The 55,348-nt window shown below is 68.3% G+C and carries 55 protein-coding genes, 1 tRNA gene and 1 pseudogene; 18 read left to right on the forward strand and 39 right to left on the reverse strand.

All coding sequences use genetic code 11. The annotated features are described in order from the left end of the window. The 14 genes and pseudogenes from UK23_RS19145 to UK23_RS19205 all read right to left on the reverse strand — a co-directional run. A partial coding sequence (locus UK23_RS19145) for a GTP-binding protein (protein WP_045312936.1) occupies window positions 1–286 on the reverse strand: 286 nt, incomplete at its 3' end. After that, a complete protein-coding gene (locus UK23_RS19150; protein WP_045312937.1) occupies window positions 267–632 on the reverse strand; it encodes a DUF742 domain-containing protein in 366 nt (121 codons plus the stop codon). The genes UK23_RS19150 and UK23_RS19145, both read right to left, overlap by 20 nt. Beyond that, the gene (locus UK23_RS19155; protein ID WP_045312938.1) at window positions 632–1,066 is read right to left on the reverse strand and encodes a roadblock/LC7 domain-containing protein; all 435 of its coding nucleotides are present in this window, start codon (window positions 1,064–1,066) and stop codon (window positions 632–634) included. Before UK23_RS19155 ends, UK23_RS19150 begins: the two co-directional genes overlap by 1 nt. After that, a complete protein-coding gene (locus tag UK23_RS19160; protein ID WP_045312939.1) occupies window positions 1,063–3,411 on the reverse strand; it encodes a nitrate- and nitrite sensing domain-containing protein in 2,349 nt (782 codons plus the stop codon). The genes UK23_RS19155 and UK23_RS19160 overlap by 4 nt, the downstream gene beginning before the upstream one ends. Window positions 3,412–3,637: 226 nt before the next feature. Continuing rightward, the gene (locus UK23_RS19165; RefSeq protein WP_045312940.1) at window positions 3,638–4,540 is read right to left on the reverse strand and encodes a hypothetical protein; all 903 of its coding nucleotides are present in this window, start codon (window positions 4,538–4,540) and stop codon (window positions 3,638–3,640) included. A 68-nt stretch (window positions 4,541–4,608) separates the two neighbouring features. Next, window positions 4,609–5,925 carry an FAD-dependent monooxygenase gene (locus UK23_RS19170; protein ID WP_231114575.1) on the reverse strand — a complete coding sequence of 439 codons (1,317 nt, stop codon included), beginning with the start codon at window positions 5,923–5,925 and terminating at the stop codon, window positions 4,609–4,611. A 94-nt stretch (window positions 5,926–6,019) separates the two neighbouring features. After that, window positions 6,020–6,082 (reverse strand): annotated as a pseudogene (locus UK23_RS54825) (hypothetical protein); the annotation flags it as partial. Between the two features lie 39 nt (window positions 6,083–6,121). After that, on the reverse strand, window positions 6,122–7,018 hold the full coding sequence (gene sigJ / locus UK23_RS19175) for an RNA polymerase sigma factor SigJ (protein WP_045312941.1): 897 nt from the start codon (window positions 7,016–7,018) through the stop codon (window positions 6,122–6,124). Further along, window positions 7,015–8,202: an NAD(P)/FAD-dependent oxidoreductase gene (locus UK23_RS19180; RefSeq protein ID WP_045312942.1), complete on the reverse strand. Its 1,188-nt coding sequence runs from the start codon at window positions 8,200–8,202 to the stop codon at window positions 7,015–7,017. The genes sigJ and UK23_RS19180 overlap by 4 nt, the downstream gene beginning before the upstream one ends. A gap of 161 nt (window positions 8,203–8,363) precedes the next feature. Next, complete coding sequence (locus tag UK23_RS48770) at window positions 8,364–9,206, reverse strand: helix-turn-helix domain-containing protein (protein ID WP_052684807.1); 843 nt, start codon at window positions 9,204–9,206, stop codon at window positions 8,364–8,366. A gap of 119 nt (window positions 9,207–9,325) precedes the next feature. Beyond that, complete coding sequence (locus UK23_RS19190) at window positions 9,326–9,964, reverse strand: ATP-binding protein (protein WP_156213231.1); 639 nt, start codon at window positions 9,962–9,964, stop codon at window positions 9,326–9,328. Window positions 9,965–10,127: 163 nt separating this feature from the next. Next, a complete protein-coding gene (locus tag UK23_RS19195) occupies window positions 10,128–10,448 on the reverse strand; it encodes a hypothetical protein (protein WP_156213232.1) in 321 nt (106 codons plus the stop codon). A gap of 66 nt (window positions 10,449–10,514) precedes the next feature. Beyond that, on the reverse strand, window positions 10,515–10,769 hold the full coding sequence (locus UK23_RS19200) for a hypothetical protein (RefSeq protein ID WP_052684808.1): 255 nt from the start codon (window positions 10,767–10,769) through the stop codon (window positions 10,515–10,517). A 2-nt stretch (window positions 10,770–10,771) separates the two neighbouring features. After that, the gene (locus UK23_RS19205; protein ID WP_045312945.1) at window positions 10,772–12,211 is read right to left on the reverse strand and encodes a PucR family transcriptional regulator; all 1,440 of its coding nucleotides are present in this window, start codon (window positions 12,209–12,211) and stop codon (window positions 10,772–10,774) included. Between the two features lie 127 nt (window positions 12,212–12,338). On the opposite strand from UK23_RS19205, the gene uraH reads away from it, so the two are divergent. From uraH to UK23_RS50340, 9 genes are all read left to right on the forward strand, one after another. Then, a complete protein-coding gene (uraH, locus tag UK23_RS19210) occupies window positions 12,339–12,653 on the forward strand; it encodes a hydroxyisourate hydrolase (RefSeq protein WP_082114781.1) in 315 nt (104 codons plus the stop codon). A 2-nt stretch (window positions 12,654–12,655) separates the two neighbouring features. Continuing rightward, window positions 12,656–13,516: an FAD binding domain-containing protein gene (locus tag UK23_RS19215; protein WP_045312947.1), complete on the forward strand. Its 861-nt coding sequence runs from the start codon at window positions 12,656–12,658 to the stop codon at window positions 13,514–13,516. Continuing rightward, complete coding sequence (locus UK23_RS19220; RefSeq protein ID WP_045312948.1) at window positions 13,507–13,968, forward strand: (2Fe-2S)-binding protein; 462 nt, start codon at window positions 13,507–13,509, stop codon at window positions 13,966–13,968. Before UK23_RS19215 ends, UK23_RS19220 begins: the two co-directional genes overlap by 10 nt. Continuing rightward, window positions 13,965–15,332, forward strand: a complete 1,368-nt coding sequence (locus UK23_RS19225) for an 8-oxoguanine deaminase (protein WP_045312949.1) — start codon at window positions 13,965–13,967, stop codon at window positions 15,330–15,332. The genes UK23_RS19220 and UK23_RS19225 overlap by 4 nt, the downstream gene beginning before the upstream one ends. After that, on the forward strand, window positions 15,329–17,515 hold the full coding sequence (locus tag UK23_RS19230) for a molybdopterin cofactor-binding domain-containing protein (protein WP_045312950.1): 2,187 nt from the start codon (window positions 15,329–15,331) through the stop codon (window positions 17,513–17,515). Before UK23_RS19225 ends, UK23_RS19230 begins: the two co-directional genes overlap by 4 nt. A 20-nt stretch (window positions 17,516–17,535) precedes the next feature. Beyond that, on the forward strand, window positions 17,536–17,997 hold the full coding sequence (locus tag UK23_RS19235; protein ID WP_045312951.1) for a nucleoside deaminase: 462 nt from the start codon (window positions 17,536–17,538) through the stop codon (window positions 17,995–17,997). A gap of 90 nt (window positions 17,998–18,087) precedes the next feature. Continuing rightward, window positions 18,088–19,494, forward strand: a complete 1,407-nt coding sequence (locus tag UK23_RS19240; protein ID WP_045312952.1) for an NCS2 family permease — start codon at window positions 18,088–18,090, stop codon at window positions 19,492–19,494. 58 nt (window positions 19,495–19,552) lie between these two features. Continuing rightward, a complete protein-coding gene (locus UK23_RS50335; RefSeq protein WP_082114786.1) occupies window positions 19,553–20,635 on the forward strand; it encodes an XdhC family protein in 1,083 nt (360 codons plus the stop codon). Next, window positions 20,520–20,855, forward strand: coding sequence for an allophanate hydrolase-related protein (locus UK23_RS50340; protein ID WP_419503892.1), 336 nt, complete (start codon window positions 20,520–20,522; stop codon window positions 20,853–20,855). Before UK23_RS50335 ends, UK23_RS50340 begins: the two co-directional genes overlap by 116 nt. An 85-nt stretch (window positions 20,856–20,940) precedes the next feature. Here the strand turns inward: UK23_RS50340 and UK23_RS19255 are convergent, their stop codons facing one another. From UK23_RS19255 to UK23_RS19280, 6 genes are all read right to left on the reverse strand, one after another. After that, a complete protein-coding gene (locus UK23_RS19255; RefSeq protein WP_045312953.1) occupies window positions 20,941–21,576 on the reverse strand; it encodes a hypothetical protein in 636 nt (211 codons plus the stop codon). Continuing rightward, entirely contained in the window at window positions 21,576–22,199 is a 624-nt protein-coding gene (locus UK23_RS19260) for a response regulator (protein WP_045312954.1), read from the reverse strand. The genes UK23_RS19255 and UK23_RS19260 overlap by 1 nt, the downstream gene beginning before the upstream one ends. 199 nt (window positions 22,200–22,398) lie before the next feature. After that, window positions 22,399–23,553 (reverse strand): sensor histidine kinase, encoded by a 1,155-nt coding sequence (locus tag UK23_RS19265; protein ID WP_045312978.1) that lies wholly within the window; start codon window positions 23,551–23,553, stop codon window positions 22,399–22,401. 9 nt (window positions 23,554–23,562) lie between these two features. Next, complete coding sequence (locus UK23_RS19270) at window positions 23,563–24,288, reverse strand: ABC transporter permease (RefSeq protein ID WP_045312955.1); 726 nt, start codon at window positions 24,286–24,288, stop codon at window positions 23,563–23,565. After that, a complete protein-coding gene (locus tag UK23_RS19275; RefSeq protein WP_045312956.1) occupies window positions 24,272–25,168 on the reverse strand; it encodes an ABC transporter ATP-binding protein in 897 nt (298 codons plus the stop codon). The genes UK23_RS19270 and UK23_RS19275 overlap by 17 nt, the downstream gene beginning before the upstream one ends. Window positions 25,169–25,225: 57 nt before the next feature. Continuing rightward, window positions 25,226–26,152 (reverse strand): LysR family transcriptional regulator, encoded by a 927-nt coding sequence (locus tag UK23_RS19280; RefSeq protein ID WP_045312957.1) that lies wholly within the window; start codon window positions 26,150–26,152, stop codon window positions 25,226–25,228. A gap of 71 nt (window positions 26,153–26,223) precedes the next feature. On the opposite strand from UK23_RS19280, the gene UK23_RS19285 reads away from it, so the two are divergent. Beyond that, window positions 26,224–27,126, forward strand: a complete 903-nt coding sequence (locus UK23_RS19285) for an SDR family NAD(P)-dependent oxidoreductase (protein WP_045312958.1) — start codon at window positions 26,224–26,226, stop codon at window positions 27,124–27,126. 1 nt (window position 27,127) lies between these two features. Further along, entirely contained in the window at window positions 27,128–27,952 is an 825-nt protein-coding gene (locus UK23_RS19290) for an SDR family NAD(P)-dependent oxidoreductase (RefSeq protein ID WP_045312959.1), read from the forward strand. Here the strand turns inward: UK23_RS19290 and UK23_RS19295 are convergent. Next, a complete protein-coding gene (locus UK23_RS19295; RefSeq protein ID WP_052684809.1) occupies window positions 27,949–28,536 on the reverse strand; it encodes a TetR/AcrR family transcriptional regulator in 588 nt (195 codons plus the stop codon). The genes UK23_RS19290 and UK23_RS19295 overlap by 4 nt on opposite strands. 80 nt (window positions 28,537–28,616) lie before the next feature. Between UK23_RS19295 and UK23_RS19300 the strand changes: the two genes are divergently transcribed. Together UK23_RS19300 and UK23_RS19305 are read left to right on the forward strand one after the other, a co-directional pair. Further along, entirely contained in the window at window positions 28,617–28,943 is a 327-nt protein-coding gene (locus UK23_RS19300; protein ID WP_045312960.1) for an antibiotic biosynthesis monooxygenase family protein, read from the forward strand. 15 nt (window positions 28,944–28,958) lie between these two features. Beyond that, window positions 28,959–31,295 carry an ATP-binding protein gene (locus tag UK23_RS19305; RefSeq protein WP_082114784.1) on the forward strand — a complete coding sequence of 779 codons (2,337 nt, stop codon included), beginning with the start codon at window positions 28,959–28,961 and terminating at the stop codon, window positions 31,293–31,295. Here UK23_RS19305 and UK23_RS19310 read toward each other — a convergent pair. Then, window positions 31,261–31,863 (reverse strand): DUF305 domain-containing protein, encoded by a 603-nt coding sequence (locus tag UK23_RS19310; protein WP_045312981.1) that lies wholly within the window; start codon window positions 31,861–31,863, stop codon window positions 31,261–31,263. The genes UK23_RS19305 and UK23_RS19310 overlap by 35 nt on opposite strands. A 171-nt stretch (window positions 31,864–32,034) precedes the next feature. Between UK23_RS19310 and UK23_RS19315 the strand changes: the two genes are divergently transcribed. Next, a complete protein-coding gene (locus UK23_RS19315) occupies window positions 32,035–33,438 on the forward strand; it encodes an LVIVD repeat-containing protein (RefSeq protein ID WP_419503891.1) in 1,404 nt (467 codons plus the stop codon). A gap of 12 nt (window positions 33,439–33,450) precedes the next feature. Here the strand turns inward: UK23_RS19315 and UK23_RS19320 are convergent, their stop codons facing one another. The 8 genes from UK23_RS19320 to UK23_RS19355 form a co-directional block, all read right to left on the reverse strand. Next, the gene (locus UK23_RS19320) at window positions 33,451–34,611 is read right to left on the reverse strand and encodes an MFS transporter (RefSeq protein WP_196777793.1); all 1,161 of its coding nucleotides are present in this window, start codon (window positions 34,609–34,611) and stop codon (window positions 33,451–33,453) included. After that, the gene (locus UK23_RS19325) at window positions 34,608–35,003 is read right to left on the reverse strand and encodes a VOC family protein (protein WP_045312961.1); all 396 of its coding nucleotides are present in this window, start codon (window positions 35,001–35,003) and stop codon (window positions 34,608–34,610) included. The genes UK23_RS19320 and UK23_RS19325 overlap by 4 nt, the downstream gene beginning before the upstream one ends. 7 nt (window positions 35,004–35,010) lie before the next feature. After that, a complete protein-coding gene (locus UK23_RS19330; protein ID WP_045312962.1) occupies window positions 35,011–36,120 on the reverse strand; it encodes a low temperature requirement protein A in 1,110 nt (369 codons plus the stop codon). Continuing rightward, window positions 36,117–37,148, reverse strand: a complete 1,032-nt coding sequence (locus UK23_RS19335; RefSeq protein WP_045312963.1) for an ABC transporter ATP-binding protein — start codon at window positions 37,146–37,148, stop codon at window positions 36,117–36,119. Before UK23_RS19335 ends, UK23_RS19330 begins: the two co-directional genes overlap by 4 nt. A 3-nt stretch (window positions 37,149–37,151) precedes the next feature. Next, window positions 37,152–37,922, reverse strand: coding sequence for an ABC transporter permease (locus UK23_RS19340; protein WP_231114576.1), 771 nt, complete (start codon window positions 37,920–37,922; stop codon window positions 37,152–37,154). Continuing rightward, the gene (locus tag UK23_RS19345; RefSeq protein WP_045312965.1) at window positions 37,922–38,842 is read right to left on the reverse strand and encodes an ABC transporter permease; all 921 of its coding nucleotides are present in this window, start codon (window positions 38,840–38,842) and stop codon (window positions 37,922–37,924) included. The genes UK23_RS19340 and UK23_RS19345 overlap by 1 nt, the downstream gene beginning before the upstream one ends. After that, window positions 38,839–39,960 carry an ABC transporter substrate-binding protein gene (locus UK23_RS19350; RefSeq protein ID WP_231114577.1) on the reverse strand — a complete coding sequence of 374 codons (1,122 nt, stop codon included), beginning with the start codon at window positions 39,958–39,960 and terminating at the stop codon, window positions 38,839–38,841. Before UK23_RS19350 ends, UK23_RS19345 begins: the two co-directional genes overlap by 4 nt. Window positions 39,961–40,049: 89 nt before the next feature. Continuing rightward, window positions 40,050–40,538, reverse strand: a complete 489-nt coding sequence (locus UK23_RS19355) for an HAD domain-containing protein (protein WP_045312966.1) — start codon at window positions 40,536–40,538, stop codon at window positions 40,050–40,052. Window positions 40,539–40,597: 59 nt separating this feature from the next. Between UK23_RS19355 and UK23_RS19360 the strand changes: the two genes are divergently transcribed. Both UK23_RS19360 and UK23_RS19365 read left to right on the forward strand, forming a co-directional pair. Continuing rightward, window positions 40,598–41,110, forward strand: coding sequence for a hypothetical protein (locus tag UK23_RS19360; protein WP_045312967.1), 513 nt, complete (start codon window positions 40,598–40,600; stop codon window positions 41,108–41,110). Between the two features lie 9 nt (window positions 41,111–41,119). Continuing rightward, window positions 41,120–42,091, forward strand: coding sequence for a hypothetical protein (locus tag UK23_RS19365; protein WP_045312968.1), 972 nt, complete (start codon window positions 41,120–41,122; stop codon window positions 42,089–42,091). Window position 42,092: 1 nt separating this feature from the next. Here UK23_RS19365 and UK23_RS19370 read toward each other — a convergent pair whose 3' ends face one another. Together UK23_RS19370 and UK23_RS19375 are read right to left on the reverse strand one after the other, a co-directional pair. Further along, window positions 42,093–43,031, reverse strand: coding sequence for a hypothetical protein (locus UK23_RS19370; protein ID WP_052684814.1), 939 nt, complete (start codon window positions 43,029–43,031; stop codon window positions 42,093–42,095). Between the two features lie 162 nt (window positions 43,032–43,193). Then, window positions 43,194–43,784: a vWA domain-containing protein gene (locus UK23_RS19375; RefSeq protein WP_231114578.1), complete on the reverse strand. Its 591-nt coding sequence runs from the start codon at window positions 43,782–43,784 to the stop codon at window positions 43,194–43,196. Between the two features lie 132 nt (window positions 43,785–43,916). Here UK23_RS19375 and UK23_RS19380 point away from each other — a divergent pair, with 132 nt between their 5' ends. Beyond that, window positions 43,917–46,820 carry an AfsR/SARP family transcriptional regulator gene (locus UK23_RS19380; RefSeq protein ID WP_231114579.1) on the forward strand — a complete coding sequence of 968 codons (2,904 nt, stop codon included), beginning with the start codon at window positions 43,917–43,919 and terminating at the stop codon, window positions 46,818–46,820. Here UK23_RS19380 and UK23_RS19385 read toward each other — a convergent pair. Continuing rightward, a complete protein-coding gene (locus tag UK23_RS19385; RefSeq protein ID WP_045312970.1) occupies window positions 46,817–47,950 on the reverse strand; it encodes a helix-turn-helix domain-containing protein in 1,134 nt (377 codons plus the stop codon). The genes UK23_RS19380 and UK23_RS19385 overlap by 4 nt on opposite strands. 104 nt (window positions 47,951–48,054) lie before the next feature. Further along, window positions 48,055–48,228, reverse strand: a complete 174-nt coding sequence (locus UK23_RS51715) for a hypothetical protein (protein ID WP_156213234.1) — start codon at window positions 48,226–48,228, stop codon at window positions 48,055–48,057. Between the two features lie 217 nt (window positions 48,229–48,445). Here UK23_RS51715 and UK23_RS19390 point away from each other — a divergent pair, with 217 nt between their 5' ends. Further along, window positions 48,446–49,051 (forward strand): hypothetical protein, encoded by a 606-nt coding sequence (locus UK23_RS19390; protein WP_052684815.1) that lies wholly within the window; start codon window positions 48,446–48,448, stop codon window positions 49,049–49,051. A 43-nt stretch (window positions 49,052–49,094) separates the two neighbouring features. Here UK23_RS19390 and UK23_RS19395 read toward each other — a convergent pair whose 3' ends face one another. From UK23_RS19395 to UK23_RS19415, 5 genes are all read right to left on the reverse strand, one after another. After that, window positions 49,095–52,211, reverse strand: a complete 3,117-nt coding sequence (locus tag UK23_RS19395) for a helicase HerA domain-containing protein (RefSeq protein ID WP_045312971.1) — start codon at window positions 52,209–52,211, stop codon at window positions 49,095–49,097. Beyond that, window positions 52,208–52,813: a hypothetical protein gene (locus UK23_RS19400; protein ID WP_045312988.1), complete on the reverse strand. Its 606-nt coding sequence runs from the start codon at window positions 52,811–52,813 to the stop codon at window positions 52,208–52,210. The genes UK23_RS19395 and UK23_RS19400 overlap by 4 nt, the downstream gene beginning before the upstream one ends. A gap of 11 nt (window positions 52,814–52,824) precedes the next feature. After that, a complete protein-coding gene (locus UK23_RS19405; RefSeq protein WP_045312972.1) occupies window positions 52,825–54,465 on the reverse strand; it encodes a tyrosine-protein kinase family protein in 1,641 nt (546 codons plus the stop codon). Then, window positions 54,450–55,112: a TIR domain-containing protein gene (locus tag UK23_RS19410; RefSeq protein ID WP_231114580.1), complete on the reverse strand. Its 663-nt coding sequence runs from the start codon at window positions 55,110–55,112 to the stop codon at window positions 54,450–54,452. The genes UK23_RS19405 and UK23_RS19410 overlap by 16 nt, the downstream gene beginning before the upstream one ends. A gap of 163 nt (window positions 55,113–55,275) precedes the next feature. Next, a tRNA-Val gene (locus tag UK23_RS19415) sits at window positions 55,276–55,347 on the reverse strand. Window position 55,348 lies beyond the last annotated feature (1 nt).

The raw sequence follows: 55,348 nt of genomic DNA on the forward strand, positions 1-55,348 counted from the left end.
ACCAGAACCGGTTCTGCCCCGGCGTCCCGAACAGGTACAGCACCACCTTGGTGTTGATGGTGATGCGCCCGAAGTCCAGGGCGACGGTCGTGGTGTCCTTGCCCTCGATGCCGGCGAGGTCGTCGACGTGCACGCCGGCCTCGGTGAGCAGTTCCTCGGTCCGGAGGGGCTCGATCTCGGAGACCGACGCGACCATGGTGGTCTTGCCGGTGCCGAAACCGCCCGCGATGACGATCTTGACCGCGGTCGGCACGGTCAGCTGGTCGTCAGATCCCACGAACACCATCCAGTACGGCCTGCAGGAGATTCCGGTCGGGAATCTGGGGGGAGGAGTTCTGCACGAGCACGTCACCGCGCTCGATGAGGTCCGACAGCAGGACCTTCACCACCACGAGCGGCACGTCGAGGTAGGCGGCGACCTCGGCGACCGACAGCGGGCGTAAGCACAACGCCATGATCTCGCGATGCTCGACCGTCAGCGACGTCTGGTCGGACGCAACCGAGGACGCTCGGACCTGCGTCACCAGGTGCAGATCAGGCGCGTTCGGCCGGGTGCGGCCGCGCACCATGGCGTACGGCCGCACGAGCGGCCCCGCGGCCTCGTCGTACCACCAGTCCTCCCGCGCGGTCATCAGCGCGACTCTCGTGCTGTGGGCACGGTCGCCTGTTCTGCGCGCGGGGCCGACGACAGGTAGGTTCCCACCCGCTTGACCAGCATGTTCATCTCGTAGGCGATCATGCCCATGTCCGCGTCTTCCTCACCCAGAACCGCGAGACACGCGCCATGGCCGGCAGCCGTCACGAAAAGGTAAGCGTGCTCCATCTCCACGATGGTCTGCCGCACCGCGCCGCCGCCGAAGTGCCGTCCGGTGCCGCGGGCGAGCGACTGGAACGCCGACGCCATCGCGGACAGGTGCTCGGAGTCGTCGCGGGACAGCCCGGCGCTGCGGCCGAGCAGGAGTCCGTCCGCCGACAGCACGACCGCGTGACGGGCGCCGACCACGCGCTGGATGAGGTCCTCCAGCAACCAGTTCAGTTCACCGTGCTGGCTGGTGTTGTCCTTCATGACGAGGGGGCTCCTTCTGATCTCCAGTCGTCGGTCAGCCGGGCGTCACGGGTGCCGCGCTGGAACGCGGCGAGCCCGTCTCGGATCCGCTCGGCCGGCCTTTCGCCGGTCACCGGCTCGGCGTGGGGTACTTCCTCCGAGGACTGCATGAGCTGCGGCGCGAGGTTCTGCCGCTTCTTCCTGCGGGGAAGGGGAGCCTTCCCGTCCGGCGGAGGAGGAGGTGCCTGAGGTTTTGGTTCGTCCACCGATGCATCTGATTCGGAAACGGCTGAGAGGGCCCCGGAGTTCATCGAGGCGTTCAGCGCCGCCTGCACCTCGGGCGCGAGCGTCACCGGGAAGCTCGGGTGTTCCTCGACGTGGCCGTGGTGGTGGTCGTGGAACGACCGCACCGGCATCTGCGTGGTCTCGGTGATGTCGCCGGCCTGGCTGTGCGGGGCGACGATGTTCGGCGGCAGGATGCACAACGCGACCGTGCCGCCGTACGGCGAGTCGCGCAGCTCCACCTTGATCCCCCGCCGCGCGGCGAGCCGGGCGACGACGAACAGGCCCAGCCGGGACTCACCCCGGAACGCCATCGTCTCGAAGTCGGGCGGGTTGGAGAGCTTCGCGTTGGCCTGGAGGCGTTCCTCCTGCGTCATGCCGAGCCCGTGGTCCTCGATCTCGATCACGATCCCGTGCGGCACGGCGCTGGAGTGGACGATCACCTCGGACCGCGGCGACGAGAACGCCGTCGCGTTGTCGACGAGCTCCGCGAGCAGGTGGATGGTGTCGGCGACGGCCACACCCACCAGCGCGCGGTCCGGCACCGGGTTGACCCTGACCCGGACGTACTGCTCGGTCTCGGCGACCGCGGAGCGGATGACGTCGCTGAGCCGCACCGGTTTGCGCCACTGCCTGCCCGGCTGCTCCCCGGCGAGGATGATCAGGTTCTCCGCGTTGCGGCGGGCACGGGTCGCCAGGTGGTCGAGCTGGAAGAGCGAGTCGAGCTGCTCGGGGTGCTCTTCCTCCCTCTCGAGCTTGTCGAGGATCTTGAGCTGCCGGTGCACGAGGCCCTGGTTGCGGTGCGCGATGTCGAGGAAGACCCGGTTCACTCCCTCACGGGCCTGCGTCTCCTTCACCGCCGCCGCGACGGCCGTGTACTGGGCGGTGTTGAACGCGTCCGCGACCTGGCCGATCTCGTCGTTGCCGTAGTCCAACGGGGGCATGTCGCGGTGGACGTCGACCTGCTCGCCGCCCCGCAGGCGCGCCACGATGTGCGGCAGCCGTTCCTGCGCGAGCCGCAGCGTGTCTTCTCTGAGCGACGCGAGCCTGGTGACCAGCGCACGCGACACCAGCCGGTTCGAGATGCGCAACGCCAGCACGATGCCGACGACGACCGCGAGCAACGCGATGAGGCTGCCGATCAGCACGGCGGTGAACCGGCTGTTGGCCTTGGCGAGACCGAGGTCCGCGCCGTCCTGCGCCTGCTGGGCCGCGATCTGCACGAGCTTCTCGTGCACCGGACCGGCCGCCGCGCGCCACTGCTGCTCGGTCACGCTCGCGTCGCCGTTGATGATCTTGCCCTCGAGGTCGAGCAACGTCCGGTACTCGGAGCTGGTCCGCAGCGCGTCGTACTGCGTGCGCGGCTGCTCCAGCGCGAACGGGATCGTGGCGTCGACGGCCGAGTGGTAGGCGCCGACGAGCCGGGCGAACTCCACCCGTTCTGCCGGCGTGAACTTGCCGTTGAGCAGCCCACGCGAGCCGATCGTGGCACCGCGGGACATCCAGTCGGCCGCCTGGAAGATCGTCACGGCCTGGACGTTGGCCTGGCTCGCCTCCGCGTCCGGCACGAGCCGCGCCTGGTGGCCGAAGAGCGACACACCCGCGTCCATGAGGCTGTTGTAGTAGTCGTAGACCGCCTGCGGGTTCGCGGTGCCGGCCTCGACCCCCGCGCGTTGCTGCGGCAGCTCGTTCAAAGCGGAGTCGAGCGCCTTGATCCGGTCGACGACTTCTTGCGGCGAATTGTCCTGAAGTTCCGTGAAGGCGTCTTTCATCTTGCGCAGCGACTCGTCGGTCCTGCCCTGCTGGGCATCCAGCGCCGCCTTGTCGACACCAGGTGCCCTGCTCAGCAGCACGAGGCTCAGCTGGCGTTCCTGCTGCAGCCCCGCGAACGCCTCCGCTGACGGAATCGCCGATTCACGCACGCTCAACGCGATGGACCGCATGTAGAAACCGTCGAAAACGGTGTAAGAGGAGAAAACGGCCCACATGACCAGCAGGACGACGCTGGGTACGACGACCACTCCGGCCAGTCGCGACCGAATCGTCCGGTAGTTGGTCGGTGTGTAACCGCTCTTCTCGTTCACAGCGCTCTCACGGTCTCCTGTGTCCCACGGCTAGCGCTGCGGGCAACCCGAGTCACTCCTTCGGCTGCAATACGGTAACAAGCAGAGATCATCGTTACCCAATGACAGCGATCACACGCAGTACGCGGTTGGCAGGCTACCCAGTCGAGTGAGCGGTGCAACACCCGGTCCGGGGGTTCTTGGTATGCAGGAACCCCCGGACGGGCTAGTTCTCATGCACATTCAGCTATGGACGGTCCACCGCGACGACGCTGTAGGTCGTCTCGGGCGTGGGCGGGGTCGAGAACCGGGCATTCGGCAGGTAGAGCCGTTTGCCGAACGCCGCAACCGTCGTGGGAACGTCGAACCGCACATCTGTGCGTTCCGCGGCGAGCGTGGCGCCATCGCGGCTCAGCGTGTAGCGCGCGACTTTGTTCAGCCTGTTTTGCACCACGTACAACTGCCGTCCCTCACGCAACAGACCATCACCATTGGTGAGTGTTTGACCGTGCAAATCAACGTTGATGGTTTTGCCGGTCCTGGCGTCGATCCGGAACAGCTGACCGGTGTTGCTCTGCACAGCCAGCAACCCGCCGTCGAGCCCGGTGACGATGCCGTTCAGGTTGGTCGCGCCGGGCGTCACGACGAGGTCGCCGGTCAGCGCCAGGGTCCGGTGCGGCTTGAGGTTGAGCGGCACCTCGTAGAGCACCGCCTTGCGCGAGTCGGTGAACCAGGCCGACCTCTCGGTCAGCACGACGTCGTTGACGAACGTGTCCGTGGTCGCGAACTGGAACTTGGCCAGCAACGCGCCCGTGCGGGTGTCGTAGACCCGTCCGTCGCCACCAACACCACCCGCGACCCACAGCCTCTTACGGCTGTCGACCTTCATGCCGAGCGACGGCGTGCCCGGCCCTTTGGCGAGCACCGCGCCCAGGCCGGTGCGCAGGTCCGCCGCGTAGATCGACCCGTCGGCCCGCGACCCGAAGTAGGCCGTGGTGCCGCTGATCGCGATGCCTTCCGGTTGCCACCCGTTCGGCAGGGAGAACTCCGTCGGAAAGTGCTTGTGAGACGCGTCTGCGGTGGCCGGAGCGGCAGTTGTGAGCGTGACGCCCAGGACTGCCGCGAACAGGACACCGAATCTGCGGTACATGCCGCCTCCTAATCGGATTGGGGTGCGTCCCCGATCCTTCTCCGTACGGCGGCCGAACCGGAGTTTTCTCAGGAATCCGACATCTCCACAGCTGGTGGGCCGAACCACGTCGTGAGGGCGGTCCGCAGAGCGCCCAGGTCTGGCCGCTCTCCGGCGCGGGTGACCCAGGCGACGTGTCCGTCGGGACGGATGAGTACGGCGTCCGCACCGAGATCGGAGCCCCCGGCAGGACGGACGCGGACGAGATCGACTCGGTCTGCCCAGCCGGTCACGACGGCGTCGAGCGGAGGGAGACCACCAAGATCCAGCAGAACCGCACGGGTGTGGTGCAGAAGCTCGTAGACGCGGCCGTGTCCGATGTCGAGATCCGGAATCCGCCTGCCGAGGAGGTCGTCCGTCCCTTCCACCGGATACCTGATGTCGGTCGCGGTGACCGCACCGGCGAAGCGCAGCCGTACCTCATCGATGCCGATGAGATCGCCCAGCACGTCGCGCAGAGCGGAGGTGTGATCGTCCACCCGCCAGAGTGCGGTCTGGGCGCGGGTGTTCTGCAGGACACGGGCGGCGACCGGGTGGCGTTCGGCCTCGTAGGTGTCGAGCAACCGGTCCGGGGCTCGGCCGCGGACGACGGCGGCGAGCTTCCAGCCGAGGTTGACCGCGTCCTGCATGCCGGTGTTCAGGCCCTGACCGCCCGCCGGGAAATGGATGTGCGCGGCGTCACCGGCGAGGAGGACCCGGCCCTCGCGGTAGCGGTCGGCCTGGCGCGCCGCGTCGCCGTGCCGGGAGAGCCATCGAGGCGAGTGCATCCCGTAATCCGTCCCGGCGATCTTGAGCAGGGCCTTGCGGAGGGTCTCCAGGGTCGTCGGTTCGTCCCTGCCGGCGACGTGATCGAACTCGTTGGTCAGCACCCGGTACCAGTCCGGGCCGAACGACAGCACCGAGAAGCTGCCGTGCTCGCGCCGTTCCTGGAAGATGTCTTCTGCCGGCGGCTCGGCGAGCTCGACGTCGCCGAGCAGGGCCGTCATCGTGGCCGGGGTGCCGGGGAAGTTGATGCCCGCGCGCCGGCGCACGATGCTGCGGCCGCCGTCGCAGCCGACGAGGTAGTCGGCCCGGACGCGTGACCCGTCGGCGAGCTCCACCGTGACACCCGTTTCGTTCTGGGTGAATCCCGCCACCTCGGCGCCGCGTCGCAGCCGTACCCCGACCTCCTTCGCACGTGCTTCCAGCAGTCGTTCCACTTCGGACTGCATGATGACGAGAACGTACGGGTGCCGTGTCGCCGCATCGGACACGTCGAGTCGGAGGGCGGAGAAGTGCACGCCCTGTCTCCTCCGTCCGCGTTCGAGAAACCGGTCGAGGAGTCCCCGCTGATCGAGTGTCTCCATCGTGCGGATGTGCAGACCGCCGGCCCGCGACTCCACCCGTGCGCGGCTCCGGGAGGCGTTCGAGCACGAGCACGTCGACCCCGGCGAGCCCCAGCTCGCACGCGAGCATCAGCCCGGTCGGCCCCGCCCCGGCGATCACCACCTGTGTGTCGGTCATCGTCGACTCCTTGGTCGTCGTTCAGTCGAGTTGCTCCTGCTACCGGCTGATCCGACGCGGGACCGTCGCGGTGACGAGTTTGTCCGGGTTGCGGATGGCGTAGAAGTTGGTGATCTTCCCGTCCACGATCTCGACCAGGAAGACGCCTTCCAAGCGGTCGCCGCGGTAGGCGACGATCGCGGGGGTGTTGTTGCAGTTGGCCATCTCGATCCGCAGGTTCGACGTCCGCCGTCCCCTGTGGAAGAGGTCCATGAGGACCGCGGCGACCTTTTCCGCGCCCACTACCGGCCGCCGCGCCGCGGTGGTCTTGCCGCCGCTGTCGGCGGTCCAGGTGGCGCCCGGCGCGAGCAGCGAGAGCAGCCCCGCCAGGTCACCGGTGGCCGCCGCGGTCATGAACTGCTCGGTGATCCGCGCGGCTGTCGTGGGGTCGGCGGGCTCGAAGCATTTGCGTCGCGCCTGCACGTGCTTGCGGGCGCGGTGTGCCACCTGGCGCACCGTCACCACGGATTTGCCCACCGCCGATGCGATGTCGTGGTGGTTGAAGCCGAACACCTCGCGCAACACGAACACCGCGCGCTCGTCGGGGGTGAGCGTTTCGAGCACCACGAGCATCGCCATCGAGACCGACTCGGCGAGCACCGCATCGGCCGATGCGTCGTTCTCGTCGAGCAGCAGCGGTTCGGGCAGCCACGGGCCGACGTAGTCCTCGCGGCGGCGGGTGCTCGCCCGTACCGCGTTGAGCGACTGGCGGGTCACCAGCCGCGCCAGGTACGGCTTGGTGTCCCGCACCGTCGCGAGGTCGACGTCGGCCCACCGCAGATAGCTGTCCTGCAACACGTCGTCGGACTCGGTTGCCGAGCCGAGTATCTCGTAGGCGATGGTGAACAGCAGCGGCCGCAGAAGAGTGAACCGCTCGGCGTGCTCGTCGGTGGTCATGCGGACGTGGCCCGTGACGCGGAGGCCGGCTGCTCGGGCCGCGGGCCGCCCTTGGGCCAGCCCGTGGAGCCCGGCTCGCCGGCCTCTCGGCGGATCCGCTTCGACACGACGAACCTGCAGGTCAATTCCTTGATCACCGCGCCAAGGCGGCCGCCGATGAAGACGTCTACCGCGGTGTCGTCCTTGCGGGCGATCTGGCGGATGCCGGCGTGCCGGCCGAGGCTGACGCACGCCCCCGTGAAGGCCAGGTCGATCACCGCCGGTTCGGTTCCCGCGATGCGGCTCAACACGGTGTCGGCGGCCTGTGCCCCGAGCGGCCCGGCGGCATAGCCGCTCATCCGCAGCGGCCGGCCCGATGGCGCGGCGGCGTCGCCCGCCGCGACGATGCGGTCGTCGTCGACACTGGTCAGCGTTTCGTCGGTGAGCAGCCGGCCGAGCTCGTCGGTGCGCAGCCCGCTCGCGGCCGCCAGTTCCGGCACGCCGAAACCGGCCGTCCAGATGGTGAGTGCGCTCGGACGCACCGCCCCGTCGGCGAGGACGACCGCGTCCGGCCGGACCTCGGCCACCGCCTCGCCTTCGAGCACGGCGATACCGTGCCGGGTCAACCACTTGGCGACGTATCGGCGCCCCGACGCACTCAGATAGGGCGCGAGGGCACGGCCGCACACCAGCGTGACCACACGTCCTCGTTCGGCCAGTTCGGCGGCCGTCTCGATGCCGGTCAACCCGCCACCGACCACGGTGACCGGAGCATCGAGGGGCAACGCGTCCAACCTGACGCGCAGCCGCTGCGCGTCCTCGAACTCAGCGATCGGCCAAGCGTGTTCGACCGCGCCGGGCACCGCTGACGATGTCGCGGCGGTGCTGCCGACCGCGTAGATGAGGTAGTCGTAGTCCAGGGCGCGGCCCGACGCCAGCAGCACGGCGCGGGCGGCGGTGTCGATTCGCGTGGCGCCGTCGACGACCAGGTGAACGTCCTCGCCGAGCAGTGTGCCGTAGTCGATCGTGGCGTCGCCGGTATGGGCCACGAACTGGTGCAGCCGGATCCGCTCGACGAACTCCGGGCGGGGGTTCACCAGCGTGATGTCGACATCGGCGCGCATGCGCAGACGGTTGGCCGCGAGCGTTCCGGCGTAACCACCGCCGATGACCACGACCTTGTGGGGTGTGTTGTGTTTGGTCATGCCTCCCAAGACACCGCGGCTCGTTGAGACGTGACCTGACGCGACGTGACACGCGTCACTCCGTCTCCCGTGCCCGGCCAGGAGCTGCTCGTCGACGCCCGGCACGCGCTGCGCGAGCGGGTGTGGAGTACCTGCTCAAGGCCGAGCCCGCCGGCGCAACCCTAGAGCTCGGCGGCGGCCTCGGCGATGAGCTCCAGCGACTCCCCCTCACCCAGTGCGAGCTGACGCAGCCCCGCGAACCGCTGCGCACACTCCTCGGTCAACGCGGGATCCTCGACGTACTCGCCCCTGATGAACGTCTCCAGATACGCCACGTCGTTGTGCTGCCGGTGCGGGAAGCTCAGCAACGTGAACGGCGACCCCATCGCCGGATACGCCCCGGCACCGCGCGGCACGACCCGGAGCGACACCGTCGGCTGCTCGCTGACCTCCATCAGGTGCAGCAGCTGGGCCTTCATCACCCGCGGCCCGCCGACCACCTGCCGCAGCACCGCTTCCGGGAACACCGCCTGCACGGTCAGCGGGTCCTTGTCACCGAGCCGCGTCGACCACGCCTCCCGCGCCATCGCGAGCCGCGCCGTCCGCACCGGATCATCGGTCTGCATCGCCGCGTGCGTGTAGCCGGCGAGTTGAAACACCGAAGGCACCAGATCCGTCGTGAACACCCGCAGCAACGTCGACTCGAACACGAGATTCGCGAAGTCCGCCGCCGGATCAAAACCGACACCACAACCCAGCGCGCGCGTACGGACCTGTTCCGCGTACTGCGCGCGCAACACCACCGCTTGCCATTCCGCAGTCGGCACCTTGTAGACGTAACCGAGCGCCATGATGTCCACGGCCGCCGACGGCTGCACCGCGTTCTCCATCATGGACAGCTTGGCGCTGCTGAAACCCACGCGCTGACCGGCCTCGGTGAGGCTGAGCTCCCGCTCGGCGCGCCACCCGGCCAGCTGCCGCCCGATCGCGCGTTCGAGCGCCGTGGCCCGGAAATCCTTCGGCATGAGACGAAGGATATGACCAATTCGGATCACCGAAAGGGACCACCCGCTGTGGACAACCCTTTACCGCAGGCTTTTCCCGTTTATCCGAGCTTTATCGCGTTAAACGCACTAACGCATTGTTAGCGTTTCGTGCGCGCATGGGCACGCACGAGCTCATGGAACCTGAACGCGTCGCCGACCTCCGTCAGCAACGACTTCTCGACCAGGTCGTCCAGCGCGTCCTCGACGTCACAGTCGGCCTCCCCTGCGATCGCCGCCGCCACCGGCACGTCGAACGGGCCGGGCTCCCACGCGCAGAGCCGGTACAGCCGCGCCTGCCGTTCCGGAAGCTCCACATAGGACAGATCGAGCAACGCGTCGAGCCTCGGGTCGTCCACGAGCGGTTCGACGTCGATCTCTTGAGCTTGCTCCAGGTTCAGCCGCTCCCGCGAGGTCACGAGCACGGTCCCGGACGCGGGCAGCAGCGGCGTCACCTGCTCGGCGGAGTCCGCGTTGTCCAGCAACAGGGTGAACTGCCTTCTCATCGCGAGACTGCGGAACACCGCCGCCCTCTCGGCGGCCGGCACCTCGATCAGCCCGAACGAGCGCAGCACGTCCGCGATCGGCTCGCGCGTGGCCAGGTCGACGTACAGCTGGTCGCCGGATCCCCTGTCCTGCAACCACTTCAGCGCCAGCGCGGTCTTCCCCACCCCGCCGGGCCCGCTCAGCACCGTCACCCCGCCGGCCCTGATCGCGGAGAGCTCCTCACCCCTGCCCACGAAGTGCCGCGGCGCCCTCGGAGGGCGAAACTGCGGCGGGACTTCGTTCCTACCTCTGTACCTGATCGCGCCTGTGGTGGTCTCAGAAGTGCTCACGGTCAACACGTCACCCATACCCGTACCTCCCCAACACGTTGAAGCTACGGGCTTTCGTCGTCTTGCGTCAGACGGCCATCGAGTGATCGCACGCGAGTGCGGCACCCGTGGTCGAGGTCGCGGACCGCACCTCACGCCCGTTGATGATGATCTTGCACGTGAGTTCGCCGTGCACTCCCTCCGCCCGGATCAGGACCCGCCCCTCGCGCGCCCCCACGCGCTCGAAGGGCAGGTCGGGGTTGCGCAGCGTCCGTTCCTCGTCACCGGGAAACGAGTAGGTCAGGCGGTCCGTCGTGCCTGATCCCTCGACCACCACGCGGATGTCGGGCACTGCCGCACAGCCGGCCGAACCGACCAGCAGCAGGCCCACCAGTAAGGCGCTCTTCATGGCGGGAACGGTAGGAACCGGGAACCTCCGCCGGCATCAGCCTGAAGGCTCGAGAGATATCAGCCGTTAGATGGACAACCCGAGACGCCTCAGGGTCTCCTCGACGCGAAGCCGCTCGATCTCGCGGTCCATGCCTTCTGGCAACGAACGCAGCCGATGCTCGACCTCCAAGGCAGCGCATGCCTGCACGAGCAGCGCGTCGTAGGCCTGACGAGCCGCGAACTTCTTGACCGCCGAGACTCCCGGTTCGAAGCCTGCCAGCGTCCGGCGCACTCGACGGAGGTCGGCCGCGATTCGTTCGATCGGCCGATGCTCGGCCACCGCTATCCCGCCTGCAACGCCAGGAAGAGGTCCACGCGGGCCTCGAACTCGGCCAGGTCGACGCCGAGCAACTCCTCCACCCGCCCCACCCGGTATCGCAAGGTGTTCACGTGGACGTGCAGTTTGCCGGCCGCCGCCGTCCACGAGCCGGAACAGTCCAGGAACACCTTCAACGTCCCCACGAGATCCGAACCGTGCTCGGAGTCGTAGTCGAGCACCGGGCCGAGGAGCCGGCGGCGCAACGACGTCCGCAGCTCCTCCGGCACACCCGCGAGCAGCAGCTGGTGCAGCGCGATCTCCTCGCCCGCCACCACACACGTGCGACCACCACGCCGTTCGCCCAAACGACGCGCGTGCGCCGCCTCCTCCGCAGCGCCACGCAGTCCACGCCACTCGACCGGCGAGCTGATGCCGACCAGCACGCGCGACGACCCGAGCCCCGGCTCCATCACCCGGATCGCCTCGCGCACGTCGTCCGGCATCGAGTCGCCGGCCTTCGCCACGGCGTACACCGTGTCACCCACAGGCGTCACCAAAGCTTGAGGCAGGGTCTCCTCGATCACCGCGGCCGCCAGCTCGGTCCGTTGATCCGATGTCACCGCACTGATCACCCGGAGCCGGGTGTTCTCCAGCCCGGCAGCCGCCAGTCGCGACTCCACGTCAGCCGACCCGCTCAACACCGCGGCCACCAACGGCCCGGCGGTCCGGTTCTCGATCTGACGGCCCTGCGCCTGCCTCAGTCGCTCCAGGCCGACCAGCGAAGCGAGCTCCGCGGCGGCCTCCTGCTGCGGCTCCCCGCCCACGACGAGGATCCAGCTGGTGAGCCGGTTGCCGCCGCGTTCGGACACGGGCACGAGGGTCATCCCCCGCACGGTCCTGGGCAGCCGGTCGGCCTGCAGGAACTCCTTCACCAGCGTCACGCGATCAGGCAGCTCCCCGCCGGCGACCACGCGTCCGGTCGTCGAGAGCACCCAGCACGGCGCGCTCAGCTCGTGCCCGCCCGCCAGCAACAACGCGGGCAGCCCGGAGCCCTCCGCCACGACGTTCAGCAGACGACGGTGGCGCGACAGCCCCACCAGTTCCATCGAGACGCGCTCGGTGATCGTCGCGAACGAGAGGTCGACCGGCACTTCCAGCAACGGCACGTGGTGGCGTTCGCAGGCGTCGACGAGGTCCGGAGGCAACTCCCGGTTCTCGGTCTCGGAAGCAGCCAGCCCGGCCACGCGGGCGGAGGCGAGAGAGCGGACGAACGTCTCGGAGTCCTGCGGGCCGTGGTGCCAGAGCAGGCCGGACAGCACGAGCTCCCCGCCGGACAGGTACCGGCTGGGGTCGGGCAGCTCCGTTCCGTACACGCGGGTGACCGTGCGGTCGAGCTGGTCCTCACCGGTGTGCAGGCTCAGGCGCAGTTCCGGCATCTGCAGCAACGTCCGCAGCAACAACATGGCTGGTCACTTTCGTCCATTCGTGTTTGTAGGAAAGCACAAATTCGTTACGTGTAGGAGCCTGCTGATTCATGCGTCCCGCCGTAGAGGTTCGGACCTGTGGCTATGTGTACTGGCTCACAACCAGATGGGAGGGCGAGTGACGATCTCCACGCACGTGCTGGACGCGGCACGCGGCAGGCCGTTCGCGGGCATCACCGTGTCGTTGCAGCGCCGCGACGGGACCGAAGTGTGTTCCGCTGAGACGAACGCCGATGGCCGGATCACCGGATGGGGTGAAGGCTTGGCTGCGGGGGTGTACCGGCTGGTCTTCGACACGTCGGAGGCGGCGCCGTTCTTCCCCGAGGTCGTGCTCACCTTCGACTACTCCGATCCGGCGCAGCACTACCACGTGCCGTTGCTGCTGTCGCCGTTCGCCTACTCCACCTACCGAGGTAGCTGACGATGGACTTCCTTCGACCGGAAACGCTTGCGGAGGCGTTGGAGCTGAAGGCTTCAAGGCCGGATGCCGTGCCGATCGCCGGCGGCACGGACGTCATGGTGGAGCTCAACTACGACCACCGCCGTCCGGCCGCACTGCTCGACCTCACGCGCATCGCCGAGCTCCGCGAGTGGACGCCAGGCCTGCGGGTCGGTGCCGGCGTGCCGTACGTGCGGATCATCGACGAGCTGGGTGCGGAACTGCCCGGCCTGGCCATGGCCTCGCGAACGGTCGGGTCGCCGCAGATCCGCAACCGCGGCACGGTGGGCGGCAACCTGGGCGCGGCCTCGCCCGCCGGGGACACGCACCCGGTGCTGCTGGCGTCCGGCGCGGTCATCGAGGTGGCCTCCGTGCGGGGGACGCGGATGATCCCGGCTGCCGACTTCTACCTGGGGGTCAAGCGCAACGCGCTGGAGCCGGACGAACTGATCGTGGCGGTGCACCTCGCGCCTGCCAAGGGGCCACAACAGTTCTCCAAGGTCGGCACGCGCAACGCGATGGTGATCGCGGTGTGCTCGTTCGCGATCTCGCTGTTCCCCGAGGAGAACCGGGTCGGCGCGGCCGTTGGTTCTGCCGCCCCGACGCCGCGCCGGGCGCACCAGGCCGAGGAGTTCCTGGCTTCCGCGCTCGACTTCTCGGCGCCCAAGCCGTTGCTGGACTCGGTGAAGCGCGAGTTCGGTGAGCTGGTCTCGCAAGCCGCTTCACCGATCGACGACGTGCGCGGGTCGGCGGCGTATCGCAAGCACGCATTGGCAGTGATGGCTCGCAGGACGCTTGGTTGGGCCTGGCAGGAACTTCTCGACGGGGAGCAGCAATGCGCGTGAATGTCACAGTCAACGGCGAGCAACGCCAGGCCGACGACGTGTGGGAAGGCGAGTCGCTGCTGTTCATGCTGCGCGAGCGGCTCGGGCTGCCCGGCTCGAAGAACGCCTGCGAGCAGGGCGAGTGCGGTTCCTGCACGGTGTACCTGGACGACGTGCCGGTGTGCGCGTGCCTGGTCGCGGCCGGTCAGGCGCAGGACCGTTCCGTGCGGACGGTCGAGGGGCTCGCTGACGGCGACTCGCTGGACCCGGTGCAGGAGGCGTTCGTCGAGGCGGGCGCGGTGCAGTGCGGGTTCTGCACGCCCGGCCTGGTCGTGCAGGCGCACGATCTGCTCGACCGCGTGCCGAACCCCTCCGACCCGGAGATTCGCGAGGCGCTCGCCGGAAACCTGTGCCGCTGCACGGGTTACGAGAAGATCCTGGACGCCGTGCGATTGGCGGCCTCGCGCCGATGATCGTCCTCGACCGCTGTGCGGTGTCCACTGTGGATTCGATGTCTCCTCATTTGGCTGGAACCGAGCACGCTTCCGGTCACGTCGTCGTCGACAACGGCCGGATCGTCTCGGTCGGTTCGGGGCCGGCGCCTCGCCCCTACGAGTCGCACACCTACGTCGACGCGTCGTCGTGCCTGGTCACGCCTGGGTTCATCAACACGCATCACCACCTCTACCAGTGGGCGACGCGTGGACTGGCGCAGGACGCGACGCTGTTCGAGTGGCTGACCACGCTGTACCCGGTGTGGCGCGGGCTCGACGACACCGTCACGCACGCCGCCGCGTCCGCCGGGCTCGCGAAGCTGGCGTTGACGGGCTGCACCCTGGCCGCCGACCACCACTACGTCTTCCCTTCTGCCGGCGGCGATGTGTTCAACGCGCTGGTGTCGGCGGGGCGCCGGGTCGGGATCCGGCTGGAAGCGATCCGCGGGTCGATGGACCGGGGGCAATCTGATGGCGGGCTGCCGCCGGACAACCTGGTCGAGGACACCGAAGCCGCGTTGATCGCGACCGAGCAGGCCATCGGCGACTACCACTCGACCGCGGACGACGCGCTGATTCGCGTGGCCGTCGGGCCTTGCTCGCCGTTCTCGGTGTCGCGTGAGCTGATGACCGGGGCTGCTTCTTTGGCGCGCCGTCACGGCGTTCGGCTGCACACGCACCTCGCCGAGACTCTCGACGAAGAAGAGCAGTGCTTGGCGGAGAACGGTTGTACGCCGACCGAGTACGCCGAGCAGCTCGGCTGGCTGGGCTCGGACGTGTGGCTCGCGCACACCGTGCACCTGTCGTCGGACGCGGTGAAGCGCCTTGGAGCCACCTCGACGGGTTCCGCGCACTGCCCGACGTCCAACGGGCGGCTCGGTACCGGCATCGCGCCCGTTCGCGATCTGCTGGACGCCGGTGCACCGGTCGGGCTCGGGGTCGACGGCGCCGCGTCCAATGAGGACGGTGGGCTGGTCGTCGAGCTGCGGGCCGCGTTGCACCAGGCTCGTCAGCGGGGCGGGCCGCGAGCGTTGGACGTCCGGCAGGCGTTGTGGATGGCCACGATGGGTGGCGCGCGGTGCCTCGGCCGGGACGACTCGCTGGGCTCAATCGAGCCGGGCAAGGTCGCCGACCTCGCGGTCTGGGATCTGTCCGGAATGGACTACGCGGGAATCGCGGACCCGGTCGCGGCACTGGTTCTGGGCACTCCCCCGCCGTTGAAACTGTTGATCGTCGGCGGTCAGGTCGTCGTGCGGGACGGGGTTCTGCAGACGGCGTCGACCGACGAGCTGGCCCGTGAGCTTTCCTCGGCCAGCGCCAAGCTTCAGGAGGCAGCGCGATGACCCTCACTCCCGCCGAACTCACCTCCGCGGTGTCGGGTGGCATCGGGACGTCGCCGCAGCGCCCGGACGGCAACCTGAAGGTGCGCGGCGAGTTCGCCTACGCGTCCGACCTGTGGCACGAGGACATGATCTGGGGCGCGACCCTGCGTTCGCCGCACCCGTACGCCAAGATCGTGTCGATCGACCTGACCGAGGCGTTGAAGGTGCCGGGTGTGTACGCGGTGCTGACCCACTCGGACGTACCCGGGCGGAACCTGTACGGGTTGGAGCACAAGGACCAGCCGGTGCTCGCCGTCGACGTCGTGCGCTACCAGGGCGAGCCGATCGCGTTGGTGGGAGCGGACCACCCGGAGACCGCGCTGCGGGCCATGAAGAAGATCGCCGTGGTCTACGACGTGCTGGAACCCGTGGTGGACATGGAAACGGCGGTCGACGACACCCCTTTGCACCCTGGCGGCAACCTGGTGCGTCATGTACCGATCCGCCGTGGTTCGCAGGACGTCGAGGCCGAGGTCGTCGTCACCGGCCGGTACGAGGTCGGCATGCAGGACCAGGCGTTCCTCGGGCCGGAGTCCGGGCTCGCGGTGCCGGCCACTGACGGCTCGGTCGACCTGTACATCGCGACGCAGTGGCTGCACGTGGACCGCGACCAGATCGCCGCCGCCCTGGGGTTGCCGCAGGATCAGGTGCGATTGACGCTGTCCGGCGTCGGTGGTGCGTTCGGCGGCCGCGAGGACCTGTCGATGCAGGTGCACGCGTGTCTTCTCGCGCTGTACACCGGCAAGCCGGTGAAGATGGTCTACAACCGCGAAGAGTCGTTCTACGGGCACGTGCACCGGCACCCGGCCGTGTTGTACTACGAGCACGGCGCCGACCACACCGGCAAACTGGTCTACGTCCGCACGCGGATGTACCTGGACGGCGGTGCTTACGCCTCCTCGACTCCGGCTGTCGTGGCCAATGCGGCGACTCTTGGGGTTGGCCCGTACGAGGTCGACAACGTCACGATCGATGCTTACGGCGTCTACACGAACAACCCGCCGTGCGGTGCGATGCGTGGATTCGGTGCTGTGCAGGCAGGTTTCGCCTACGAGACCCAGATGGACAAGCTGGCCGAGGCACTGGGCATGTCGCCGGTCGACGTCCGGGTGCGCAACGCGATGACCGAGGGCTCGGTGATGCCGACCGGCCAGGTGGTCGACTCGGCCGCGCCCGTCGCCCAGCTGCTGAAGCTGGTGCAGGACAAGCCTTTGCCCGCTGGTACTTCGTCGGACATTCGCGAACTGCCTGGTGGCGTGTCCAACACGACCCACGGCGAGGGTGTGGTGCGTGGCGTCGGTTATGCCGTCGGCATCAAGAACATCTGCTTCTCCGAGGGGTACGACGACTACTCGACCGCGCGTGTGCGCGTCTCGATGGTGCAGGGCGAGTTGGCTGCCGCTGTGCACACCGCTGCCTGCGAGGTCGGCCAGGGCCTGGTGACGATCATGCAGCAGATCGTGCGGACCGAGCTGGGCATCGAGCGCGTGACCGTGCTGCCGATGGACACCACGATCGGCAACGGCGGCTCGACCTCGGCTTCGCGCCAGACCTATGTCACCGGCGGTGCGGTGAAGGCCGCGTGCGCGTTGGTGCGCGACAAGCTGGCCGGCCGCACCGACATCGGCTCGGAAGTGATCGATGAGACCACCGAGTGGCGGCATCGCGCCACCGAGTCCTTGGATCCCGTTACCGGACAAGGAAATGCGCACGTCCAGTACGGCTTCGCGGCGCACCGTGCTGTCGTCGACGTGGACGTCGATCTCGGTCTCGTGCGCGTGGTTTCGCTCGACTGCGCCCAGGACGTCGGTAAGGCGCTGAACCCGCAGGCCGTGGTGGGACAGATCCAGGGCGGTTCCGCCCAGGGCCTCGGCCTCGCGGTGATGGAGGAGATCCAGACCTCCGGCGGCAAGGTGCGCAACCCGTCCTTCACCGACTACCTGATTCCCACCGTGCTCGACATGCCGCCGATGAGCATCGACGTGCTCGAGCTCGCCGATCCCCATGCCCCGTACGGCATCCGGGGCGTCGGCGAACCGCCCACCATCTCGTCGACCCCGGCGATCGTGGCGGCGATCCGCGCGGCGACCGGCCTGGCGCTCACCCGCGTCCCGGTCCGCCCGGAACACCTCACCGGTACCTGAGTTCCTCTGGAGTTGTTGCAGTGAACGCACATCTGCTCGCCACCATCGACCTGGCCACCCGCAACGTGGCCTCCGGCGGCGGCCCGTTCGGCGCGATGATCGTCCGCGACGGACAGGTCATCGCGACGGGCGTCAACCAGGTGACGCCCACCCTGGATCCCACCGCCCACGCCGAGGTCGTCGCGATCCGCGCGGCCTGCCAGGTGCTCGGTGACTTCAAGTTGACCGGCTGCACGCTGATCTCGTCGTGCGAGCCGTGTCCCCTGTGCCTGTCCGCCGCGCTCTGGGCGCGGGTGGACAGGGTCGTCTACGCCGCCGACCGCCACGACGCGGCCGCGGCCGGGTTCGACGACCGCGAGTTCTACGAGCTCTTCAGCAAGTCCCGTTCCGAGTGGGACCTGCCCGTGCTTCAAATCTCCACAGGCGAGGACAACGCCCCGTTTACCGCGTGGACGTCGCTCGCGACTCGTATCGATTACTGACGGCCAAAAGCCTGTCTTGCTGACCGGAGCTGTAGCTAAACGCGTTCCGGCGTTGGAACGCGCCCACCGGCATGGGAAAGGCCGTCCACCATGACCCAACTGCGGAGCCGACAATCGACGTCGGCCCTCGACCAGTTCTTCCGCATCACCGAACGCGGCAGCTCGTTAGGCCGCGAAGTACGGGGCGGTATCACGACTTTCGTCGCGATGTCGTACATCGTGCTGCTGAACCCGCTGATCCTCGGCGCGTCCGCCGACATCACCGGCGCGAAGCTCTCCATCGCCGAGATCACCACGGCGACCGCTCTGGCCGCCGGCGTCATGACCGTCCTCATGGGACTTGTCGGCAACGCTCCTCTGGCTCTGGCGGCCGGCTTGGGCGTCAACGGCGTCGTGGCGTTCCAGATGGCGCCGACCATGACGTGGGCCCAGGCCTTCGGCTTGGTGGTGCTCGAGGGCCTCTGCATCGTCGTGATGGCGGCCTCCGGCGTCCGTGAACGGATCATCAACGCGATCCCCGAGCCGTTGAAGATCGCGATCACCGTCGGCATCGGCCTCTACATCGCTTTGGTGGGCCTGGTTTCCGCGGGTTTCGTGACCCGCACGCCCGACGCGGTGGGCTCGACCGTTCCCGTGCGGATGGGCCTCGACGGCCACCTCAGCGGCTGGCCGATCGTGATCTTCTGCCTGGGCCTGCTGCTGATGATCGTCCTGATGGCGCGCGGCGTGCCCGGTGCCGTCCTGATCAGCATCGTCGTCGCGACCGTCGTGGCCGTGGTGGTGAACTCGGTCTTCACGATCAAGGGCTGGGGTCTGGTGACTCCGTCCTTGCCTTCCTCCGTGGTCAGCTCGCCTGATTTCGGGTTGTTCGGACGCGTGGACCTGTTCGGCGGCTTCGTCTCGGCCGGCGTGATCGCCGCGACGATCTTCCTGTTCACCCTGGTGCTGTCCGGCTTCTTCGACGCCATGGGCACCATCACGTCGGTGTCCGACGAGGCGGGCCTGACGCGGGACGGCCGCGTGGAGGGCATGGGCAAGATCCTCATGGTGGACGGCGCCGGCGCGATTGCCGGTGGCGTCACGGGTTCGGCTCCGAACACGGTGTTCCTGGAATCGGCCGCGGGCGTTGGCGAAGGCGCCCGTACCGGTCTCGCCTCCGTGGTCACCGGCGGCTTGTTCCTGGTAGCACTGCTCTTCACCCCGCTGGCCACCGTCGTGCCCGCCCAGGCGGCCGCGCCGGCACTGGTGGTGATCGGCGGCCTGATGATGACGCAGATCCGCCGAATCCCTTGGCACGAAACGGACTTCACCATCCCGGTGTTCCTGACCGTCGCCATCATCCCGTTCACCTACTCGATCACCAACGGCATCGGCGCCGGCCTCGTGTCCTACGTCGTGCTGCGCGTCTGCAAGGGCCGCTGGCCCGGCTGGCTCATGACCGGGCTCGCCCTGATGTTCGCCGTGTACTTCGGCGTGGACGTGATCACCGGCAAGTGATCCCGTGTGGTTCGGCCAGGCGGCCACCTGGCCGAACCACCTTTCCTCTGGAGGTCTCATGCGCGACCTGGCACCGGCTCTGCTGTCCTGGGAACGCTTCGCGGTCGCCTCGGTGGTGGCCGTGCGGGGCAGCGCACCCCGCCCGGTCGGCGCCGCGATGGCGGTCGGCCCCTCCGGTCAGGTGATCGGCAGCGTGTCCGGCGGCTGCGTGGAAGCCGAGGTCTACGACCTGGCTTGCGAGGTGCTTTCGTCCTCGGTTCCGGCTCTCGCTTCCTTCGGCTACTCCGACGACACTGCTTTCGCCGTCGGCCTGACCTGCGGCGGTTCGCTGGACGTCCTGGTGCAGCGGGATTCTCCCGGGTTGCGCGCGGCTCTGCAGGCCTCTGTGGACGGTTACCCGGTGTCGGTGCGGTTTTCCTGTGAGGATCGAGTCTTCACCAAGTCCTGGATGCCCGCGCCACGTCTGCTGGTGTTCGGTGCCATCGACCACGCGGCCGCCGTGGCCGAGATCGGCAAGTTCCTCGGCTACCACGTGACGGTGTGCGACGCCCGCCCTGTGTTCGCCACGCCCGAACGCTTCCCGGCTGCCGACGAGGTCGTCGTCGACTGGCCGCACCGCTACCTCGCGTCCACCCACACAGACTCCTCGACCGCCGTCGTCGTGCTGACCCACGACCCGAAGTTCGACATCCCAGTTCTTTCTTGCGCGCTTTCGATGCCTTTGGCGTTCGTGGGCGCCCTGGGTTCCCGTCGCACGCACGCCGAACGTCTCTCGCGCCTTCGTTCAGCGGGTGTTCCTCCGTCGGCCCTGGCCCGCCTCCGTTCCCCGATCGGCCTCGACCTCGGCGGCCGCAGCCCGGCGGAAACCGCGGTGTCGATCGCGGCCGAACTGGTCGCTCTGCGGCACGGCGGCACCGGCCTGCCGCTGTCCGACCTGTCCTCCCCCATCCACCGAGACCAGGAGAGTCATGGCACTGATCTTTCTCAACGGCGGCGGCATGCGGGGCGGACCGCTGCACTCGCAACTGCAGGGCACGCCGATGGTGTGCCGAGCCCGCAGTGCCCCGAAGTACCGGTACTTCTCGGTGCGGGGCAAGTTCCCCGCGATGCACGAGTCGGGCTCGGCCTCGGTCGTGGGTGAGCTCTACGACCTGCCGCTGCAGGTCCTCCGCGACCACCTCGTCCCCGCCGAACCCCCAGAACTCGAGATCGGCGTCATCGAACTGGAAGACGGCAGCGCCGCCCTGGCCACCGTGCTGCGCGACGCCGTCCTCGACGACGCCGCGTTGCTCCAATCGGGTGACATCCGGGACATCTCGTATTTAGGCGACTGGCGCGAGTTCCTACAACGCGAGGGGTGAGGGAGTGGCAAGGGGGAGTTGCCGCAGGCGGCGGGACCAACCGAAGTGGTCCCGCCGCGGGGGAACCTCCGCTCAGCGGTCCTGCTCAGTTCAGCGCCGCGCTCACCGCGGCCAGCCGCTCCGGTGCGAGCGCGTGTTCGTTGTACGGACACCGCGGGCTGTAGTCGCTTTCGCAGATCCAGACACCATCCCGCTCGCGCCACTCGGCCTGACCCGCCATCCCCTGCTGCTCCAGCAACGCGATGGCCAGCTCGCGCGGCGCCCCCACCTCTGCGAGTGCTGCGGCGACCAGATCAACCGCGTGATCGGGCACCGACAGGTCGCCGAGCATCGGGAACAGCAACAACAGATGTTCAGGCAATCGCTCCAGCTCGTGCCAAGCCAGCCCAGGTCCCTTGAAGGAGCCTTCGGCGAGCGTCAACTCCTCGCTCCAGCTCGGCGTGGAGAACAGGTAGTCGACGCCCATGTCGCCGTCGAGGTTGCGGTACACGACGTGGATGGCATTGCCGTCCGACAGCTCCGCCGTGATGACCGGCCACTCGTCATGTGACGCCATCCGCTCCAGGTAGAACTCCTCGGCGTCTTCCCAGTCCGCGCCGAATGCCATCTCCTGCACGCCATCGGGCATGCAACCTGCCAAGTGGTTCAGCCAGAACAACGGCTCAGGCAGCAGCTCCGCCCCGTTCACCAACGGCTTGTCGCGGTACCACTCCGGCACCATCACCGCTCCCGCGTCTTGAGCAGTCCGCGCTCGTACGCCACCGCCACCGCTGCCGCCCGGTCCGACACCCCGAGCTTCGCGTACACGTGCAGCAGGTGCGTCTTCACCGTCGCCTCGCTGATGAACAACGCCGCCGCCACCGCCCTGTTCGTGGAGCCGCGCGCGACCAACCCCAGCACGTCCAGCTCCCGCGCCGACAACGGCTCCTCGGCAGGCTCCCGCACCTGCCCGAGCAGCCGCGTGGCCACCGCGGGCGAGAGGACCGCCTCACCCGCGTGAGCAGACCGGATCGCCCGGTGCAGCTCGTCGCGCGGCGTGTCCTTGAGCAGGTAGCCCGTGGCGCCCGCCTTGATCGCGGGCAGCACGTCGCGGTCCGTGTCGTAGGTCGTCAACACCAGCACACGGCACGGATGGGTGCGCAGCCGTTCGATCGCGGACAGGCCGTCGGAGCCCGGCATGCGCAGGTCCATCAGCACGACGTCGGGCGACACCGCCGTCACGACCGCCACGGCCTCGTCGCCAGAGGCCGCCTCGCCCACGACCTCGAAGTCGGGCGAGGCCAGCATGCCGCGCAGCCCGTCGCGCACCACCGGGTGGTCGTCGACGATCACCAGCCGGATCACGCGGGCACCTCCGCCAAGCCACGCGCAGACCACGCGCCGCCGCCCACCACATCGCTCACGCGGCCACCCCTCGTCGCCCAAGACCACGCCACGCCAGCACCTGCGCCGCCTGAAGGCCGCTGACACCTGGCACCGTCACTCATGCGGCCACCCCCGCGACACAAGGCGCCCCGCACCGTCGCCCGCAAAGCCCCGCCCGTCACGCCGGCACCCTCGCCGAGATCGCCGTGCCCGACCCCGGCTCCGACTCCACGAAGAGCGCGCCGGACAGGCGGTGCACGCGGTGGCGCATCGCGGGCAGGCCGAAGCCCGACGACGGGGAGGCCAGGTCGAAGCCCACGCCGTCGTCGCGCACGTCCAGGGTCACCACGTCCTCCATGTAGGACAGGGTCAGGCCCACGCGGGAGGCCGAGGCGTGCTTCGCCACGTTCGCCAGGGCTTCCTGGGCGGTGCGCAGCAGGGCCACCTCTACCTCCGGGTGCATCATGCGCACGGCACCGGTCAAGGTCACCGACACCGGCACGCCGTACACAGTGGACCAACCGGAGGCCACCTCGTCCAGCGCCTCGGGCAGCGCAGCGGAGTCCAACGCGGGCGGGCGCAACGCGTGCACCGAGCGGCGAGCCTCTGCCAGGTTCGACCGGGCCAGCGACGCCGCCACCGACACGCGGTGCTCCCAGTCGGCAGCGGAGGCCGCCGACAGTTGCGTGATGATGCCCGTGAGGCCCTGCGCCAGCGTGTCGTGGATCTCGCCGGCCAGGCGGTGGCGCTCGTCCTGCACGCCCGCCTCGTGAGCCTGCACCAGCAACTGGGCGTGCAGGCCCTCGTTCTCCTCCAGCAGCTCTTTGCGCAGCCTGGCTTGTTCGGTTGTCACGTGGCCCACGAACGTGAAGGTGCACGCGACCACCACGAAAACGAGCAGCAGCAACCAGAAGGCCGCCTCCTCGCCCGCCGGTGGGTAGCCGCCGAACAGCGACAGCGTCGCCAGACCGGCGGTCAGCGCCACGACCACGAACATCCAGCGGCCGCGCAGCAACTCGCTCGCGTAGATGTAGACCGCGTACGACACCGCGCCGAACCAGTGCTCCTGCAGGCTCAGCACTCCGTAGAACGCGACCATGCCGCCGATGAACACGGCCATGAGCTCAGGACGGCTGTGCCACGACGGGTGCAGCGTGAACCACCACAGCATCCACACGAAGCCGAACGCCACCACGCCGTAGGTGAACCAGCGCTCAGACGCCGACTGCGACGTGAAGATCGAGTACAGCACCGTGGTCACGGTCAGCACGAAGTACGGGATCACGCGCCCGATGAAGCCGAGCCTGTGCTCCCACCTGTCCAACGCGGGCATGTCCACGAGCTACTCCCAGCGGAAGGTCCTGGCCGCGACCGTACCCGCCACGAGGCTCACCAGCCCCATGATCGCGAGATGCCTCCAGTCCGGCGCGGTGCCGAGCCACGCCTGTTGCAGCGCCTCCACACCCGGAGGCGAGTACGAGCCGATCTTCACCACAACCGAGGGCAGCATGAACCTCGGCAGGTACACGCCGCCGACGAACATCAGCAGCATGAACACCACCGTCGCCCAACCACCGGCCGCTCGCGCGTTCGGGGCCAGTGCGGCAATCACCAGACCCAGCGCCAACGTCCCAGCCCCTCCCAAGAGCACGGCACACGCCAGGCCGAGCGGATGGTGAGGCAGGTCGACGTCGAAAACGACGTATGCCACCACGATAGTCAGCAGCACCGACAAGATCGCCGCGGCGAAGTTGACGACCAGCTGCCCGACGAGCAACCGGGCCGGATGCATCGGCGTCGTGGCCAACCGGCGCAGCACGCCCTTCTCCCGGTAGGTCGCCACGACCGCCGGCACGCGCTGGATCCCGATGAACACCAACGTGAACACGACCACAGACGACACATAGCTGTCGATGAACCGGAGCCCGCCGAACTGCGGATCGGGCGTCCGCAACGCCGGAATCGCCCCCAGCCCCAGCAACAGGAGAGACGGAAACACGAGGGAGAACAACGAGTTCAGCCGATCGCGAACGAACAGCCGAGCCTCGATCTCAATGATCCGCAACATCTGAAGAACCCCCAGTCAGCCGAACATAGGCGTCGTTCAGCGAAACCTGGTCGACCCGGAGCTGCCGCGCCACGATCTGCTTGCGCGCCAGCAGGGAAGTGACCGCGTGCAACAGGTTCTCCGACCCGCTCACGACAACCTGCTCCCCCACCACAGAAACCGACGACACCTCCGGCAACGCCTCCAGCACCGCGACGTCCAAGGCAGCGGAAGGCACGAACCGCACCCGGCACGAACCGTCCACACGCGACACCAACCCGGAAGGCGTGTCCGCAGCGGCGATTCGCCCGTCGCGGAACACCGCAACCCGGTCGCACAACCGCTCGGCTTCCTCCATGAAGTGCGTGACCAGCAGAATCGTCACGCCCGCCGCCCGCACGTCCTCGATCACCGACCACGTGTCCCGCCGCGCCTGCGGATCGAGCCCGGTCGTCAGCTCGTCGAGAATCGCCACCCGCGGCGACCCCACCAACGCCAAAGCGATCGACAACCGCTGCTTCAGCCCACCCGACAGCTGCCCGAACTCCGCCTTCAGATGCCCGGACAACCCCAGCCGCGCAGACCAGTCGGCAGGAGCGGGGTAGAACGACGAGAACAGCGACAACGCCTCGCCCACCCGCATCCGTTCGGGCAGCTCGGAGGCCTGGAGCTGCACCCCGATCGCGGCCCGCACGTCGGCAGGCGCCTGCCCCAGCACCGACACACTCCCGCGGTCCGGCGTCCGCAGCCCGGACACGCACTCGACGGTCGTCGTCTTGCCCGCCCCGTTCGGCCCGAGAATGCCGAAGATCTCCCCCTCGGCGACCTCGAACGAGACGGAGTCCACCGCGACGCGGGGCCCGTACCTCTTGCCGAGGTCGCGCACTTCGATGATTGCCATAAGACAAGACTCGAAGAACACACCCCGAAGATCATCGATCGAGCAGCGACACCCGGATCAACCGATCGGTTGATGCCGCTGCTCCACCACACCAGCCCGCAACACAGCCGCCAACCGTGCCAGAGGCTCCGGCATCGGCCCAGGCAGCCGAGCCAGCAGGATCTGCCGCTGCTCGGCAGGCCCGCCCCGCACCGGCAAGATCCTCACTCCATCGGGTACCACTGACACCAGGGCCGCGGGAGCCGTCGTGATCCCGAGCCCCGCCGCGACCAGCTGCAGCTTCGCCAGCCAGTCCCGAGCCGTGTGCGCGACCACCGGCCGTTCGTCCAGCCCGGGCCACACCCCCATCACCATCTGGTCGCCGGGCCCGGAGATCCACCGTTGCCCCCGCAGATCAGCGATGTCCACGAAGTCGTTGCGCGCCAACGGATGCGCGGCCGGAACCGCCACCCGCAGACTCCGCTCGGCGAGCACCTCGACCTCCAGCGCGGGCGTCTCGTCATCAGGCGCCCTGAACGGCGGCGACGACGAGATCACCGCGATGTCCACCGTGCCTGCTCGCAGCGCGCGCACCAACGCCGGTGTGCTGCCCTCACGCGTGACGACAGTGATGGACGGATGAGTGCGCTTCAACTCCACCAACGCCTGCGGCACCAGCCACGCCCCGGCCGTCGCGAACCACCCGAGCCGCAACGTGCTCGCGTCCTCCTCCGGCAACCCCGCGAGCTCTCGTGCAGCAGCATCGACCTGATCGACCACCACGGCCGCACGGCGCAGCACGAGCCGTCCAGCCGCCGTGAGCCGCACGCCGTCGTACCGCCGCTCCAGCAACGGCACCCCGGCCGCCCGTTCCAGCGCCGCGATCTGCCGCGAGACCGCCGACTGCGTGTACCCCAGCGCCGAGGCGGCCGCTGTCAACGTCCCCCGCTCAGCCACCTCGCGAAACACCCGCAGGGCAACCAGCGAAGCGTCGGTGAAGGACATGACGTCTACGCATACCCTGGTTGCCGAACTTTCGCTACCCGCATGGCCGGACCGAGCCTAGCGTCGAAGACGTGATCAAAACTCAGTTCGGATTCAGCAGCACCGCGGCCGAGGTCGCCGAGGGCATCGACCTGACCGGCAGGCGCGCGATCGTCACCGGCGCGTCCTCCGGCATCGGCGTCGAGACCGCGCGGGCGCTGGCCGGCACGGGCGCCGAGGTCACGCTGGCCGTCCGCGACGTCGCCGCGGGCGAGAAGACCGCGAACGACATCGGCGGCAACGTGAAAGTCGCCCACCTCGACCTGACCGACCTCGCCTCCATCGCGGAATTCACCCGGAAGTGGGAAGGTCCGCTGCACGTCCTGATCAACAACGCCGGCGTCATGGCGACCCCGGAGCAGTACACCGGCCAGGGCTGGGAATGGCAGTTCGCCACCAACCACCTCGGCCACTTCGCGCTGACCACGGGCCTGCACGAGGCGCTCAAGACGGAGGGTGCCCGCATCGTCGCCGTCACGTCCACCGCCCACATGCAGTCCCCCGTGATCTTCGACGACGTGAACTTCGCGTTCCGCCGCTACGACCCGTGGCTCGCGTACGGCCAGAGCAAGACCGCGAACGTCCTGTTCACCGTCGAGGCGACCCGGCGCTGGGCAAGCGACGGCATCACCGCGAACGCCGTCATGCCCGGCGTCATCTTCACGAACCTGCAACGCCACCTCGACGGCCGGAGCACCGTCGACCCCGCCCTCGTCAAGTCCGCCGAACAGGGCGCCGCGACGTCGGTCCTCGTCGCCACCTCACCGTTGCTCGAAGGCATCGGCGGCCGCTACTTCAACGACTGCGAAGAAGCCCAGACCGTCGACCGCCGCGGCGAGGCCCCGCCGATGCGGGGTGTCGCCCGCTACGCCCTCGACCCGGACGCCGCCGAACGCCTGTGGACGTACTCCGAAACCCTCCTCGCGAAGGCCTGAAATGACAGTCGCACTCGTCACCGGTGCCACTCAGGGCCTCGGGCTGGCTCTGGTGGAAGGCCTGGCCCAACGCCTGGAGCCCACCGACACCGTCTACCTCACCGGCCGCGACATGAACCGCGTGACGACCGCCGTGCAGTGCATGCCCGGCGGCGGCGCCAAGGTCAGGGGCGAACTGCTCGACGTCGCGGACCCCAACGCCGCAACCCGTGTCGCACAACAGATCCAGCAACGCCACGGTGGCATCGACATCGTCTTCGGCAACGCGGTCATGCGCGTCGGCCCCGACGACGATCCGCGCGAGATCGTCGACCACTACACCCAGGTCAACAACTTCGGCACCACCAGGCTGCTCAAGGCGTTCGCGCCACTCCTCAACGACAACGGCAGGCTACTCGTTGTCGCCAGCTCACTCGGCACCCTCCACCACCTGGCCCCGGTGCTGCACAGGAGGTTCACCGGACCGTCCACTCTGGACGAGATCGACGAGCAGATCGCGCTCTGGCGCGACGAGGTGAAGGACGGCCGCGCGAAAGCGACCGCGTGGCCCGGCTTCGTGAACATCCCGTCGAAGATCGGCCAGGTCGCAGCCGTCCGCGTGCTGGCAGCAGAACGTCGCGCCGAAGACCTCGCGAGAGGCATCCTGATCGCGTCCGTCTGCCCAGGCATGATCAACACGCCGACTTCCGCGCTGTGGTGGGACGTCAGCGCCGCCCCCACTCCGGCCCAGGCCGCGACCGCACTGCTCGATCTCGCGGCAAACCCCGTCAAACCCGAGCACTACGGCGAACTGGTCCGGCACGGCAACACCGTCCCGTTCAGCTAGAGACGCTGATCGAGCCCGTGCACGACTTGGTCGAGCAACGTCTGGATGACCGCTTCGTTGTGGTCGGTGCGCCCCGGCGTGATCATCCGCGACGTCGCCTCGACCATGGCGTGCACGAGCATCGCCCGCAGCTGAGCCCGTTGCACCCCAGCGGTCTTGAACACCCCGACCAGCGGTGCCAGCAACCGTTCGTGCTCGGCCCTGATCTGCTCGCGCGACGAGTCCGGCAACGTGTGCGCGGACAGGGCCACCACCGCCCCGTGGCTGCCGTCGGTGATGATCGCCAGCTCGGTGCGCAGGTACGCCTCGATCTTCGCGGCCACGGTCGAAGCGCCGTTGACCGCGTCCTCCAGCTTGTCCGCCCACTCCGGCAGCGCGTCCGACACGATCGCCGCGACGAGCTCCTCACGTGACCGGAAGTACTCGTAGAGGCTCGGCCGCGACAGCCCGACCCGTCTCGCCAGCGACGCGAGCGTCAGCGCCTCCGCTCCCTCGGTCGCCACGATCTCGCGCCCCGCGTCCAGCAGGGCGCGCAACCTGTTGGCGCGGTGCTCGGCCACGGTGTCTGCGCTGATCCTCGGCACACCCGGATCGTATCGCGCTTGATTTCCCGACGGAGTGTTGGAATAGTTTCCGACAGAGCGTCGGAATCACGGAGGCCAGCATGTTCATCGCGACCAACCGGATGTTCGTGAACCCGGACATGTCCGAGGAGTTCGAGCGCTACTTCCGCGGCAACATGCGCACCCACCTGCCCGGAGTCCCCGGCCTGCTGCGCAGCACGCTGCTCAAGCCGACGCAGGACGACCAGCCGTACGTCTCGGTCAACGAGTTCGAGTCCGAAGAGGCCTTCCGCGCCTGGGTCGCCTCCGATGCGTTCCGCGAGGCGCACAAGGGCCACCGCACGATCGCACGCCTGGTCACGGGCAACGAGCCGGAGCGCTTCACCCACTGCGAGGACCTGGTGCTGCCTCAGCAGCGCACCGAGTAGGCGATAATCCCCCTCGTGGGGAATGTTCGCTTCCTGGTGCTCGGCCCTCTCACGATCGAAGTCGGCGGGCGGTCGATCGAGCTACCGCCCGGCCGCGGACGCGATCTTCTGGCAGTCCTCGTGGCCAACGCGAACCACGTCGTTCCACTGCACGAACTCGGCGAGACCCAAGCCGTGCGCACCGCGATCAGCAGGCTCCGGCGCGCGCTAGTTGAAGCCGACTTCATACACACCTACGTGACCGGCTACCTCGCGCACGTCACCGACTCGGACCTGATCGACTTCCGCGCGCTGAGCAACCAGGGTCGCTACGCTGAGGCACTCACGCTGTGGCGTGGCGAGGCGTTCGAAGGCATCGACGCCGTGCGCGCGACGGCGGTGAAGCTGGCCTCGGAACGAAGAATCGCCGAGACGCTCGTGCCGGTACCCCGCCAAGTCCCCGCGCCGCTCGCTCAGTTCGCCGGCCGTGATCGCGAGCTCGCCGTGCTGCGCCGGACCGGCCCGGTCACCCTGCTCAGCGGTGTGGGAGGGGCCGGTAAGACGGCGCTCGCGCTGCAGTGGGCGAACGAGGCCGACTTCCCGGCCGGGCAGCTGCACGTCAACCTGCGAGGCTTTGACACGACCGCGCCGGCACGTCCCGAGGACACCGTCCGCAGTTTCCTCGGCGCGCTCGGCGTTCCGCCGGACAGCATGCCCCCCAGCATCGGCGAACAGTCAGCGCTCTACCGAAAACTGTTGCGCGGTAAGCACATGTTGCTCCTGCTCGACAACGCCCGTGACGCCGACCAGGTCCGCCCGCTGCTCCCCGGCGACCCCACCTGCCACGTGGTGATCACCAGCCGCGACCGGATGGACGACCTCGCTGTCACCACCAGGCTGCGGATCGACGTGCTCGGCCAGGCTGAAGCACGACAAGTGCTGACCCTGCGCATCGGCGCTCGCGCCGCCGCCGAGCCCCATGCGCTCTCCCGGCTCGCCGCACGCTGTGGCGGACTGCCGCTCGCACTCGCGATCGTGGCCGCCCGTGCCGATCCGCACCACTCCCTCACCGCGCTCGCCGACGACTTCACACATGACGACGTGCTCGACTTCCTCGACACCGGCGAGGAAACGACCAGCGTCCGCTCCGTGTTCGACTGGTCCTACCAACGGCTTTCCGCCGCCGCACAACGCCTCTTCCGGCTGCTCGGCGTCCATCCCGGGCCGGACGTGTCCGCCGCGGCCGCGACCAGCCTCGCGGGCTCCGCATCGCCCCTGGCCGAACTGGTCGCCGCGAATCTGATCACGGACGCCGGAGGAAGGTTCGAACTGCACGACCTCGTCCGAGCGCATGCCCACGACCTCGTCGGCGAGACCGAAGGACGCGAAGCCCTGCACCGGCTGCTCGACCACTATCTGCACAGCGCCTACGAGACGGACACGCGGCTCTACTCACACCGCCGGCCCCTCACTCTGCCGCCGCCGGTCGCGGGCGTCGCCGTCGAACGTGTGCAAGGCGACGACGCGTGCCTCCAATGGCTGGCTGACGAGGCCGACGTGATGATCGCGTTGAGCCGAGAAGCCGCTGACAAGGGCTTCGACCGGCACGCTTGGCAGCTCACCTGGTGCTTGGGCGTCCACCTGAACCGGTCCGGCAGATGGCACGAGTGGATCGCCGTGGCCAACTCAGGACTTGCCGCCGCACAACGACTCGAGGACGACCGTGCGGCGGCGCGCCTCCATCACACCCTCGCCCACATCCACGAGCGGATCGGCGACCTCTCGTCGATGTCAGCGCATCTGACCGAGAGCCTCAGCCTGTACGAACGCCACGGCCTGACAGACGGACAGGGCCGAATCCATCGCGCCCTCGCGTTCCTGAACGAGACCAGGGGTGATCTGGTCCAAGCGCTGCACCACGGACGACGCGCCGTGGAACTGGCCACCTCCGAAACCGAACGCGCCGGAGCTATGAACCAGGTCGGCTGGTTCTACGGACTGCTCGGCCGTCACGTCGAAGCACTCGAGCAGTGCCAGAAAGCGCTTTCGCTGAGCCGAAGCGGCGGCGACCGGCTGAGTGAGGCCAGCACGCTCGACAGCATCGCCTACAACCTGCACCACCTCGGCGACTTCGCGGGCGCGATCGAGCACTACCGGGTGTCGCTGCAGGTGTTCACGGCCATCGGCGAGCAGTACGAGGTCGCCACGACCCTGGTGAACCTCGGCGACACCTACCTCGCGACCGGCGAGCGTGATCAGGCCCGTCAGGCGTGGGAAGAGGCGCTCGAAATCTACGAACGCCTCGGCCACACCGACGTCGCCAAGGCGCGTGATCGTCTCACACAGCGGGAAGCAGGGCCTTCATCCGGTTGATCTCGTCGGTCTGCACGGCGATCACGTCGTCCGCCATCTCCTCGACCTGAACGTTGACACCGGCACCCTTCACGTCCGTCGCCATCTTGATCGCACCCTCGTGGTGCTTGATCATCAGCTCCAGGAACATCCGGTCGAAGTCCTTGCCCCGCGTGGCACCCAGCGCGTTCAGCTGGTCCTGCGTCGCCATGCCGGGCATCGAACCGTGGTCCTCGTGCCCGCCCACCGCGTTGAACGTCCGCTGCCACTGCTTCATGGCGCCGATCTCGGGCTCCTGGCTGTACCGGATGCGGTCCGCCAGGCCTTTCACCGTCTCGTTCTGCGCACGGTCAGGGGCGAACCGCGTCATCGCCAGCGCCTGTTCGTGATGCACGATCATCATCGCCACGTAGAGCTTGTCGGCGTCGTTCGGCGGTGGCGGAACGGCTCGGGAAGCGTCCGATGGCGCCAGCGTCTGCGCCGATCCCCCAGGCGTGTCCGGCGCGATGACCGGCGCTGCATCAGGCTCCGATGTACAGCCCGTGATCAGCGCGAACACGACGACAAGCCCCACCACCCCAGAACGCATGAACCGCACAATACCCTCCGAAAGACGCTGGCCCTTAGCAAGGCGAACGGGTCATACTCCCCCTCATCAACCCGTTCTGAGGGGGTATGAGCAGTGACTTCACGCGAAACGGCCCGGCGGCGCAGAACGCCTTTCGCGATCCTGGGGGCGCTCGTGCTGACGCTGTCAACGTTGACAGCGACCGCGTCCGCCGAACCCGACCTGCCGTCCGACGGCGCTGGACTGAGCGAGGCGCAGCTCGAGTCGCAGGCCGAAGCGGTCAACGGCATTCCGGGTGAGAACGAGATCAGCCGAAGCCGCAACATGGTCCTGGTGTCGCACCTGGACAAGGTGGCTCCGCTCGACCAGACGCAGACCGACATCGCGTTCCAGGACAACTACGCGTTCGTCGGCAACTACAACGGCTTCACCATCTACGACATCCGCAACCCGCGGGCGCCGAAGATCAAGAGCTCGGTGCTCTGCCCCGGCTCGCAGAACGACGTCTCGGTGTACGGGAACCTGCTGTTCCTGTCGACCGACTCGTCGCGCAACGACAACTCCTGCAACAGCACTCCGCAGCCGGCGACCGAGAAGTCGTCGTGGGAGGGCATCAAGGTCTTCGACATCACGGACAAGGCGGCTCCGAAGTACGTCGCCGCCGTCGAGACCGACTGCGGTTCGCACACCCACACGCTGGTGCCCGGCAAGAACAAGAAGGACGTGTACCTCTACGTCTCGTCCTACTCGCCCAGCGCCACGTTCCCGGACTGCCAGCCGCCGCACGACAAGATCTCGATCGTCAAGGTTCCCGTGAAGAACCCGGCGGCGGCCTCGCTGCTCAAGGCGCCGGTGCTCTTCCCGGACGGCGCCAACCCCGGCGTCCCCGGCGACATCGAGCACGGCTACACCTCGGCCACGACCGGTTGCCACGACATCACCGTCTACCCGCAGCTCGACCTCGCGGCCGGCGCGTGCATGGGTGACGGCGTCCTGTGGGACATCTCCGACCGGGAGAACCTGGTGGAGATCAACCGGGTCCAGGACAACGCGCACTTCGCGTTCTGGCACTCCGCGACGTTCAACAACAGCGGCACCAAGGTCGTCTTCACCGACGAGCTCGGTGGCGGTGGCGCCGCGACCTGCAACGAGAAGATCGGCCAGACGCGTGGTGCCAACGGCATCTACGACATCGTCGGCAAGGGCAAGAACCGCAAGCTGGTGTTCAAGTCCTACTACAAGATCCCGCGCATGCAGGCCGACTCGGAGAACTGCGTCGCCCACAACGGCTCGCTGATCCCCGTGCCCGGCAAGGACATCATGGTGCAGTCCTGGTACCAGGGCGGCGTCTCGGTGTGGGACTTCACGAACTCGAGCAAGCCGCGTGAGATCGGCTTCTTCGAGCGCGGCCCGATGCCGAATAAGCAGTCCGGCGGCACGTGGTCGACCTACTGGTACAACGGCTACATCTACTCCTCGGAGATGGGCCGCGGCTTCGACGTGATCGACATGCGCGACCCGCGCACGTTCGTCGCGAAGTTCTTCCGCACGGACGAGCTGAACGTGCAGACCCAGGGCAACTTCTACCGCGGGTAGTGGCTGTCTGATTCAGCGCGGCTGCCGGCGCTCGGCAGCCGCGCTGATCGCTGTCAGGACCAAAGTCACTGCCACACCACCGAAAACCGCCCAGATCGGCGAGCCGGCGTCCAACGCCCACGCGGCGACGACAGCGGTGAGGCCATATCCCGCACCGGTCACCGCGTACATCATCGAGAACCCGGCCGCGTGCGCACCGACGGGAAGCCGTTCGCGCAGCACGAGACTCCGCGTCACCAGCACCCCGGACTGGAACAACCCGGCCGCCAGCAACGCACCCGCGATACCCGGCAGGTTCGGGAACAACGCCACCGCGCCGACGCACGTCGCCGTGATCACCAGCAGCACGAGTCCCTGGGTGCGCAACGATCCCGGCCACGGCCGCAGCCCGTACAACACCGCACCGAGCGCACTGCACGCCGCGAAGCCGGTCAGCAACGGCCCGATCCAGCCGATGCCGATCCCCCGGTGCTCCAGCAACGCCGGCAGCACCAGCTCCGCGACCGCCAGCTGCGCCAGCGCCGCCGCGCTCACCAGGTAGATCGGCCACGCCGACGCGACCACATGCGGTTTCGCACTGCCGGAACGGGACGTCACGTGCCCGCGCGGCAGGATGAACACCAGCCACGCGGCCACGACGATCAAGCTGACCGACACCACCACGGGTGCCCGCCGGTCGACGCTCAACGCCAGCACGGTCACGAGCGCGGGCGCCACCGCCCACACCACCTGCGTGATCATGGCGTCGAAGCCCATCGCCTTGGGCACCAACGCGTCCGGCACCAGCCCGAGCAGCATCGCGCGCAGCCCGCCCGGTGTCGTCGACGGTCCGGCGCCCGCGACGAACGCCGCGATCACGAGCACCGTCACGTTCGTCGTCAACGCCAGCGTGGTGAACGCGCCCGCGCCCACCACGAGCCCGGCCGCGAGCTGGCCGCGCATCCGCGACGGGTCGAGCAGCAGCCCGAGCAGTGCCGCGCCGAGCAGTTCTCCCAGCACGTAGACAGCGGTCAGCGAAGCCGCGAGCACGAAGCCGCCGGGCAGGTCCTTGGTCAGGAACACCATCATCAGCGGCGTCATCGACATCGGTAACTTCGCGGCGACCGTGACCACGGCGCACGCGAGCACGTCCCGGTTCGCGAGATCGCGGTAGCCGGCAGCGGAGATCGTCACTCGCCCAGCTCCTGGAACAGCGTCAGCTGCAGTCCGGCCGGCGCTCGCAGCCGGGCGTTCAGCGAGTTCCACGGTGTGCGCGTGGGTTCCGCGATGACCTCGGCACCGGCGGCTGCAAGCTCACGCGTAGTCCGTTCGGAGTCGTCGACCTCGAACGCCACCCGGATGTGCCCGGCGACCCGCGACCCGACCTCGACCTGGTCGATGAACTCGGCGTGCGGCGGGTCGGTGATCTCCAGTGTGGCCCGCCCGGCCTCCAGGATCGTGACCCGTCCGCCGTCGGACGCGAACGCCGCCCGTTGCTCGAGGCCCAGCACGTCTCGGTAGAAGCGCAGGGCCTCGTCGTAGTCGGCAGCGGTGACGACTAGGCGGAGTTCACGAACACCGGTCATGTGCTGATCATCGCACCACGCGTGTGAGGATCACGAGAACCAGGGTGATCCCCGCCGTCACGTGGATCGGCGCCGGTCCGAACGTCGCGGCGAGCACCGCGACAGCCCCGAGCGGCAGCAGGTACTTGCGCGGCCCGGCCTGACCGGGGCAGTCCTGCACGTACCAGACGCACAGGAAGAAGATCGCGAGCGGCACCGTCGTGAACGGTGCGATGGCGATCCCCGGCGCGTGTGCGAGGTGCAGGTCGTAGTCGACGCTCGCCGCCAAGCCCGCACCCAGAGCCGCGATCGACCCGAGGATGAAGAGGTGGGCGTATCCCCACAGGAACGCCGTCTTCATCGAGAGCAGGTGGGTCGGCGCCTCGAAGTAGATCCACCACACCGAGAACACGATGATCAGCGACGCCACCGCGAGCGAGACGAGGTTGACCCCGCTGTCGAACCCCTTCTGGAACGCCATCGTGGTCGACAGGATCGACTCGCCGAGCACGATCAGGGTGAAGAGGCCGTGCCGTTCCGCGATGTGGTGCGGGTGCCAGGTCGTCGCCTCGGCGCGCTCCGCCCAGACCGGCACCAGCAGCTCGCCGATCATGAACACGACCCAGAGCGCGATCGCGAAGCTCGGCGGCGCGACGACGACCCACAGGACCCACAGCACCTGCATGCCCGCGATGCCCATGGCGTACCTGGTGGCGCACTTCTTGTGCGCCGGGTTGTCGCGCGCCGCCCGCAGCCAGTGCACCACCATCGCGAGCCGGATGACGACGTAACCGGCGACCACGATGCGGTAGTCGTCGTGCTCGAAGACGCGCGGGATGCCGGCGGCGATGATGAGCACGCCGGCGATCTGGATCATCGTGATGATCCGGTACAGCGTGTCGTCGTTGTCGAAGGCGCTGGCGAACCAGGTGAAGTTGAGCCACGGCAGCCACAACGCGAAGAACGCCATGCAGAACGCGAGCACGCCGTGGCCGATGTGGTTCTCGGCCACGGCGTGGTGCAGCGAGGCGGCGGCCTGGGCGACCGCCACCACGAAGCTCAGGTCGAACAGCAGCTCCAACGGCGTCGCGACCCGGTGGGCCTCCGCCGTGTCGCGCGCGAGGAGCTTTCTGATCATCCAGGCACCACCATGATCCGTGACTCGCTGAGGTCGAGCGCGACCCGAGTTCCCGGCTGGTAGGCGGCGGCGGTGTTGGACGGCTGGTCGACGCGCAGCACCTGCTCGCCCACCCTCACCGAGATCCGCGTGACCGGCCCGAGGAACGACTGGGTCAGTACATCACCGACGATCTTGCCATTCGAGTCGCCGTCGTGTGCGGAAACACCGATGTCCTCCGGCCGCACGATGACGCGAACGTCGCTTCCGGACGGCTGGTCGTGCGTCGCCGGCAGGGTGACGCCGTTGACCACGACGGTCTGGCCCTCCGCCTTGGCCTCCACCGAGTTCGTGACACCGACGAACTGCGCCACGAACGCGGTCTTCGGCTCCCGGTACACCACAGAAGGCGTGTCGAGCTGTTCCAGGCGGCCGTGCGACATCACGCCCACGCGGTCGGAGACGGCGAGCGCCTCCTCCTGGTCGTGCGTGACGAACAGCGTCGTCATGCCGAGCTCCGTCTGGATGCGACGGATCTCGTCACGCAGGTTCACGCGAACCTTGGCGTCCAATGCGGACAGCGGCTCGTCCAGCAGCAGCACGCGCGGCTGGATCGCCAACGCGCGCGCCAACGCGACACGCTGCTGCTGACCACCGGACATCTGGTGCGGGTAACGGCCGCCCAGATGCGCCAGACCCACCAGTTCCAGCAGCTCGCCGGCCTTCTTCGAGTCGCCCTTGCGCAGCTTCAGGCCGAACGCGACGTTCTGCGCCGCGGTCATGTTCGGGAAGAGGCTGTAGGCCTGGAAGACCATGCCCATGTCCCGTTTGTTGGCGGGCACGCGGGTGATGTCCTTGCCGCCGACGGTGACCGTGCCGGAGTCCGACGTCTCGAAGCCCGCGACGATCCGCAGCGCCGTCGTCTTGCCACAGCCAGAAGGCCCGAGCAGCGACACGAGCTCGCCCTCGGCCAGTTCCAGGTCGAGCCCGTCGAGCGCGGTGTTGCCGCCGAAGGACTTGCGCAGTCCCGTGAGTTCCAGGTGACCCATCTTCTACTCCTCGACCACGGTCTGACGGCGCCGCTGGCCGACGTAGGAAAGTGCGAACAGAAGGACGAACGCGAACAGCAGGCACAGCAACGACACCGCGATGGACACACCCGCGTTGCGCTTGCCCAGCAGGTTGACCTGCACCTGCAGCGTGTCGAAGTTGAGCAGCGACGCGATGGTGAACTCGCCGAGCACCAACGCGACCGACAACAGCGACGCACCGATCAGTGCGACGCGGATGTTCGGCACGACGACCTTCCACAGCACCGTGAACCACGACGCGCCGAGGCTGCGCGCGGCTTCGGCGAGCGTCTTCAGGTCGATCGCGGCGAGTCCGGCGTCGACCGCGCGGTAGGCGAACGGCAGCACCAGGATCGTGTAGGCGAAGGTCAGCGTCAGCGGCGAGTCGCCCAGGAAGTAGTTCACCCACGCGTAGAGCGGCGCCATGCCGACCACCAGCACGATCGCGGGGATCGCGAGCGGCAGCAGGCACAGGAACTCCACGAGCCGCTGCAGCTGCGGCAGCCGGAGCCGGATCCACGCCATCGTCGGCACGAGCAGCACCAGCATCAGGACCGCTGAGGTGACCGACAGCAGCAGCGAGTTGACGAGCGCCTCCATCAGGCCCTCGTCGTCGACGATGCCCGTCCACGACTCGAGGCTGCGGCTCCCGCCCTTGCCGCGCGTGGAGAACTCCGCCATCGCGATCAGCGGCAGGATGAAGTAGACGCCGAGGACCAGCAGGATGATCGTGCGCAGAACACGCTGCTTCACTAGCGAACCCACTTGGCCACCCTCCGCTGCAGCAGCACGTTCACGCCCATCGCGATGCTGACGACGATCACCATGCCGAGGCCGAGCGCCTTGCCGAGGTTCTCCTGGCCGAGCACGACCTCGCCGGTGAGGAAGCCGCGGATCTGCAGCGGCACGATCGGGCTGCCCTGCGAGACGAGCGCGGCGGCCGTGGCGTAGGCGCTGAAGGCGTTGGCGAACAGGAGAAGCAGCGCACCGAGGAACGGCGGCGTCAGAATCGGGCCGCCGACGTGGCGCCAGTACGTCCAGCTCGTGCCGCCGAGCGACGCGTTCGCCTCACGCCACTGTGGACGGAGGCCGTCCAGCGCGGGCAGGAACACGATGACCATCAGCGGGATCTGGAAGAACGTGTAGACGAGCGTCAGGCCCGGCAGCTCGAACAACCACGCGCTGCCGGCGAAGATGTCGATGCCAACGTTGTCACGCAGGTACTTCGTGACCAGGCCCTCGAAGCCGATCGTGGCCAGGAAGGCGAACGCCAGCGGCACGCCACCGAACTGGGCGAGCACTCCGGACGCGGCCACGACGACCCGTCGCACCATGCCCTCCTGCTTGCCGACCGCGACCGCCCACGTGAGCAGCGCGCCGAAGATCGCGCCGATCACCGCCGTGAGCGCGGAGAGTTCGATGCTGCGCACGAACGCGTCGAAGACGACGCCCGTGAACAGGGTCGTGAGGTTGCCGAGCGTGAGCGCGCCGTTCGAGTCCTGGAAGGCACCGAACAGCACGAGAACCGTGGGGTAGACGAGGAAGATGCCGACGAACGCGAGGAACGGCACCGCGACGAGCCAGGCGGCCACAGATGGCCGACCGGCGGCTCCACCCCTCTTGGCAGGGGTGGAGCCGCCGGGCGTCGTCGCTACGGGAGCGACTGCGGTCATCCGATGGCCTGCGCCCAGGTCGCGGTCAGGACGGCCTTGGCCTTGTCGGCCTGGGCCTGCGTCTGGAACACCTGCTTGCCCTCGGTCTTGGGCAGCTTGTCCTTCGCGGCCTTGTCCGCCTTGTCGCCCATCTTCTCCAGGCGAACCGGGCGGGACATGCCCTTCAGGTAGAGGTTCTGGCCCTCGTCGGAGTAGAGGAACTCCTGCCACAGGCGCGCGGCCGCGGGGTGCGGCGCGTCCTTGCTGATGGCCTGGTTGTAGTAGGCGCCGAGCTGGGCCTCGGCCGGGACGACGACCTTCCAGTCCATCTTGCCCTTGAGCTTCTCGGTCTGGGCGGCGTTGGTGTAGTCCCAGTCGATGACGACCGGCGTCTGGCCGGACTCGATCGTCGCGGGCGACGGGTCGACCGGCTGGAAGTTGCCGGCCTGCTTGAGCTGCTTGAAGAAGTCGACACCGGGCTTGATGTCGTCGGCACTACCGCCGTTGCCCAGCGACGCCATCACGACGCCGGAGAACGCGGCACCGGCCTGCGTCGGGTCGCCGTTGAGCGCGACCTTGCCCTTGTACTCGGGCTTGAGCAGGTCCTTCACACTCGTCGGCGCGGGCACCTTGCCGGCGTCGTAGCCGATCGACATGAAGCCGCCGTAGTCGCCGTAGTAGGCACCGTCCGCGTCCTTGAGCTCCGCGGCGATGTCGTCCCACGTGCTGACCTTGTACGGCGCGAACAGGTCCTTGTTCGCCAGGGCCACGTTCAGGCCGAGGTCGAACACGTCCGGCGAGCGGTCGTTGCCCTTGAGCTGCTTCGCGGCGTTGATCTCGTCCTGGGAGGACGCGTCCGGCTGGGCCGAGTCGACCTTGACGCCGTACTTGGCCTCGAACGCCTTGATGATCTCGCCGTAGTTCGCCCAGTCCGGGGGCAGCGCGATGACGTTGAGCTTGCCCTCCTTCTTGGCGGCCTCGACCAGCTTGTCCATGCCACCGAGCTCACTCGCCGACTTGGCGGTCCCGGCGGCTCCGGTCTGCGTCTCCTTTGCGGGCGGGGCGCCACAGGCGGCCACGGCCAGCACCAAGGCGCCGACACCGATCAGTTTCGTGGTGACGTTCCCTCGCTTCAGCACAGGCGGAGGATTCGCGCGGACGGCTTTCGTTGTCAAGCCAGCCGCGCCGGTTGAGACCTTCTCGACTCCTACGGTGAATTCTCAGTGCACTACGGGTTGCTGCTGAATGCTTTCCGAGCTTCGCCCAAGTGCCGCGCGGTGATCCCGGTCGCGGGGTCGACGTGGATGAGAGCGGTGGTCAGGTGCCGTCGCTTGTGGACGAAATCCCGGTTCCGGTCCCGGTGCAACCCGAAGTCGTCGTCGAACCAGACGAGGGGCCGTTCGTAGGCGTGGCGGGCGACGGCGGGGTACTTCCAGCCGTGCTCGTCGTGGAAGTCGATCACCCTGAGTGGCGGGAGGTTCAGCCGCGGCCCTATCTCGGTGTTCGCCCGGTGGGACCAGCTGGTGGCCCACGCGAGCTCGGCCCCGGTTTCGTCCGCCAGCCGTCTCAACTGGTCACCGTGATCCGGGTCGAGCCAGATCCGGAGCTTGCGCCACCAGCCGACCCTGATGTCGAACGGGCGGTAGTTCGCGGGCTTGGTCTTCGCCGCCCACGGGTTGAGCGGGCCGTCGACGTCGAGCACCACGAGTGGCTTCATCTGCGCAAGACTGCCCGTTTCCCAGGCGCGGAGCAGCGCTTTTCCCTAATCTCCCTGACATGAGACGGTTCGCCCTGTTCGTCCTGCTGTGCGCCGCGCTGACCGGCTGCGCCTCGCTCGCCGACCTGGCCACGCTGCAGTCCCGCATCCAGCACGAGGGCTACCAGAAGGTCTCGGTGTACCACCGCTCCAACAACGGCACCGACACCCTGGAGATCAGCGCGTCCGGCTCGGACCCCGACAAGGTCGCCGAGATCGTCTGGGACACCTACCCCGAGCACCTCGACCGGCTGGTGATCACGCTCGACGGAACCGGTAAGCGCTACACCGAGGCCGACCTGCGCGAGGCGTTCGGCGAACGCCAGGTCACCGAGAAGCCGGACGACGACGCCGACGTCACGAAGACCATCGTCACCGGGGTGGTCGTCGCCGCCGTGACGTTCCTGCTGCTCGGCGCGGGCGCGGTCGTCCTCGTCGTGGTGCTGATGCGCCGCGCCCGCCACCGCAAGGCCCAGCAGTACCTGCAACAGCAACAGCCGTACTACCGGCCACCCTCCGGCCCCGCCGCTTAGGACACCACGTTGACGCAGCCGCCGAACCAGCCCGGACCGAACCAGTACGGACCACCCCAGTACGGACCACCGCAGTACGGACCACCCCAGTGGGGCCCGCCGTACCCGGGCCCGCCACCCGTGCCGCCGAAGAAGAAGTCCCCGGTGGTCTTCCTCGTGCTCGGCCTCGTCGTCCTGCTGGCCGCCGCCGGTGTCCTCGGCACGGGGCTGGTCTGGCCGGGCTGGCTGAAGTCGCGCCCAGCCGTCGCCGTCGACCAGTCCTCGCCGGACAGCACCGCGAAGGCCGTCGAGGCCGCGCTCAACCGGCGCGACGTCGACCAGTTCGTGAACGTCCTCACGTGCAAGGACGGCCGCACCAAGGCCGACGGCAAGGACATCTCGCGGGCCGAGGAGATCCTCTACCGCGACATCGAACCGCTGAAGCCCAAGAGCAAGAAGGCAGACGTCCAGGCCACCTTCAAGGTCGACGAGGTCCGCAAGATCAAGCCCAGCGACCCGATCTACAACGACGGCAACAAGGACGCCACCGTGGCCATCATGTCCGTCGACTACCCGAAGGACAGCGGCCTCTCCAAGCAACGCGGCGTGCTCGCCATGTTCGAGGAGGACAACAAGTACGTCGTCTGCGAAATGGGCTTCGTCCCGGTCACCGACTCCCAGGAACCACCACCGGACCCGGACCCGGACAGCGCCACCGGCCGCATGCAGGCGTTCGCGAAAGCCGTGAACGACAAGGACATCGCCTCGGCCCGCAAGTACATGTGCTCCACCGCGCGCGCCGTCAACACGTGGGCGGAGAAGGCCATCGCCGCCGGCGGCAAACTGCGCCTGCACGACAAGGTGCAGACCACCAAGGCGAACGACGGCGGCCAGGTCCGCATGTGGTACACGCTCAACGGCACCGAGACGAAGGCGGGCGGCTTCCTGCAGAAGGAGTCCGACGGCTGGTGCCTCTTGTCCTTCAACAACGACGCCAAGTAGATCAGGACGCCCGCCGGGCCGAGCACACCGCCGATCCTCCCCACCGAGCGCCGTACAGGAGCCCTGGGAGCAGCCGCCGGAACCTCAGGTGGATCTCCCCTGCCCGGTCCACCGCGTGCTGGCTCCCGTCCGGCTCGCCGTCCGACCGCTGCAACACCCCGTCGAACGTCCGCACGAGCCGCCTGCGGTCGTGCTCGAACCGCACGCGCAGGTCGAACACCTCGCACGGCCGTTCGGGCACGTGCAGCACGCACGGGCGCATGACGTCGCGGTTGACCAACCGGTACCGGATCGCGAAGTCGTGCGTCTCGCCGCGGGCCAGCGGTTCGGCCGGCACGAGCACGAAGCCGGGGCGTTCGTGCGACGCCGAGCGCTCCTGCAGCGTGCCGCCGTAGAGCAGGTGCACGTCCACGTCCCGCCGGTGCACCGGGAACACCGCGGCGAATTCCAGCCGGTCCACCCCGTCCTGGTCGACGACGACCTGGTAGCGCTCCAGCACCTCTGGCTGCCCCTGGTCGAGCGCCACGGCCACGGCCAGTTCCGCGGTGTGCCAGCCGCCGGCGTCGCGCCGCGTGGTGGTGGCGGCCAGTTCGGCCAGCTGGTCCACGGCTTCGTCGACGCGCCGGCGCACGGTGCGGGAGTCGCGGTCGATCGCGGCCGCCACCCAGGTCACCCGGTCCTGGTAGAGCGGATGACGCACGTCGGGGATGAGCCCGAACGCCGCCCGCGCGGCGAGCTGGAGGTCCTCCGGGAGCTGTTCGACCAGCTCGGTGAGCCTGGTGACGAGCTTCTGGCGAGCTGCCGACGGCCCGTCCGCCCTGGTGATCCCGCACGCGGCGGCCAGATCCGGACCCACCCGGTCCGCGATCTTGCCGTGCACGCCCCTCCCCTTCCGCAGGGTCTTCAGCTCACGGACCAGCTTCGCGTGCGTCGTCGTCATCTCCGCTCTCCTCCCTTGCGCGCTCACGTGCGGCGGAGGCAGGTTGCGTCGGGCGTGTGGACGAGAAGTGGACACGCCGTGGATCGGACGGGTCGTGGAAACACCGCTCAGGTCAGACATGGGTGCGACGTGATCGGACACCATCGCGAGGTGGTGGCACAGTCAGACGTGGTCCGGCCGCAGGACCGTCCGCGCCACCGAAGAGGCGAGGGCGATGCCGATCCGGACACCGTCGCGGCCGAGGAAGACCCGCGAGGTGCTGATGCGGTCCAGTGCCGGCGGGTCGACGGCACCGAGCCCGAACGCGATCATCTCCGGGCACGACGCCGTGGCGGTGAGCCGTGCCAGCGCCTCGGGCCAGGCGTGATCGGTCGCGTGGCCGTCGGAGATGAAGAACAGCACCGGCCGGCGCACGCGGATCCGCTGTGCCTTCAGGCTGTGCACATCGCGCTCGATCACCGTGCGCAGCAGGGTGAACGCGGATCCGAAGTCGGAACCCGATTCCTGCTGCGGTGTAATAGTTTCGGATGGGTCGATCGCCGCGCGCAACGGCTGGACGACCTGCGGGCTGTCAGCGAAAACGACCACGCAGAGCCGAATCTGGGCGGCGGCGCGACGTTCCGCGTGCACCACCCCGCGGAACTCGCGCATTCCGGCGTTGACCTCGGCGATGTGGTCGGTCATCGAGCACGACACGTCGCAGACCACGTAGCAGGGCAACACGTCCAGCACCATCGGCTTCCCCCTCAGCACCAAGCGTCACCGGGGAAACGGTTACCGAATCGTGTTGATCGTTCGTGGACAAAAAGATGATTCGCTGACACATCAACGGGCCCTTGCGCGACATTCCTCCCGGACAGAGGGTCGGACACCGAGGAGGACGGCGTGGATTTCCGGATGCTGGGTCCGCTGGAGGCGTGGCACGACAACACCCCGGTGTCCTTGGGAGACCAGCAGCAACGGTTCATCCTCGTCGTGCTTCTCTTACACGCGAACAAACCCGTGTCACCCGAACGGCTCACCGAGACGGTGTGGCCGGAGAACCCCGACCGCCGAAGCCTCGTCCGCAGCTACATCAAGAGGCTGCGCACCGCGTTCGAAGGCACCGACGCGACGATCGAGACGACCGCGACCGGGTACGTGCTGCGCGTCGACGAGGACCAGATCGACGTGGTGCGGTTCGACCGGCTGCGCGAGCAGGCGGCACGAGCGTTGCAGGACAACGACCAGCGTGGAGCGATCGAGCTGCTGCGAGCGGCGGTGGCGCTGCGGCGCGGGCGGTTCCTGGAGGACATCGACATCGACCGGGTCGGTGGCACCGAGGTGATCCCGCCGGACGAGAGCTACTACGACGCGCTCGGTGACCTGGCCGAGTTGGAGCTGGACTCCGGCCACCACCGGTCGGCCAGAGACCGGATGCGCCGCGCCGTCCGGACCGTTCCGGAGAACCAGAAGTACGCCGAGCTCCTGATGCGCGCGTTGATCGCGTGTCGCGACCGGGTCGGTGCGATCAGGGTCTTCGTCTCCGCGACCGAGGCACTCGCCGAGCTCGGCATCGAGCCGGGAACCGTCCTGCGCAACCTCGCGGAGCGCGCCCGGCGAGGTGACCCGGTCAGCTCGCTGCCGTCACGTCCAGGAGGGTTCACCGGCCGGTCCGGCGAACTGGACACGATCGAGTCCGCCGCCGCCGGCTCGGACGAACGACGAGCGGTGTGGATCAGCGGCGCACCCGGCGTGGGCAAGACCGGTCTGGCCGTGGAAGCGGCGCACCGCCTGCGTCACCGCTTCCCGGACGGCCAGCTCATGGTGCGGCTCAACGGGTTCACCCCGAACGTGGCGCCGATGTCCATCTCGGACGCGCTCACGCAGCTGCTCACCGAGCTGGGCGTGCCCGCCGAGCAGATCCCGGACACGGTCGGCCGCAAGTCCACGCTCTACCAGTCCCACCTCTACGGCACGAAGACCCTTCTGGTGCTGGACAACGCTGTCTCACCCGAACAGATCAGGCCGCTGCTGCCCGAGGCGCGGGACTGCTTCGCCGTCGTGACGAGCAGGAGGATGGGCGAGCCCGACATCAGCGAGCACGTCCGGCTCGGGCCGCTGCCGGCGAGCGACGCCACCGCGTTGTTCCAGCGGCTGACCGGTCCGCTCCGCGGTGGCAGGCCGGCGGACATCGCGGGTTTGGTGAAGCGCTGCGGGTACCTGCCGATGCCCATCACGGTGGCCGCGGCAACGTTGCGCAGGCACGACAGGTGGTCGCTGGAGCACCTGCTCACGCTGATGGACGAAGACGGCCCGTGGCGGTTAGACGGCGCCGCAGCCGTGCACGCCTCCTACCGGCTGCTCGACGAACGGCAGCAGGAGGTCTTCCGGCTGTTCGGGCACCTGCCGGGCCCGCACGTCGATCTCGTCGCCGCGGCGGCGCTCGTGGGCCACGACGTCTCCGAGACCCGCAAGCTGCTCGACGACCTGCACGAGGTCTGCCTGCTCGAGGAGATCGCGCCGGACCGCTACCAGATGCTCGACTCGATCAAGGAGTTCGCCGCCTTCGAGCCCGCTCCCGAGCACGCTTTGGCGCGCCTGCTGGACTTCTACCTCGTCACCCTGGCCAACGCGGCCGGCACCGCGTACCCGTTCGACCGCGCGGCCCAGCCGTCCGTGGACCGCGAGAGCCCGCTCAGCCTGCGGTTCACCGAGGCGGGCGCGGCGCAGGCGTGGATCACCGCCGAGCTGGACAACGTGGTCGCCGCGATCCAGCACGCCGCCACGAACGCGTTGCCCGGCCACGCGTGGCAGCTCGCCGTGCTGATCTGGCGGCACTTCAACACGGCGAACCGGTTCGAGGACTGGATCGCCACCCTGGAGCTGGCCAAGGAGACCACCGACAGCTACGGACAGGCGCACGTGTTGCTGCGCCTGGCGATCGCGCACGACCGGCGTGGTCTGCACGCCAAAGCGCTCGAACTCGCCAGGCAAGCCCTGCCGCACTGGACCGGGCTCGGCGACGTGCACGGTGAGGCCGCGACGCTCTGCACGATCGCGATCTGCACGATGAAACTGGGCTCGCACACCGAGGCGATGCGGCAGTTCGAGGCAGCGCTGGAGAAGTACGAGCAGTGCGGGGATCTTCGCGGCCAGGCGCACGCGCTCAGCCAGCTCGGCTATCTGAGCGAGCAGCACCACCAGTACGAAGCCGCGTTGCACCGGCAGGAGGAGTCGGTGCGGATCCTGCGGGAGATCGGGCATCTGCGCGGGCTGGCGCACTCGTTGGACAACCTCGGTGCGATCCAGCAGCACCTGGGCATGCTGGACGAGGCGATTCCCAACCACGTGGAAGCGCACGAGCTCGCGGTGCGGCTGGACGACTCCTGCGTGGCCGCCTACGCGTTGACGAACCTCGCGGACGCGTATCGGCTGCGCGGCCGGTACACCGAGGCCGTGCACCACCTCAAGCAGGCCTCCGACGCTGCGGCCGGGGTCGACGACGCCGACCTCAAGGCCAGGATGTTCCGCGTCCGGGCCGCGACGGCGGGCGACGCTGGTGACCGGGTCGCGGCGCTGCGGCTCTACGAGTCACTGCTGGGCCTGGCGACCGACACGGGCAACCGCACCCACCGGGCGTACGGCGAAATCGGTGTGGCGCAGTCGATGCACGCGCTCGGCAGGCACTCCGACGCCGTGGTGCACTGGGACGCGGCCTCCGAGGTGTTCGCCGAGCTCGGCCAGCCGGAAGCGGAGGAGGTGCGAGACGAGCGCGCCGCACTGACCTGTGCGTGCGGTCAGCGTTAGGCCAGAAGTCGTCTGAGGTCGGGGAAGATCTCTCGCACGGCACCGTGGTTGTGCCATCTGCCCAGGGTTCTGGTCAGCTGGTGCAGGTCCGTCCTGATGGTCGCGGAGTCGACGTGCGCCGCGTCGTCCATGATGCCGGCGAACGTGACGCAACTCTGGCCGACCTCGCCGGACAACGCGTAGGCCAGCGACAGCCTGGTGCCGAAACGAGCCCTGGCGCGACGGGACGAGGCCGGCAACAGCGTGAGCTGCCGGTCCAGCACCGCGGCCGCCTCGACGGTGAGCCCGAGGTCGCACAACGACCACCCCCTGGCCAGTTCCAGCGGATCGGGCGCGCTGGAACCGAGCACGGGGTAGGGACCCTCCTGCTCTACGGCCCCGATCGGTTGTGCGGCACGGTCGAACGCTCTCTCGGCGGCGTACCGGTCTCCCGCGAGCGCATGGCCCTGAGCTTCCCGCCTGGCCGCCAGCGCGAGCACGCGCAAGCCCGCCTGACCTATCCACTGGGCCTGCTGGGCGAGGGTGATCGTGCCGCGGGCGTCCTGCCGGTAGAGCGCCAGCCCGGCCTCGCGGACGAACGTGTAGCTGGCGATGTCCGGATCACCCGCGGCGCGGGACAGTTCCGAGGCCTGCCGGGTCCACCGCAGCGCGTCCCGCTCGTCCCCCGCCTCCTGGCTCATCCAGCCCGTGTACTCGGCGATGCGTGCCGCGAGGCGCAGCAACGTCGTGCCGGCGGGTCCGGTGTTCTCGCGCGCGAGCCCGTGAACCGTGTGCTGCAAGGCTTTCAGCGGTTCGAGGAGCAACGTCGGGCTGGTGAGCAGGCCCAGTCTTCTCAGCTGTTCGAACGAGGCGCGCATCCCGCCGATCACCAGCTCGTCCGGCACCGGTCGCGACCGGATGCCCGCGGCGGCGGCAGGTGGAGAGCTGTACAGCGCCGCCTCGAGCAGCTTGCCGCCGACGCCGAGCACGCCGTCGCACAACCTCGCGACCGTCGGCGTGGGAGGTTTGACGTCATTCTCGATCTTGCTGAGATAACCCTTGCTGTAATGAATCAGCTTCGCCAGCTGACCCATCGACAAACCCGCCGCGATGCGGTATTCCCGCAGCTGTTCACCAAAAGTTCCGGCCACGACTGCCTCCCGCTCCGGCGTCGACCGAGTACACCATCCCGACTCTCCTCAACGCAATCGCCCCGGCCACGCCACAAATGGCCGGGGCGCATTCACGACTTACCTCAGTCGTGCCACGGGTGCCCGCCGCCTTCCTGGGTCTCCGTGGTGGTCGTGGGAGGTGGCGGGGTGGTGTCGTCCGCGTTGGCCGCGACGCCGCCGGAAACGGAGGCGGCGACGACGAGTGCGGTCAGCAACGTGACGACACCGGCGGCGAAACTGGACACGGTTTTGGACATGACGAATCCTCCGAAGGAAATCGCAATTGATTCCGGGATTTCGCCCGCCGTTCTGCGGGCTACTTCGAGGATTCATCTTCAAAAACCGCGAAAACAGGTGTTTCCCGTTGCCCGCCGCAGCGGTCAACGTCCACTCCTCATCCACTTCTGGTCAACACCCGGCGCGGACGCTGACGCCCGACCGGCCGCCGGCCGGTCGCGGAAGAGGAGGTACCGAGTGATCGAGTCCTACGACATCGCGGTGTCGTTCACCGAGGAGCAGCGCGCGGTGGCCGGCGAGGTGGCCGAGGCGTGCCGGCAGCGCGGCCTGACCGTGCTGGAGGGCAACGACTCCCCGGAGGCGCAGGTGCGCTTCCTCGTCCCGTTCGTCTCCACTGTGGACGATCTCGCGGCGGGGAACGAGCACGTGCTGCCAGTCCTGCTCGGCGAGGTGCCGGAGACGTTGCCGCACACGACGTTCCTGCGCGCGGACGAGGGCCTGGTGGACGCACTGGTCAGCCGCGTCGAGGCAGCGGAAACCGCCGGCCAGGACCGGGTCTTCGTCACCGAGGTGATGTCGCTCGAGGCACCGCCGACGACCAGCAACGCCTTGCGCGACCTGGCCGAGCAGTTCGCCGTCGCGTCTCCTGGACTCACCAAGCGCGGCCTCGCCGGCACCGTGCACCTGGGCGACAGCACGATCGCCGTGCGCGTCGAACGATCGGGCGACACCGTGTACGCGGTGGAAGTCCGCGGCGACGACACGGTGAACTTCGTCGTCCTCGGCGGTTCCACCGAGCTGTTCCCCACGCTGTGCCAGCGAATCGAGGACATGCTCCGCTGAGACGCGAAAAGGGCGGTGCCCCGTCCGGGACACCGCCCTCGCCTCACTGCCGGGCTCTCTCGATCACTTCCTCCAGCCGCAACGGACTGGGCGGGTGGTAGCTCAGGCACAGCGGCGCGCGCATCCGCCGGAACCCGAACGTGTCCCCGGTGGCGTAGAACTGCCCGCGCTCCAGCCGCGAGATGTCCGCGATCGAACTCCCCTTGGCCCGCGCCATGTCCGTGGCCGCGGCGATCTGCGCCGGACTGTTCAACCGCCCGAAGAACTGCGTCGTGGCATTGCCGGTCACCTGGTTGTGCACACCCTTGGGCGCCTGCGTGGCCAGCAACAACCCCAACCCGTACTTCCGAGCCTGCGACGCCAGCAGAATCGTCGTCTGCGTACAGGCCGTCACCCCACCGGACGGCGCGATCGTCTGCGCCTCGTCCATCACCATCAGCCCACCGAGCGGCCGATCCACCGCAGGGTTCCGCTTGATCCAGGCGAACACCTCCAGCTGCAGCTGACTGATGAACCCCTGCCGCTGCTCCTCCGACGGCAACCCGATGAAGCTGATCACCGAAACCCGCGCCCGCTTGCCCTGCGCGGGCGTGAGCAGCACCCCGGGATCAGTCGGTTCTCCTTGCCCGCCAAGCAGAGGATCGTTCACCATCGCGGCCCGCAACGTCTCCGCGAGATCAGCCGCCGTGGCCGCCGCGGAATTCAGCTTGCTCACCCCGTCCGGCAACTCGGCCAGCAGATCCACGAACCCGTTGAGATCCCTGCGGTCCTCACGCGCGTACCGCTTGAGCGCCTCCTTGAGCACGGCCCTCGCCCGCACCGCGAACTTCGTCCCGTTCGCAATCCGCGCATGCGGCACCAACCTCGCCACCGCAGCCTCCACCGCGGCACTGAACTCGTCCTCATCCCCACGCACGCCGGCAAAATCCGGCAGCGGATGAAAGGCCAGCGGCCGCCCGCTGGTGCGCCCCGGCGTCCACACCACGACCTCGGTCCCCGCGATGTACTCGGCGGCCTTGGCCTCGTCCCCGGGCCGCCACTCCCCTGGCTTCTCAGGCCAGGCATCGCCGAGGCGCGCCAGGTCGTTGTTGGGATCGAGCACGATCGCCGAGACCCCGCGCAACGCACACTCCTCGACGATCCGGCGCAACAACACCGTCTTCCCGCTGCCGGACCCCGCGAACACGATCGCGTGCTTGCGCAACGACTCCAGCTCGATCCGGATCTCCCCGCCCATCCCGAGCACGATCTCGCTGTCGCTCTCCGGTCGCTGCGGTTGTGGCTGAGGTTGTGGCTGTGGCTGTGGCTTCGGCGGAGGACGTGTCTCCTGGTGGCTTGCCGCGGTCCTCTCCTGCTCCGGCAACACCGAACGCAGGAACGTGGTGCTGCTGGCCGGTTTCCGCGCCACCAGCCACGCCAGCAGCTGGTGGGTCTGCACCGCGCAGATCTCCTTGAGCGCGCTGAAGGTCCGCAGGTCGTCGTCGGTGATGTCGACACACCGGCCGCCCGCGCTCTCGAGCTCGGCGACCAGTCTCTGCGTCACCGCGCCGTTCCAGCCCTTGGCCCCGTTGCGAATGATGACCAGATGCCTGCCGCGACCTCCGCGAGTTCCCTCCGCCGCGTCCCGCGCGTCCCGCAGCTTGCGCAGCACCCGGTTGCCGTGGCTGCTGGCGATGAACCGCATGCCCCAGCGTTCCTGGGTGTCCAGCTCCTCGTTGACGGTGAGCCGCAGACCCGCGTGCAGCCGCATGTCGTCCGAATGCGGCTCAGGATGCCATTTCAGCTCGTCGTTGCCGACCTCGGTGATCCAGGACTTCAGCCCGGCCAGCAGCAACGCCGGCAGCACTTCGTCCTCATTGGACTGTCTGATGTCCACGGCCCGAATCTCCGCGGCCTGCTTCAACCTCTCGAACCTGGCGTCGAACTCCGCCATGTAGTCCGGCTCGGCCCCGACGACGACCGGGGCTTGGACCACCTCGGACGGCGGCTCCTCGCCGAACGAGCCCAGTTCCCTGATCTCGCCGTACAAACAGGCTTCCGCGTGCGCGTGCACCCGCTTGAGCAGCTGGCGCGGAGTGCGGTTCTCCCAGTTGGCCGGGGTGAACGCACTGGGCGCCACCGGCCAGGTCGGGTGCGGCGGCACGATCCCGTTGCGCTGGTAGATGACACCGAGCCAGCGCTCCACCAACCTCCTGCCGATCTCCGGATCGGCGATGGCGGCGAGAATCGGCGTCGTGGTGAAGCGGTCGCCGACGGTGTCGCTCGCGATCGACTTCAGCATCATCCACGTGTCGATCAGGCACGCCACCACGGTGACCGTGCGCCTGGTGGTCTCGCGGAGCTGCATCAGCCCGTCCGAGATGTCCGCGATCTCCTGCACCAGCTCGGGGTTGGTCACCTTCGCCCCGACCTCGTCCTGACCCTTGTTGACCAACGTGTCCAGCTGGTCGACCGCGATGACGCACGGACCGGTCATCGCGAGGACCCGTGACATGTCACGCACCAGCGCACGGGACGGGTTCGCCTCGGACGGCAGACCCCAGCGGCGGCGTTCCGCGCTCGACTCGTCCACACCCTTCAGGTAGGACCTGCCGATGTCCGAGTCCTCCGAGCCGTACAGCACGAGAGCGCGGATGGTGTCCCCGCACTCCACCGCGATCCTGGGGTCGACCTTGCGCAACGCGCTGAGGAACGTCTTGAGGTGATCAGGCGTCAGCGGTGCTTCGCCCACCACAGCACGCGCGATCTCCGGCGACACGTCCGCGCCCAGACACAGCTGGCGCAACAACACCGCGAGCTGGATGTCGCCGTCATCGTTGGCACGCCGCAGCTCACTGCGCATGGCGTCGGCGACGTCGTCCCAGAAGGCCTTGCCCGACGTGACCTCGACCAGGAAGAAGTAGCCGCCCTCCTGCTGGACGATCCGGCGAACCGTGCCCAGCAGGTGCGTCTTCCCGACGCCCTTCTCCCCTTGCAGCACCAGGCCACCGACGCTCGGGCCGACGCTGTCCCTCGCGTCGGCGATGCCCGCCCGGAGCCGGTGTTCTGCCCTGGTGTGCAGGCCGTCGACGTGGAACGGGGAGGCGTGCCATACGTCGTCGGGGGTCTCGGCCGAGTTGAACCGCACGACCGCCAGCGCCTCGCGCAGGTGCTCGGTCATGATTCCTCGATCGCCATGAGGTGCTTGTCCTCGCCGCCGATGCTGATGGCGGCCGCGTGGTCCTCGTCGGTCAGCACCTTGGTGTTCGAGCTGGGCACCAGATGGGTGGAACCGTCGCGCACCATCTTCAGCAGCGTCTCGTCCACCTCGTCGCGGCCGGCGCCGTCAAGACGCGGGCGGAGCTTCGCCAGCCGGACCCAGTCCTGGTAACCGTCGCCCAGCTCCAGGTAGACCTGCCGGATCAGCTCCTCCAGCCCACGCGACCGGATCGCCTCCACCAGCAGGCCTCGATCCCGCAGGAACGGGACCATCCGCCGGAGCAGTTCCTGGTTCACCCGCGCCTGCGGCCCCACCCGTGAGGGCAGGTCGCTCTCGACGAGGTGCGTCATGCACCACTCGATGCCCTTGTCGGTGATCTTGTGGACGAGCCGCCTGCCGTCCTTCGACGTCTCGAGGAGCTTGTCGCGGTTCACCGGGTCGCGATCCTTGGGCACGAGCGAGATCTTGTAGGTGTCCTTCAGCTCCACGTTGGGCACTTCGCGGTTGGCCAGCATCAGGACCATCAGTGCCGACTTGGCGCTGGTTGCGTACTTCTCCGGCATCACGCCGCCTTTCAGTCGGTGAACGCGTTGATTCGTCGCTCGATCCGGGCGAGCAGTGCGCTCACCTCGTTGCGCAGTGCCCCGGGAACCGCCACCCCGGTGCCGTTGCGGTGCGGTTTGCTCAGCAGCAGCAGGTCTGCCGACCGGTCGCGCAGCAGGTCCATGTCGCCGTCGTCGAGCGCACCGGCCATGCCCCGCACCGTTTCCTCGACCAGCACGAACCTCCCGGCGTACGGGAGCTGGTCCGGCACCTCGCGCAGCGCGGCCTCAGCGCTCCTGAACGCTTCCTGGTCCGGTTCCGTCTCGGCGGCGGGCGTGGCCTTGATGAGGTCGTGCAGCTCCCTTGCCACGCGCACTGGTCGTGCGGACGGTTCGAACTCCAGGTGCCGGAGGTTGCGCAGGAATCCCGGCAGCAGCTCACGATCCGTGCCACGGGTCACCACGCAGAACATCTGCCGTTGCGTGCCGTCCGGTCCGAGCGCACGCCGCGCGAACCGTTCCGCCTCGGTCAGCTGCCACCGGCTGAGCCCGCCGTCGATCAGGAGGCAGAGGTGTTCGGCGGGGTCGCCGGTGTGGTCGAGGATCTCCGGATCACCCGACACCGACCTGTCCACCTTCACGCCCAGCAGCCGCAACTCGGTGATCAGCTGGGTCGAGGTGCGCCACAACGGCCTCGGGCTGGACACCAGCAGATCCAGGTCGAACTTCCGGCGCCGCGAACGTGCGGCGGCCACATACGCGTCGCGGTTGTCCGCCAGCAGGTCAGTGCGGTCGAACTCCTGCGCGATCACCGCGGCGACGGTCTCCAGCGCGAACGAGATCTGGTTCGGTGACGGAGACTTCTCCTCCAGCACCGGCAGCAGCTCGCCAAAGCTCCAGTACGAGACGTACGGAACCGTGAGATGGCGCAGCATCAGGTCTGGCTTCACGCTCTTGACCAGCCAGTTGCGGAAGAGCGGTGCCACCACGCCGGCCGACTTCTTCTGCCATTCCGCGGCCCGCTCGTACTCGACCGTGTTGTCCAGCCGGGACAACAGGGGCATCACCTGGTGCCGTGGTCTGTCGTAGGGCAGGCGATCCCTCGCCTGGTCCGCGAGATGGGCGATGTCGACGACGTCGTTGAGGTTCTGGTCGTTGGCGGTGAACACCACCACCAGCCGATCAGGCAGCTGCGCGGTGCAGATGCTCGCGATGTCCGAGACGCCGGTGCGGCTGTCGATCAGCACGAAGTCGTATTGGGCGATCCACTCGGCGCGGCGTTCTTCGAGGAACTCGGCGAACCCGTCCTCGTAAAGCTCCTCCCAGTCGATCTCCTGCATCCGGGGCGCGTAGGAGGGGTCGAGCCGGTCGTCGACGACCTTGCCGGCGGCCATCAGGTCGAGCACGCCGTTCTCGACATCGACGCGCACGGTGTGCGAGGCGGGAGCTTCGATTTTCTGCATGAAGTCGTGTGCGAGATCGACCACACCGCTGTCAGGTGGCTGGGAAAGGTGCGGGCGGAAGTAGAGGTGCAGGCCCGGCGCTTCCAGATCCCAATCGATCGCGAGCACCCGATAGCCCCAGCGTGCGAGCAGCACCGCCGTGTTGGCCAGGGTGAAGCTGCGCCCGACGCCACCTTTGTAGGAGTAGAACGTGATCACGGTTCCGGACATCGCTTGAACCTCGGTAAGGGTGTGCGCGGAGTGACGATCGGATCGGGGCGTTCGACAATCGGCCAGTCCGGCTGCCAGTCGGGCACCTGGTCCACCAGCTCCACCAGATCACGCGCCAGCTGTTTCACTTCTTTGTGGAAGTGGATGTAGTCGACCGTCTGCTGGTAAACCGGATCAGGATGTGCGTACTCCTTGAAGTCGTGCCATTTGCGCATCCGTTCCGCGATCGGGAAGTTCTCCGAGTCCGAGTAGAGAATGGGGTAGATCAACCCCTGGGAGACCTCGCCGCTGGCCAGCCCCAGCATCTCCTCCCGCGCTCGCATGCTGTCCAGTTCCGACATGCACCAGCCGGACCTGAAGTAGTGCGGCGTCATCACCTGGATCATGATCTTGCTGTGACGCAGCGAGGTCGTCAGGTTGTGCGACCACTCCACGGCACGCGGCATGTGGCGGTCCATGTACACCTTGGGCGCGGGCGCACACTCGTCGGCAAGGCACTCGACGAGTTTGTTGTAGAAGTGGTTCAGCAGCCATTTCTGCACACTGCCCTGGCGGCTGTAGCTGATGAAGAAATCGAACTGGTAGCCGGACACAGCGCATAACGGTAGATGCGATTCACTCGCGATAAAAGACAAAAAAGTGGGCATTTGAGCCCGCTTCGACCAAAAATTGGACAAAAACTGGGCGAGCCACAGCGGGGGTCCGGGGGCGCAGCGCCCCGGCTGGGGTCTGGGGGCTTGGCCCCCAGAAAACACTAAGGGGCGAGGTGGTTCGCGCTTTCCGCGAACACACCTCGCCCCTCGGCCCTTATGGACGATACAGGGATTGAACCTGTGACCCCTACCGTGTCAAGGTAGTGCTCTCCCGCTGAGCTAATCGTCCG

Origin of the sequence: Lentzea aerocolonigenes (genome assembly GCF_000955955.1) — a bacterium.
In the GTDB taxonomy this organism is placed as follows: domain Bacteria; phylum Actinomycetota; class Actinomycetes; order Mycobacteriales; family Pseudonocardiaceae; genus Lentzea; species Lentzea aerocolonigenes_A.

Coding starts and splice junctions, on each gene's coding strand:
- UK23_RS19150 (WP_045312937.1), bottom strand. CDS start 632: ATGACCGCGCGGGAGGACTGGTGGTACGACGAGGCCGCGGGGCCGCTC.
- UK23_RS19155 (WP_045312938.1), bottom strand. CDS start 1,066: ATGAAGGACAACACCAGCCAGCACGGTGAACTGAACTGGTTGCTGGAG.
- UK23_RS19165 (WP_045312940.1), bottom strand. CDS start 4,540: ATGTACCGCAGATTCGGTGTCCTGTTCGCGGCAGTCCTGGGCGTCACG.
- UK23_RS19170 (WP_231114575.1), bottom strand. CDS start 5,925: ATGGAGACACTCGATCAGCGGGGACTCCTCGACCGGTTTCTCGAACGC.
- sigJ (WP_045312941.1), bottom strand. CDS start 7,018: ATGACCACCGACGAGCACGCCGAGCGGTTCACTCTTCTGCGGCCGCTG.
- UK23_RS19180 (WP_045312942.1), bottom strand. CDS start 8,202: ATGACCAAACACAACACACCCCACAAGGTCGTGGTCATCGGCGGTGGT.
- UK23_RS48770 (WP_052684807.1), bottom strand. CDS start 9,206: ATGCCGAAGGATTTCCGGGCCACGGCGCTCGAACGCGCGATCGGGCGG.
- UK23_RS19195 (WP_156213232.1), bottom strand. CDS start 10,448: ATGAAGAGCGCCTTACTGGTGGGCCTGCTGCTGGTCGGTTCGGCCGGC.
- UK23_RS19205 (WP_045312945.1), bottom strand. CDS start 12,211: ATGTTGTTGCTGCGGACGTTGCTGCAGATGCCGGAACTGCGCCTGAGC.
- uraH (WP_082114781.1), top strand. CDS start 12,339: ATGGGAGGGCGAGTGACGATCTCCACGCACGTGCTGGACGCGGCACGC.
- UK23_RS19215 (WP_045312947.1), top strand. CDS start 12,656: ATGGACTTCCTTCGACCGGAAACGCTTGCGGAGGCGTTGGAGCTGAAG.
- UK23_RS19220 (WP_045312948.1), top strand. CDS start 13,507: ATGCGCGTGAATGTCACAGTCAACGGCGAGCAACGCCAGGCCGACGAC.
- UK23_RS19225 (WP_045312949.1), top strand. CDS start 13,965: ATGATCGTCCTCGACCGCTGTGCGGTGTCCACTGTGGATTCGATGTCT.
- UK23_RS19230 (WP_045312950.1), top strand. CDS start 15,329: ATGACCCTCACTCCCGCCGAACTCACCTCCGCGGTGTCGGGTGGCATC.
- UK23_RS19240 (WP_045312952.1), top strand. CDS start 18,088: ATGACCCAACTGCGGAGCCGACAATCGACGTCGGCCCTCGACCAGTTC.
- UK23_RS50335 (WP_082114786.1), top strand. CDS start 19,553: ATGCGCGACCTGGCACCGGCTCTGCTGTCCTGGGAACGCTTCGCGGTC.
- UK23_RS19255 (WP_045312953.1), bottom strand. CDS start 21,576: ATGGTGCCGGAGTGGTACCGCGACAAGCCGTTGGTGAACGGGGCGGAG.
- UK23_RS19265 (WP_045312978.1), bottom strand. CDS start 23,553: ATGCCCGCGTTGGACAGGTGGGAGCACAGGCTCGGCTTCATCGGGCGC.
- UK23_RS19270 (WP_045312955.1), bottom strand. CDS start 24,288: ATGTTGCGGATCATTGAGATCGAGGCTCGGCTGTTCGTTCGCGATCGG.
- UK23_RS19275 (WP_045312956.1), bottom strand. CDS start 25,168: ATGGCAATCATCGAAGTGCGCGACCTCGGCAAGAGGTACGGGCCCCGC.
- UK23_RS19280 (WP_045312957.1), bottom strand. CDS start 26,152: ATGTCCTTCACCGACGCTTCGCTGGTTGCCCTGCGGGTGTTTCGCGAG.
- UK23_RS19290 (WP_045312959.1), top strand. CDS start 27,128: ATGACAGTCGCACTCGTCACCGGTGCCACTCAGGGCCTCGGGCTGGCT.
- UK23_RS19300 (WP_045312960.1), top strand. CDS start 28,617: ATGTTCATCGCGACCAACCGGATGTTCGTGAACCCGGACATGTCCGAG.
- UK23_RS19310 (WP_045312981.1), bottom strand. CDS start 31,863: ATGCGTTCTGGGGTGGTGGGGCTTGTCGTCGTGTTCGCGCTGATCACG.
- UK23_RS19325 (WP_045312961.1), bottom strand. CDS start 35,003: ATGACCGGTGTTCGTGAACTCCGCCTAGTCGTCACCGCTGCCGACTAC.
- UK23_RS19330 (WP_045312962.1), bottom strand. CDS start 36,120: ATGATCAGAAAGCTCCTCGCGCGCGACACGGCGGAGGCCCACCGGGTC.
- UK23_RS19335 (WP_045312963.1), bottom strand. CDS start 37,148: ATGGGTCACCTGGAACTCACGGGACTGCGCAAGTCCTTCGGCGGCAAC.
- UK23_RS19345 (WP_045312965.1), bottom strand. CDS start 38,842: ATGACCGCAGTCGCTCCCGTAGCGACGACGCCCGGCGGCTCCACCCCT.
- UK23_RS19355 (WP_045312966.1), bottom strand. CDS start 40,538: ATGAAGCCACTCGTGGTGCTCGACGTCGACGGCCCGCTCAACCCGTGG.
- UK23_RS19360 (WP_045312967.1), top strand. CDS start 40,598: ATGAGACGGTTCGCCCTGTTCGTCCTGCTGTGCGCCGCGCTGACCGGC.
- UK23_RS19370 (WP_052684814.1), bottom strand. CDS start 43,031: ATGACGACGACGCACGCGAAGCTGGTCCGTGAGCTGAAGACCCTGCGG.
- UK23_RS51715 (WP_156213234.1), bottom strand. CDS start 48,228: ATGTCCAAAACCGTGTCCAGTTTCGCCGCCGGTGTCGTCACGTTGCTG.
- UK23_RS19395 (WP_045312971.1), bottom strand. CDS start 52,211: ATGACCGAGCACCTGCGCGAGGCGCTGGCGGTCGTGCGGTTCAACTCG.
- UK23_RS19400 (WP_045312988.1), bottom strand. CDS start 52,813: ATGCCGGAGAAGTACGCAACCAGCGCCAAGTCGGCACTGATGGTCCTG.
- UK23_RS19405 (WP_045312972.1), bottom strand. CDS start 54,465: ATGTCCGGAACCGTGATCACGTTCTACTCCTACAAAGGTGGCGTCGGG.
- UK23_RS19410 (WP_231114580.1), bottom strand. CDS start 55,112: ATGCCCACTTTTTTGTCTTTTATCGCGAGTGAATCGCATCTACCGTTA.